The organism is Limnohabitans sp. Rim8, from assembly GCF_943326455.1.
Lineage (GTDB): Bacteria > Pseudomonadota > Gammaproteobacteria > Burkholderiales > Burkholderiaceae_C > Limnohabitans_A.
On sequence record NZ_CALPTI020000017.1, the window covers coordinates 1 to 57,671 of the forward strand.

Sequence of the window (57,671 nt, forward strand, 5' to 3'; positions counted from 1 at the left end):
AAAACACTCAAGGAATTTGTCGATTGGGCCAAGGCCAACCCTGGCAAAGCCAGCTACGGCACGCCAGGCGCTGGCACGGCCATGCACTTCATGGGTGTGATGTTTGGGCGCAAGGCTGGCATCGATTTTCAGCATGTGCCCTATCGCGGCGGTGCAGCGGCGATGACGGATATTTTGGGCGGAACGATTCCCGCCCTTTCCACGACGCTGCCCAACCTGGTGACGCATCACAAGTCCGGCAAACTTCGCATTCTTGCCTTCAGCGGCGACAAGGCTTTGCCGGGCCTGCCGGGTGTACCCACCTTCAAAGAGCAGGGCTACCCTGAATTACAACTCACCGAAGTGTTTGCGTTTTTTGCATCGAGCAAAACATCCAAAGCGGTCCAACTTGAACTGGAAGCAGCGATATCAGCTGCGGCGCGCAGCCCACGCTTGGTCGCTGCCATTGAAAAGCTGGAGTTTGATTCTGACGTCAGGTCTTCTGCTGATTTGGCGCGCCATCTCAAAGAAGATTTTGAACGCTGGGGCCCTGTCATCAAAGCCACGGGGTACACCGCAGACAACTGATGCACATCCATTCGCTAACCTGGGTGACACGATTTGAAACGACCTAATATTTTGCTGATCATGAGCGATCAGCACCGCGCTGATTGCTTCGGATTCGAAGGGCGCCGGGTACAGACACCGCATCTTGATTTGCTGGCTCGGCAAGGCACGCGATTCACCCAATGCATCACACCCAATGTGGTGTGCATGCCCTCAAGAAGCGCCATCTTGACCGGTATGCTGCCACTGACCAGTGGAGTGCACGACAACGGCATCGACCTGGACGAGTCCATCGCGGCGGGAGGCTTTGCGGGATCACTGAGCAAAGCGGGCTACAACACCCGATTCATCGGCAAGGCGCATTTTTCAAGCAACCATTCCTACGCCAACCGTCCAACCGGTCGCTGCGAGAACATTCCCAGTTCGCATCTGTTTGCAGACGATTGGCGAGGCCCTTACATGGGCTTTCAGCAAGTCGAGTTGATGCAGTTGGGACACAACTACTGGCTTCCTGAGGCCAGTCCCGGCGGCTTGCACTATGAGCGTTGGTACCACCGCGATGGCTTGGGTGCCATGAAAAACGCCCTGTACAGCCAGCGTCTTGACCCGCAACCGCAGGCTGCACAAACGCACAACAGCGCCCTGCCCACGGTTTGGCACAACAGCACTTGGGTGGGAGACCGCACGGTCGATTACATCGCTGAACAAGGGCGTCTTCAACGACAAGCCGCCGATGCACAAGCGACAGCACAACCGTTCTGCGCGTGGGTGTCGATGGCAGACCCGCATCACCCTTTTGATGCACCTGCGCCCTGGTGTTGGATGCATCGGCCAGATGAGGTGGATCTGCCACCGCATCGGCTTCGAGATTTGGACAAACGCCCTTGGTGGCACAGAGCCGCACTGGAAAACACGCCCGGTGGCACACCAGAAAGCCGAAAAGTACGCGAGGAATACTCGCGGATGCCACCGCAAACCGACGCTCCGTTGCGAGAAATCATTGCCAATTACTACGGCATGATTTCTTTGGTGGACCACCAAGTGGGGCGAATCTTGTCTGCGCTGGACGATGCTGGCTTGGCTGACAACACGCTCGTGGTGTTCACTTCTGACCACGGGGAATTTCTGGGCGATCATGGCCTCATGCTCAAAGGCCCGATGCATTACGAAGGCCTGCTGCGCGTCGGATTGATCATGCGCGGCCCCGGTATCGCCGCCGATCAAAAGAACGACCAACCCGTATCCACTTTGGATCTGGCAGCGACCTTTGGTGACTATGCAGCCACACCTGTACCTTCTGCCGTGCACAGCCAGAGCCTGCGTCCGCTGCTCACCGGCTTGGGGCCTGCAGAGCGCGATCACGCTTTCAACGAATGGCGATTGGGCCCATCGCGATGTGGTGTCGCCTTGGACTTGCGCACAGTGCGCACCCGCAGCGCCAAGCTGACGTTTGAATTGGCCAGTGGGGTCGGTGAAATGTATGACCTGAGCAACGACCCCCATGAATGCGTCAACCTGTTTGACGCTCCGAAGCATCGCGGCTTGCGTGAGGAGTTGATGCAACGGCTCATGAGCCGACCGGACGATATCCGCAACCCACTGCCAGACCCCGTTGGCCCTGCCTAAGGGCATTGCATGATGCCTTTCAACACGCTGCTTCTTTTGACCGACGAGCAAGATGCGCATGCCTTGGGCTGCGCTGGGCACCCTTTCATCAAGACCCCGCATCTGGATGCCCTGGCTGCCCGTGGCACGCGATTCACCCAAGCCCTCACCCCTTCACCCATCTGCGTCCCCGCACGGGCCGCGCTGGCCACAGGACGCTGGGTGCATGACATCGCCTATTGGGACAACGCCATGGGCTACGACGGGCGTATCCCAGGTTGGGGGCACGCTCTGCAAACTGCTGGCCACTGCGTCGAGTCGATGGGCAAATTGCACTATGTCAACGCCACTGCACCCACTGGCTTTACCAAGCAGCACGATCCTTTGCATCTGGCCGATGGCATCGGTCAGGTCTGGGGCTCGGTCCGAAACCCCTTGCCCAGCACGCCCCGCCCATCGCGGCTGTTCACCGAACTCGGTGCTGGGGAGTCCAGCTACAACCGGTACGACATCTCGTCGGCAGAGCACGCAGCGCAGTGGCTGCAAGCCAAGGCCGCCGAAAAAGATGCCGCGCCGTGGACCTTGTTCGTCGGTTTCGTCGCGCCACATTTTCCATTGGTCGTGCCCCAGCGCTTCCTAGATGCCATCGACATCGATGCCATTGCCGAACCACGGTTGCATCCGCTGAGCGGCTACCAGCGACACCCGTGGGTGCAGCGGCATGCGGATTTTTCAAATGCAGACGACGAGTTGGGCACGCCTGAGCGCCGCCGCTTGGCTTTGGCTTGTTATTACGCATTGACATGCTTCATGGACGAGCAAATCGGCAAAGTTCTGCAAGCGCTTGGGCAAACCGGTTTGCAAGCATCCACCCGCGTGATCATGAGCAGCGATCATGGCGACAACCAAGGTGCGCGCGGAATGTGGAACAAATCGACGCTCTACCGCGAAGCCACTCATATTCCTTTGATCTTGGCTGGGCCGGGAATCCCGAAGGGCAAAGTCTGCGCAACCCAAGTCAACCTGGTCGATATCGCCCCGACCGTACTCGACAACGCGAACCTGCCCGCAGACCCCACGCTGCCGGGCCGATCGCTGGTGGCGATCGCCAACGAGACAGATGATCCAGAGCGCATCGGCTTCAGCGAATACCACGCTGTGGGCTCGCCCAGCGCAGCCTATCTGTTGCGACAAGGCCAGTGGGCGTATCACCACTACGTGGGCTACGAACCAGAATTGTTTGACATCGCGGCCGACCCGGGCCAAAGCGTGAACCTGGCTGCGCACGAAGGCTATCGGTCGATACGTGAACACATGGCATCGCTCCTGCATCAAATGCTCGACCCAGGGGCCACCGACCAGCGCGCCAAGGCCGATCAAGACGCACTGGTCGCCCGATTCGGCGGCCGCGAAGCCGCTTTGGGCAAAGGCCCCATGGGCGCAAGCCCGGTACCGTCGCGCTGACGGCCAACCAGCACAACACGCTCCGGCGAGCGGCTTCTTGGACGGGTTCATTCAAAAGGGTCATCGGCACAACTCTTGGTCATATGAGACGCGCCGGGCAACCGTATTTCAAGCAACCCAGCAATTCTGGCCCTATCGTATACCCAGCACTCAATATGAGCTATAAAGAAAACAATAGTCATGAAGTGTTCACTCATCCAGAGTGATTATTCCAATTTGCGATGGTTGACTTCAAAATTTTCGTTACTACAATAAATGAACCGAAATGCACATACTTTGGGATCCCGAAAAACGGCAAACCAATTTGGACAAGCACGGTTTGGACTTCATTGATGCGGTGATGGTGCTGGACAGCAAGTATCGACTGGACGTGAAGAGTGTTCGAAACCTTGAACTGCGGACCCAAGCCTTTGCCTATTTGTTTGATGTGCTGGCTGTTCTGACGGTGGTGTATGTCTCGCGACAAAGGGCGATGCGGATCATCAGCTTCAGGCTCGCCAGTGAAGAAGAAAGGACCGCATACCATGACTGGCTCAAAAACGACTTCAACGACCCTCGATGAATTGCGCGCAGCCTCGGCCCAAGGCAAAAGCAAAACGCAGAAAAGCCAAGTTCAGGCCTCAGCGCCCTATGTATGGGACGGCCAAAATGAAAATGAGCGCCCACTGGCGCGTGAAGAAATGCAGGTCGGCATTGAGACCTACCGCCGCCAAAGAGGACGCCCCACCGGCAGCGATAAGGAATCCACCACCATCCGGATAGATCGCGATGTGCTGGCCGCCTTTCGCGCTGGCGGCCCTGGCTGGCAAACCCGCATGAACACCGCGCTGCGCGATTGGCTCAAGATGCAATCGCCAATTTGAGACTCAGACCTTCTAAAACAGTTTTCAACTTGTTGACGTCAACCGAATACTGGTTCCCACAGAGTCCGTATTGGATCTGCATCAACAGGTAACGATCCACCCCTCCAGCGGGTCGCAGTCGGGCAAGCCATATTGCGGGTGCCCGGCTTCGTGCTGCAGCTGCGCCCAGGCCGCTTGCATCAGGCACAGGGTGGCGTCCAGCGCATCTCCGCTGGCATCATCGGCCAAGCGGCCCAGCAAGGCGTTGCTGGCCACCAGGCGCAGGCCCAGGCGGGTTTGGCCGCGCTCCAGGGCGCTCAGCAGTTCACGCCGGGCCAACAGACGCTCAGGCGTTTGTTTGGCTTTGTCGTCGCTTTTGTAGCTGGTGTTGCCCAAAACCTCTCGGGCCAGCAGGCCGGGGTAGGCTTCCAGCGCCACACGGCGGGCATCGCCCACGCACAGGCCAGGCAGGTGCACGCCTGCTTGGCGCAACAGGGGCACGCCCGCGTGCAGCATGTAGGCCACGGGTGGGTTGACCCATTTCATGGAGGGGCTGGAGCCTGCGGGTCGGTCGGCGGCGCGGTGCGCAAACTTGCCGCCTGCGGGGCGGGCGTTGCAAAACGCCGCAAACTGTTCGCGAATCTGGGCACGCTCCAGTGCGCAGTAATTGTCCATGCAGGCAGCCCAGTCGGTGGGCCAGCCGAGCGTTTCGACCAGCTCGCGTGGCAGGCCAAAAGGCAGGTCAAAGCCGCCCACCCAGTCGGCAGGCTGCGCCAGCCATGTGCCAAAGGCCGTCAGGGTGTCAAAGGTGAGCAGGGCTTGCAGCTGCACCCTGCCCTGGCGGGCCTGGCCCTGCGCCAGCACGATGGGCTTGCGTTTGGAGGGGCTGCTGGAGAAGTCGCAGCCAATGAGCTGCATGTTGTCAGGCGCGGCCGATGATGGACGCGGTGGCCATCAGCTCTTCAAGTAAGGCCAGTGAGACTTTGCCCGAGACGTTGTACGGGTCCAGCTCGGCCCGTTCGGAGTATTTGAGCAAGATGTTGGTGTTGACGCGTGATGCGTCCACCTGGCCCATGGTCCAGCCGCCAAAACGACGCTCTGAAATTTCTTCGTAATGCAGCAAAACCACATCTTTGTGACGCGCATCTTTTTGGATGTGGCCATACAACTCGCTCACAGCGCTGCGTCCGCCTTCGATGGCTTGCAAAAAGATACCGCCGCCATAACAAAGGATGCCAGTGATGCCGGTGCTGGGGTTGAACTGGCGCGAGCGCGCCAAAATGGCTTCGATGGTTTCAGGACGTTCATCCACCACACGGCTGGCGTAAAGCAGGCGTACCAACATGGTCAATCCTTTTTGGGAATCAATGACAAAAATTCGCGGCGCAGGTTCGGGTCTTTGAGAAAGGCACCGCGCATGACCGAGTTGATCATCTTGCTGTCCATGTCTTTCACGCCGCGCCAGCCCATGCAGTAATGGCTAGCTTCCATGACGATGGCTAAACCATCGGGCTGGGTTTTGCGCTGGATCAAGTCGGCCAGCTGCACCACCGCTTCTTCTTGGATCTGGGGGCGGCCCATGATCCATTCGGCCAAACGGGCGTATTTGGACAGGCCAATCACGTTGGTGTGTTCGTTGGGCAACACGCCAATCCAGATCTTGCCGATCACCGGGCAAAAGTGGTGGCTGCAAGCGCTGCGCACGGTGATGGGGCCAACGATCATCAGCTCGTTCAGGTGCTCGGCATTGGGGAATTCGGTGATCTCGGGGGCTTCGACATAGCGGCCCTTGAACACTTCTTTCAGGTACATCTTGGCCACACGGCGGGCGGTGTCGCCGGTGTTGTGGTCGTTGACAGTGTCGATCACCAGGCTGTCCAAAACACCGGCCATTTTGGTGGTCACCTCATCCAACAGTTTTTCCAATTCACCCGGCTCGATGAACTCGGCGATGTTGTCGTTGGCGTGAAAGCGCTTGCGGGCAGCGTGGATGCGCTCGCGGATTTTGACGGATACGGGTACGCCTTCGTCTTCGGGCGTGGCAGCAGAAGCAGTCATGGCGTCTGGAGATTTCATTAACATGCGCAAGATCGTAACAGCGATTGATCAGCGCACAGCGATCAGGGGTTTGCTTTTTGAGCCGCTCAATAACGGTGACCGGTGATGAAAAGCGCCAAGCGCATGAGACCAAAAGCCACGCGGTCTCGCCAACGCTGGTGCCAATAACGGCGCTTGAAAGACTCGGCCACGGGTGTGCTTTGGGTGGCGATCACGTCGCTCAAACGCTGGTGCAAACTTTGGGCGAACACGCGATCCGCCACCGCCACATTGGCTTCACGCGCCAACAAGAGGCTGAGCGGGTCCAGATTGGACGAGCCCACCGTGGCCCAGGGACGCTCATGGTGGGCATCGACCACCGCCACTTTGGCGTGCAAAAAACTGGCGTCGTACTGGTAAATCTCAACACCCGCCGCCAACAAAATACCGTACACGGGACGGGCCGCATGGTATTGCATGAAGTACTCGTAGCGCCCTTGCACCAGCAATCGAACACGCACACCACGCGTGGCAGCATGGACCAAAGCTTGGCGCAGCCTGCGGCCTGGCAAAAAATAGGCGTTGGCGATGAGCACCTCGTGACGCGCCAGACCGATGGCTTTGAGGTAAGCCCGCTCAATTTGATTGCGGTGCAGCACGTTGTCACGCAACAGCAAAGCCGCCCGGATGGAGGGCAAAGACCCATCCGGCAAGGGCGGCGACTGTTTCCATGGCAGGGGCAAACCCGCCGCTTTGAACGAACGCCAAGCTTGTGGAATTCGGCGATCGCGCGCGTGCTGTGCGCCCTGCAAACGCCACCAAAGCTGCGTCATGCTGTCCTGGATGAGGCCGACCAACTCGCCTTGCGCGCGGACCGCAAAATCAAGCCGAGGTCGGGCCAAGGTTCCGTGGTGCGGGTCGTACCAATCGTCCAAAATATTGATGCCCCCGCAATAAGCAGTGTGACCGTCAATCACACACAGCTTGCGGTGCAGCCGACGCCAACGGCTGGGAATGAGCAAACCCAAAGTGCCCAAGGGTGAGTAGATGCGGCATTCCACGCCCGCTTGCGTAAAGCGCGTGCGCCAGTCATCGGGAAGCTGGGGTGTGCCCACACCATCCACCACCAACCACACCCGCACGCCGCGCAAGGCCGCACGCTCCAGCGCCTCGGCCACCCTAACGGCTGCCCCATGCACATCAAAAATGTAGGTTTCCAAGAGCACATGCGATTGCGCTTGGTCCAAGGCCTGCGTCAAGCTTTCGAATAATGCTTGTCCACCTTCGATCAATTGAATATGGTGGCCGTCGCGCAAGGCAGGGTTGTGCCGCATGCTCAATCGTTCCAAGCAAATTCAGCCACCAAGGGCAAGTGGTCCGACATGCGTTGCCAAATCCGGCCCGAGGGCACCATGGCGTTGACCGGCGTGAGGCCACGGGCATACACATGGTCCAGTTGGTTCAAGGGCAGACGCGAGGGGTAAGTGGGTGTGGGCTTTTCGCGCCATTCACGAAATCCGGCTTGCGCCATGCGCTTTCCCAGGCCCGTGCCCCAGTCGTTGAAGTCACCCGCCACCAAAACCGGTTCATGCACTGGGATGTCTTGCTCAATGTGTGCCAGCAGCATCATCACCTGACGCACGCGGCTGGCGGGCACCAGCCCCAAATGCACCACCAGCACATGCACCACACGGTCAACGACCTCGACCTGGGTGTGCAAAAAACCCCGCTGTTCAAATCGGTGGTCTGACATGTCGCGGTGTTGGTGCGTCAACACAGGCCAGCGCGAGAGCATGGCATTGCCGTGCTCGCCGTGGCGTGTGATGGCATTGGTGCGGTAAATGGCCTCGTAACCTTCGGGCGCCAAGTAGTCGGCTTGGGGCATGCTGGGCCAATGGGCAAAAAATCGCTCCTCACGGCGATGAATGCTGCGCACCTCTTGCAAACAAACAATGTCCGCATCCAACTGCTCTACAGCATGACCCAAATTGTGGATTTCCAGACGCCGCGTGGGTCCCAAGCCTTGTACGCCCTTGTGGATGTTGTAGGTCGCCACCCGCAACACCGGGTGTTCGTGTCGCTCTGGCTTCATGGGGTCGCTTCCGCCAGGTAGCGCGGCAACATCAATATGGCTTCTGCATTGGAGGCCGAAAAACAATGGTCGGCAGCAGCCTGCCAATCGAGCCATTGCCATTCGGTGTGCTCTGTGGGACTCAATGTGATCGGCATTTTTTGGGACACACGCAAACCAAACACGCGCTCGGTGTTGCGGCTGACTTCAGGGTGGTAGCGCCAGCGCCAAGCCGGGTAGATGTCGTACACGTTCTCAAGTTGCCAATCTTGCAAGAGGCAGTGAGGGTGCCGTGCATCGAGGCCGGTTTCCTCTTGAACCTCGCGAATGGCCGTTTCGGACCAGGTTTCGGCCCCGTGGTCTTTGCTGCCCGTGACCGACTGCCAAGTGCCTGAATCAGCACGGCGGATCAGCAAAACCTCGCGCCGGGGGGTGTAGATCACCACCAACACAGATTCGGGGATTTTGTAAATGGTTTCGTTCACAGGCACATTCTAGGCAGCACGGGCCTTGGTAGGATCGCACCATGTCAACGACAAGCCAAGCTGATCCTTTGCCCCCGCTGCTTTGCAGCCACAACTTGAGCGGTGGCCCCTCGGGTGAAACCGTCATTCATGACCTGACTTTCGCATGGTGGCCTGGTTTGCATTGGGTATGCGGTGACGAGGGCAGCGGCAAAACCAGCCTTTTGCGTTTGCTGGCGGGCGACTTGCCTGCGCTCCAAGGGACTGTAGACAGGCCATCGGATGGGGTATTTTGGGCTGATTTGAAAGGCAGCGAGCACGACCAAACCACCGTGCAGGCTTGCTGGGGCGCCTTACAAGCGATCTATCCCAAATGGCAGCACACGCTTGAAAAAGACCTGATCGAAGCCCTCGACATGGAGCGGCACCGGCACAAGCCCTTGTTCATGCTGTCCACAGGCAGCCGTCGCAAAGTCATGCTGGTGGCCGCCTTGGCCTCTGGTGCGAGCGTGACCTTGCTGGACCAACCCTTTGTGTCTTTGGACCAAGTCTCTGTTCGGGTGATCAAAGACTTTTTGTCTGAAGCCGCTGAACACCCCAGCCGCGCTTGGATCGTGGCCGATTACGAAGTGCCACAAGACTTGTCGCCCATCAGCGTGCTGGATTTGAGCCGACAAAAGCCCTGACAGCATCAGCGGTCTGGCAGGGCTTGCAGGATCAGAATCGGTCTGCGTTCATGACCTGTGTCCAAGCTGCCACGAAGTCCCGCGCAAATTTCTCTTGGTTGTCGTCTTGGGCATAGACCTCGGCATAAGAGCGCAAGATCGAGTGAGACCCAAAAACCAGATCCACCCGCGACGCCGTCCATTTGACTTGACCCGTTTTGCGGTCACAAATGTCATAGGAATTGCAGCCTGTCGGTTGCCATACGAAGGCCATGTCGGTCAGCGCCACAAAGAAGTCGTTGCTCAGCACGCCCACACAGTCGGTGAAGACGCCGTGTGGCGAGCCGCCGTGGTTGGTTCCCAACACGCGCATCCCGCCCACCAACGCGGTCATTTGGTGCGCCGTGAGACCCATGAGCTGCGCACGGTCAAGCAACATTTCTTCCGGGCTGACAACGTAGTGTTTTTTCACCCAGTTGCGAAAACCATCGTGCAAGGGTTCAAGCACGGCAAACGACTCCACGTCTGTCATGTCTTGTGCCGCATCGCCACGCCCCGGCAGGAAAGGCACGGGAATGTTGAAGCCTGCCGCTTTAATGGCCTGCTCCACACCCACATTGCCGGCCAAAACAATCACATCGGCCACACTGGCACCGCTGTCTTTGGCAATGTCTTCAAGCACCGCCAAGACTTTGGCCAAACGAACAGGCTCGTTGCCTTCCCAGTCTTTTTGCGGTGCCAAGCGAATGCGTGCGCCGTTCGCTCCGCCGCGCTTGTCCGAATGACGGAAAGTGCGGGCACTGTCCCAAGCGGTGCTCACCATCTCACTCACGCTCAGACCGCTTGCCGCAATTTGAGCTTTGACTGCGGCCACGTCGTAATGGGCTTTGCCAACAGGCACCGGGTCTTGCCAAATCAAATCCTCTTGAGGCACTTCAGGGCCGATGTAACGGGCCTTGGGCCCAAGATCGCGATGGGTCAGCTTGAACCACGCACGGGCAAATATCTTGGTGAACTGTTCGGGGTCTTTGTAGAAACGCTCTGAAATCACGCGGTAAGCCGGGTCCATCTTCATGGCCATGTCGGCATCGGTCATCATGGGCTGCAGTCGGATGGACGGATCTTCCACGTCCACAGGCATGTCTTCGGGCTGGATGCCGATGGGCTGCCACTGGTTCGCGCCTGCGGGGCTCTTGGTCAGTTCCCACTCGTAATTGAGCAACAAGTGGAAGTAGCCGTTGTCCCATTGCGTGGGGTGGGTGGTCCAAGCGCCCTCGATGCCGCTGGTCACGGTGTCGCGGCCCACGCTGCGCGTGCTGTGGTTCATCCAACCCAAACCTTGCTCATTGACTTCTGCACCTTCGGGCGCTGGCCCCAGGTTTTGCGCCTGACCATTCCCGTGCGCTTTGCCCACGGTGTGGCCACCCGCCGTCAAGGCCACGGTTTCTTCATCGTCCATCGCCATGCGGGCGAAGGTCAGGCGCACGTCTTGCGCGGTGCGCAGCGGATCGGGCTGACCATTGACGCCCTCGGGGTTCACATAGATCAAGCCCATCTGCACAGCAGCCAAAGGGTTCTCAAGCGATTGGCGGTCTCCACCGTCGTAACGCGCCGAACCCAACCATTCTTTTTCTGCACCCCAATAGATATCTTGCTCGGGATGCCAAATGTCTTCTCGGCCAAAGGCAAAGCCATAGGTTTTGAGACCCATAGATTCATAAGCCACATTGCCCGCCAAAACGATCAAGTCGGCCCAACTGAGGCAGTTGCCGTACTTCTTTTTGATGGGCCAAAGCAGGCGACGGGCTTTGTCAAGATTGGCGTTGTCAGGCCACGAATTGAGCGGAGCAAAGCGCTGGTTGCCCGTGCCCGCCCCACCCCGGCCATCGGCAATGCGGTAAGTGCCTGCCGCATGCCAAGCCATGCGGATCATCAAACCACCGTAATGCCCCCAATCGGCTGGCCACCAATCTTGGCTGTCGGTCATGAGCGCAGTCAGGTCCTTTTTAAGAGCGGGCACATCCAGCTTTTTCACTTCTTCCCGGTAATTGAAGTCAGCGCCCAAAGGGTTGGTCTTGGTGTCGTGCTGGTGCAGGATGTCCAAATTGAGCGCGTTGGGCCACCAAGCTTTGGCCGCGTTGGCCGTAGCGGTGTGGGTGTTGGCGCCGTGCATCACGGGGCATTGGCCTTGGACGGTGTGGGGTTGATTCATGAAAATCTCTTTCGGTGGGGTGGTTTCGAAACTCGGCGACCGCCCTGACTGCCCGGTTAAGCCTTCAGGCAAGGCGACCTGCATGAAGGTCACTTGTTGTTGACGACCGATGGGACAGCTTACGCTGATAGGCACCTTCACAAAGTTGTATTTGGCTATGGCCGTCACCCTTGCTTTGCACAAGTGTTCGCCAAGTCACAAAGAACGAGACCTCTTTGAGAAATCGCTCGGGCACTGAATCAAGCCCTGCACAGACCCCTTTGAAAAGAGAGGTCATATCCATTGGATCGAATAAGTTCTAGGGCCTTTCCAAGCTATGCCCCATAATGCGTGCGTGTACGTCATAAAACACGGCACAAGTCAGGTGATCGGTCAGTTTCGCGCGCTACGGCGGCAGTTTTCAGTTTGTTGTGCTTTCGGGACCCCATCGCTTTGTTTTTTTGTATTTCTGAGGAGTCCCCCATGGGCAATAAACTTTACGTCGGCAACTTGCCGTACACCGTTCGTGACGAAGACCTGCAACAGGCATTCGGCGAATTCGGCGCCATCACCAGCGCCAAAGTCATGATGGAACGCGACACAGGTCGCTCCAAAGGTTTCGGTTTTGTGGAAATGGGCAGCGATGCCGAAGCCCAAGCCGCGATCAACGGCATGAATGGCCAATCTTTGGGTGGCCGCAGCATCACCGTGAACGAAGCCCGTCCGATGGAGGCACGTCCTCCCCGTACCGGCGGCTTCGGTGGTGGTGGCGGTTACGGCGGTGGCGGTGACCGTTCCGGCGGTGGCGGCTACGGTGGTGGCGGTCGCTCCGGCGGCGGCGGCTACGGCGGTGGCGGCGATCGCTCCGGCGGTGGCGGCTACGGCGGTGGTGGTGGCGGCCGCGGCGGCTACTAAGCCCTGCAAACCCCGCCAACGGCAGCAATGCCGTTGCAAAACTTCGGGTTCAGCCTCACGGCTTAACCCCAACATCAAAGGCTTCAAGACTTCGGTTTTGAAGCCTTTTTTGTTTCAAAATCCACCTTCTCTGACCAGAACCGACATGACTTGTCTTAGATAACGCGCCAACGGACTGGCCCAATCGGCATGAATCATCAACTTGCCGCGCCATGACAAGTCCTGCATGTCCTCTGGCATGTCTTGCAACTCCAGCGTGACGCGGTAGACAGCACGTTCGGGCACCAACACCCCATTTTTTTCGCGGGTGACCACGTGCCCGCCCAGTACACTGGCCAGCTCTCGCCGAGGCAAAGTTCGCGCAGCGTCTTGATCGATGGCCACCACCTTGAGGTGCAGCATCTTGCCCGTCACGCTGTCCACCCAAAAAGTAGCCCGCTGTCCCACTTGCACCCGGTCCGCGTCGTCTTCTTCCAACCAGGTTTCAACCCGCCAGCTTGTGCCTTGTTTGACCAACACCCCCAGCTGCTCTTTCTTGCTCACCCATTGGCCTGCAGCCAAGTCAGGGTCGCTCATGAAAAAGTGGCCCGCATAAGGCGCGCGCGGTTGAAACTGACTGCGCTCAGCCTGCGCGCCTTGCCACTCGGCTTGGGTGGTGGCCAGTGTCTGCTCGGTCACACGCCAGCGTTTGCGCATCTCTTCGTCAAAACCTGCAATGGCCGCTTGTTGCCGCTGCTGATCCAGGCGCACCGACAACACGTTTTCACGCCCCACCAAGTCCGGCACTTGCAAAGTGACCAAGGAGCTGCCTGCTGGGGCCAAGGCCCCATGAGCCCAATGCAAGGCTTCCACGCGCGCGCCCACAGGCGCATGGATTGGCCAGGTATCCACCGGCCTGAGCACCGCACTGGCCGTGATGCGTCCAGGCCAGGGCAAGGCCAATAACAAGATCAGCAGCAACAAAGCCAAAACACTGTGACGGGTGCGCCGCTGCATGCGAATGCGTGGCCACAACTGTTGCCACACGCGCAGCTCCGAACGGATAGGCCAAAGGATGAACCAGGCAATCTCGACTGCAAACAACAGCAAGCCCAAGACTTTGAAAAAGAACACATACACCAGCACGGCAATGCCCAAAAACAGCACCAGCCGGTAAATCCAAGTCGCCCAAGCAAACGCGATCATGGTGCGTGCCGCCGATGGCGCAAAGTGTTCAGGGGGCGCATCGCCCAGGCCAAACAGCCACTCTCGCAATTTCCAGCGGGCCAGGGCAAAACTGCGGCCATGCAGATTGGGCATGTCCAGTGCGTCCATCACAATGAAGTAGCCGTCAAAACGCATGAACGGGCTGGCGTTGATGGCCAACGTGGCCACCCAACTGGTGGTTGACAACACAAACGCCGCCGATTGCAAGCCCCCCTCGGGCAACAGCGCCCAAGCCAGGGTGGCCCAGACCGCCACCACCAACTCGGTGGCAATGCCGGCACTGGCCACACGCAGTCGGTCAAATCGGTTGGTCAAGCGCCAAGTCTCGTTGGTATCGGTGTAAGCCACAGGCCACATCACCAAAAATGCCACGCCCATGGCCGGCACCCGACACCCATAGTGCTTGGCCGTGAAAGCATGGCCCAACTCATGCAAAAACTTCACGCAAAACAGCGCCACCCCATAGGCCATCAAACCTTCCAGGTTGAAGGTATCGACCAACGAAGCCGTGAACACATCCCAGCGCCGCACCACCTGAGTAAGTCCGGCCAACAAAGCCACCACCGTCAACCATGCAAAGCTGGACGACCCAAACCAACGCGCCAGCGGCAACCAGTGCGACAACCAGGCATCGGGCTGGATGAGCGGCACCCTGAAAAACAAATAGTGATGCAACAACCACTTCAAGGGCGTGCCCTGCACACGGGCCAACTGCTCGGCCATTTTGCGCGGCCCATCGGGACCAACACTGCGCACCAAATGGTGCTGCACCAAAAACTGCACCACCTGCAATACATCGTCAGAGGTCAAGGCCAAAGTGGTTTTGGCCGAGACATCCGCCGCGATCTGGGTCGGATCGTCCATGAACCAGCGTTGCATGATTTGCAAGGTCGGCCAATCGATCCGAAAGAACTGGTTGCGCACCGGGTCGTGCAGCGTCCAGCTCGGTTGGCCATCGGGCAAGCTGGGGCCCGGTATCAAGTCCAGTTCTTCGCGCAGACGCGGCAGGGCCATGGCTCAAAGCCCCAAGTAAGCGCGCACCGTGGCCCAAGGGCGCCGGAACATCCAATACGCCAGCGGCACCCACCCCCCCTGAAGCTTGGCCGTGCCCTTCAGACCCACGCGGTGTGCGGTCTTGCCCGACAGCGCCGCACGCACGCGGTAGGCATACGCCCCATCGGGGCGCTGCACCGCTTCGTGCGCCATGTAGCGCAAGGTCGCTGTCACTGGCGACAGAGGGCTGGCACTCAGGTACAAGCTCACCTCATCGCCCACCTCCAGACGCACCGCATCGGCCATCGGGACCCAAGCCTCCACCTCCACATCGTCCAAAATGGCGATCCGCAAAATGCGCTCTCCCGTGGCCACGGGTTTACCGATCCACTCCGACGGATCGTCCATCAACACCACCCCTGCTTGCGGCGCCAACACACGGGCGCGCGTCAGCTGCTCTTGCAGATAGTCAATCTCGGCCCGGCGCTCCTCAATCTTGCCCAGCAGCAAACCCAACTGGGGTTTGGCGCGCGCATCGCTCAGCGCCATCTGGCTGGTCTGGCGGTAATCGGTCTGGGCTGTGGCCAACGCTTGCACCGCCACATCCCGCCGCGACTGGATGACCATTTCGTCAAAGCTGAACAGCGGTTGTTGGGCTTGAACCGGCTGATTGGGCTGGATGTGAAACACATCAATCACCCCGTCCAGTGGCGCGCGAATGACCAAGGGACTGGAGGGCACCAACTCACCCGGCGCCAACACCGTCAAACGCACAGGCCAGCCCATCACGGCCAACAACAGCAACACCACCAGCAAACGCCGCTGCCGCCACCAAGGGCGGTCCGCCTGCCAAGCCAAAGCTTTGGACAAGCGACCCCGCCAACCCCGCAAACGGGCCATGCGCGGCCGGTGCATCGCCGCAAAGGCGTGCCACCAAACCTCAGACCATTCGTGCATGGCCTCTGTGGCCACTTGCGACCAAGACTCGTCGGACACAAAAACCGCACCACCCGTCACACCCGGTGCGCTCGAAGCCAGCCACAGCCCGTTTTCTGGCCACCACTGCGCCCACTGATCGGCCAACTCTGGGGGCAAATCCAGTGCACTGAACAATCGCGGGCCATCGCTGCCCATGGTCTGCAGATGGCGGGCCACCGCGTCCAACCACTGCGCATAGGGCACATTGGCATCCACCTGCACCACGCCCGACAGACTCCACACGCCCTCATCGGCCAACCAAAGCGCCGCCTGGCGGTAGTGCGCCAGATCGAGCGTGTCGTTGACCAACAAAAACCCGAGTTCGCGGTCAGACCCGGCCTGCCGTGATCGGCGAGCCAGCTCAGACAAAGCGCCCATCATCCGGCGCGCACCCGCACGGGCGCAGACTCACGCACAGCTGCAGCCTCACGGGCTGGAGCAGCCTCACGCACAGGCGCCTTGTGCGCCCCATCGGCCACACGCACCAAAGTGATCTGACGCTTGCCCGCCATCTTCAGCTTCTCGGAGAAACTGTCGCGGCTTTGCGCTTGCGGCGCCGTTTGCTCACCAATGAACATCTGGAACATCGCCACCGCTTCGCGGCCATCGTCGTCACGCGCCAAAACCTTCAAATCCAGCTTGCCCTTAAAGCCCGCAGGTGGCGTGACGATGAAGACACCGGTGGCCGGTTCAAACTGCACCCAACTGGGCAAATTGCTGTCGTCCGATTGCTTGGCTTGGAGCCTGATCACGGCATCCTTGCTCGAATGGATGAATGCGTCAAAAGGCAGGCTGATCCGGGTCGTGACGTTGGTGGACTGAATGAACTGATCCGTCACGCCCTGGAAAAGATTCAACCCCACTGGCGCTGTCTCGCTCACAGGAATCTGGTAACCAGAGCCACTGGTCACCGCATCGGGCATGGACATGGGAGGATCGGCACGACCCAAAGTCTGAGCCAAAGGCGTCAGCGCCGAAGCGAAAGACTGCGCAGGCACGACCACCGGGAGTGGCGCGACCAGCGCAGCAGGCGGTGCTGCGGGCACAGAGGGTGCCGGTGGCGTGGGTGGCAAGGCAGCGGGCTTGAGGCCGTCATCGTCACCTGGCCCAGAAGGGTTGGCCCCCAAAAGGTCATAGATGCGGCCATTGCCATCATCCAAGATGGTACTGGTGTCGCTGCCGCTCTTGCCACCGGTGACCGTCGCCGTCAAGCGGAAGTCCTCTGGCCCTTCAAAGTTGCTATCAGACACGGTAGGCACCCTGACAAAGAAGGACGTGATACCCGCGGGCAACATGATCTTGCCGTTGACCACGGGCAGATCAACCACTGAACCATTGTTCAGGTAATAGGCCGTGATGGCTGTGCTGTAGTCATTGTCTGTGGCGCGCTCATTGCTCAACACCAGACTGATCTCGGTGGGGCCGTTTTTGGCCGCTTCCAGTTCGATTTTGAATACCGCGTTGGAGCCCTCGCTCACATCATCGAGGCCGGAAACAGTGATGGCACGGTCGTCGTCAAACCCCGCACCTGGGCCGGTGCCCTCGTTGGCATCGGTGATGTCACCATCGCCGTTGCGGTCCATGCGGCCCGTGCCGTCATCGGTGATCGTGTCGGCCGCTGTGCTTGTGGTGGCACTGTTGGTGGCGTAGCTCGCTGTGAGCGTGAAGGTCTCTGCTCCTTCAAACGGGCTGTCTTGCTCGCTGGCGATGTTCACCCGCACCAAGATCGTCCCTGAAACCGGTACCGTCGGGCGGTCACCACCCGAGCCATTCCAGCTGTAGGTCGTCCAGCTCGTTCCACCATTGGTGGAGTACTCAAAACTGAACCCGCTGATCGTGGCGTTGGCCGTGCTCGCATCGCTGTCATTGCCCAGCGCCAAATTCACAGCGTACCCGACCACACCCGTCACCGTGAACGTTGCATACGGTGAGGCTTCGTTGAACACCACCCCACCGACCACACTCAGCGTGCGGTCGTCGTCATAAGCACCACTTGTCGCATCGCCAGGAATCAGCAACGAACCATCGTCGTAGATCGTCCCTGAGGCTATCGAGGTGGTCACCGTCAACGCCACGCTCGTGTTGGTGGTTGCAGCCGTGATGGTTGCCACCACCGTCTCCGCGCCCTCAAAAACCGTGTCTCCAACCGGGTCCACCGTGAAAAAGCTGGATATTTGACCGGCAGCAATGCTCAACACGAAATCGCCAGAGCCATTAGGGCTGATCAGCGCTCCTGCAGCATCCTTCAACAAGTAATCACTTGGGTTTGCGGCTCCGCTCAAACGGATCGTGACCGAGGAAGCTGTTGGCAATGCATCACCGATCAGGTTGACCCTGAAGATCATGGCCGTTGTTTCGCTGCCATCGCCCTCGGATATGCCCGCAGGACTGACTTCAATCGCCACTGTGGGCAGCAAAGTGACGCCCGTGATGGTGAAAGTGAGGTCACTGGTGCTGGTACCACCGTTGCCATCGCTGATGGTGTACGACACCGTTTGTGTGGCCGACTCTCCTTGGTTGAGGTAATCAAAAGCCCCGTTGGCATTGAAAGTGAAAGCACCCGCGGCGTTGATTGAGACCGTGGCACCTGAAGCCAGCGTCAACAGCGTATTGCCAGTTGCAGCAACGCCTTGGCCGCCAATGCCGATGACTGTGAGCGCATGGCCGTCTGGGTCTGTATCGGCATCCGGATTAGTGATTGAATTGCCTGCGATAGGGGTCGATTCATTGGCCGTGTAGGCATTGGGGCGAGCCACGGGCGCATTGTTCGCTACAGTGGCGGGTACCCTGATGTCGTCGTTGCTGCTGTCACTGCCGTCATTCGGGTCGGTGTAGGACGCCAGCAAAACCGCGCCAGCTGCCAGACTGTTGAATGGCGAGGGCAATGCCGCTTGAAAGACACCCGTGTTGGCACCCGTTTGCGTCAACGTCACGGTGGCACCGTTGACAGTGGCCGTCACGGTTTTGCCTGCAACAGAACTGGCTTCGTCCAGGTCGGTCACCCGCAGGTGAGCAGGGGCACCGGCGCTGTAGTTGGCCCCAGCATCCGCGCCAGCAGACGTGATGAACTGGGTGATGGAGGGCGTACCCAAGTCCCGTGCCGTCACGATGAAACTGCCAGTGGCCACATCGCTGATGGTGTTTTCGTAGCCTTCGGCCGCTGTGGCCGTGATGGTGTACTCACCGATCTGGTTCAGAGTCTGCCAAACATATTCGAAAATTTTGTAGGTATCGCCTGCAGCTGGACTCCCCACGACGCTCGCAGAAACAGGCGTCACCATGCCCAGGTCACCGGTCACACCCGGGCCATCGATCGACAATTTCAAGCTGGTGATGTCGTAGGCACCAAAAGGATCCATGACCTTGACGCGAAGGTAAACCGTGCCACCGGCGTCTATGCTGCCAGTGCTAATCTGGTTGCCACCCACCGAGAAAGGTCGGTCAAAGAAACCGATTTCCTGCACACCCGCAACCACGCCATTATTTTCTGTGACGCCATCGTTATCGCTGTCTACGCCATCCACATCGACCACCTGGATGACATTGGTCACCGGCAAATCGATCCGAGAAGGGGTCGTGCTGCTGTCGTAGTCGATTTGGAAGCTGGAACTGGCCACATTGTTGGTGATGACCAATTTGACGCTGGCCCCCTTGGGAATCGTCAAACCAGAACTGAGTTCGCCACTCCACGTCAAGGTGCCAACGCCGGATGTGGAAGTGGTTTCGCTGTAGGTGGCAGAGCCCAAAGAGGCTATCGTTACCTCTGACCCACTGGCTGAATAAGTCAATGCCGCAGTGATGCCCGCATAGGTACCGCTGGTCAGACCCGTTTCGGCGCGCACGAAGGTGGTGACATTCACCAACCCGGACGCAGGAAGACCGATGGCAGTGGCCATCGGGATGGCTTGGGTGAAAGTGCCCGGTGCAGCAACACCGCCGGAGGCAGGCGAAATAGAAATGTTGTCAATATAGACATCATCAGAGTTGCGGGAAGATGCCAAAGTGAAGCGAATAAAACGTGTCCCAACAGGCAAGGTGCTCTGAGAAACGGCCACAACGCCGTTCTGGTTCCCAGAGATGGCTGAATTACTGGGGTAGCTCGTGAAATCACTCTCAGTGCCGCCTGAGTTGCGAAAGCCCTTCACCGTACCCGCGAGCACCCAACTGCTGCCGTTGGCCGAATACTCCACCCGCAAGCCTGTATCTCCGCTGTCCAAGCCACGCAATTGGTAATCAAAATCAATGCTCGATGCTGCCGTCAAGGCTGCAAACTCGCGCGTCAGGGATCTGGGGGAACCACTCGAGCCTCCGCCATTGAGCTGCAAAGCAAAATTACCTGTGGTGGTGATGTTGGGCAAGATCCGCACGTTATCTGACGTTGCATCTTGCGTGCTGTCTGACTCGATCCAACTGCCTATCCAACCTGTACCGCCATTCAGCGCAGCGGAAGAAAAACTTTCTTCGCTGGAAGACGTGCTGGCAGACACAACAATGGCCGCAGTCCTGTCGGTATCTGTGTCCGAATGACTGGCATCACCTGGTGCATGCCGATCTAGATCGCCCGTACGATCACCACTGACCGCATCGGCTGACAAATACAAACTCTTGATGAAAGTGACCGTTGCGGTGTCGCGGTTTGGCAGGGTCCCCGGAGTGGTCGGGTTGTCGGTCGATGTACCGGTGACCGGGTCGGTGTAGTCGACCTGCAGAACATGGCCCAAAGCCGTTCTCAATTTACCTGAGTTGTTCGCTGCATCCGTGGCCAATGTGGTGGTGAGCAAGGTGCCTTGAAAAACACCGTTGACGCTGTCCGTTCTGGTCAGCGTGACTACTTCGCGCTCATTGGTGGTGGTGTTGATCACGGTCACCTGCAAGCTGGTGCGTGAAGCTTGATCGGCATCCGTGACCCGAATCCCCAGCGTGCTGCCCTCAGTGAAGTTCACACGTGTGCTGTCAAAGGTCGAATTGAAAAAATCCACCCTGCCATCGGTTGGCGTTGGCGGCGGTGCTGCTACGCCAACCGCAGTTTTCAAATTGGTGTTGGTACCCGATGTGTAGGTGGTTGGCGTGATGCCCCAATTGATGGCGTTGTCAATGCCCAGTGCACTGCCCGTTTGACCTGAGGTCGGATCACTGTAGGTGACTTGAATGGTTTCACCACTCAACAGTTTCAATGTGCCGTTGTTATTGGTGGTGTCCGTGCCGTTGGTGAGCAATGTGTTTTGAAAAATGCCCGTGTTGGCGCCTGTTTCAGTCAAGGTCACTGACTCAGTTTCACTTGAATTGGTTTTCGCCACCGTGACCGTCACTGTTTCAGCGGCAGCAGCGTTTTTGTTTTGATCGCCATCCACCACCCGCAAACCCAGGGTGTTGCCGCTCTCGAAACTGGCCGCTGTGGCCGAAAAATCAGACCGCATGAAGAAAACTTCACCATCTGTCACATTGACGTTAAGTGGTATTACATTTTCCTTGGACTTGGAAACCCCTGTTCCCGTCATGTTCACGCTGTTGGTGATGGTGTAATCCGAGTCCGACAAAGCTTTGTTGATGGAGCTGCGCACGGTCACGCGGTAAGTGATTTCAACCGCAGCGCCCCGCTGAAGACCATCGTTCGTGCCGGCGGTGCGGGGATCAAAGTCACTGATGCTGTAACCCACGCTGGTGAACAACGATGGCGTGCCTGTCAGCGAGGTATTGGCCGTCGTGCCGTCAATACCCGTGCCATCGCCTGCATAAATGGTCTGCAAGCCCCCTTCAATCTTCCACGCCCTGGTGCCATCGGGCCTGAAAACGGTCAACACCATGCTGTCCTGAACATAGGTGGCACTGTCGGTCGGCGTGACCGCGTCTTTGAGGACCACATTGAACAAGTCAATCACGGCTCGGTTGGTCAAGCGCACGGTGTACTTGACCTCTTCACCCAACTCTACGGTGGTGTTGGTATCGGCAGGGTTGTTCTCAACCGACTCTTTGCTGAGCACGTAATCAGGGAAGGGGGTCACCGTGGTGCCCATGTCCAAGTAGGGTGTACCCGGTCCAGCAATGGAGGGGTCTTCACCCCAAGCGGCTGTTAACAGCGTGCCGTCCAAGGTGTAAACAGTCAAGCCTGTTTGGTCTTTGTCTGAAGTGTCGAAAAGCCGGTAAGACTGTAATTTGTTAACCGCAAAACGGGTGCGCGCCGGGTCATTCGCAGTTGCAGCAGTGACGGTGCCAGAGATCAAATTACCCGCACCATCTCTGAGCTGAACCGTCGTGCTGTCCACATAGATCCAAGCATTGTTAACAGGCGTCAACCAAACAGGGCTGGCGTTCAGGTCACCCGAAGCCAATGTGCGCGTGACGTTGTCTGCACCTGGGCCCCACGCCACCACAAATTTATCGGTGAGGTAGGACTCTGGCACCAAGGAATAAGACCAATCGTGCGTGGCATTGTCTATGGCGTCCGCATCGATCACACTGACGGCATAAAACCTTTTGAGGGCGCCACCGGGAGAGACGGTATCGGTGGTGAAAAAACGCGCAGCAGACGCAGGCATCAAAAAGTAAGACGACTTGGTTGTGCTGTTCGACGCCCAAGTGGTGCCGCTGGAGCCTGTGGTCGCGATCGTGCCGCTGCCAAAGGCTGTCTCGTACTGAATGTTGGCGCCCTCGGGGTTGTAAATGACCACATAAGCTGGGTTGGCCGTGAGGGTGGTGCCCACAGGGGCGTAATAACTGCTGGCCCACTGCTCGTCAGCCGTCAGTGCAAACCATCGGTTTTCATAAGAAGAAGCCACATCGCCGGCGATGAGGTAGACACCGACGCCTTTGTCTGCTGTGACTTTGGCGCCTGCATTCAAACCGCCATTGACAAAGTAGCTTTGGCCTTCATTGAGGATGACCGTGATGTCGGTCGAGCCATTGCCGTCTTTGTCTATGTTGACGACGGTGTTGTCTTGGGTGGCCATGATGTGGGCCGAGGTGTATTCAAACAGCTTGTTGGTGCCCACGGCGACGGTTTCGATGTTTTGCCCCACTGGCAAGGTGTAGACCTTGCCGGCGTTGCCCGAATCGATGACGTTCACCGCACCCGCCAAAACAGTGCCCGGTGTGGACGACCATCCTGCGCGAGTCACAGAGATGGCTTTGGTCGATCCCACTTTGTCACGACCATCAAAATCCACCGTTGCAGGCGTTGTGGGATTGACTGCGTTGCTCAAAATGATGCTCTGGCCAGTGACACGGATACCCGTTCCGCTGACAGCGGCCTCAGTGTTGTTTTGGATGCCATCGCGGCTGGTGTCCACAAACCAACCATTGTTGTAAGTCCATACCCGGGTGGTCGCTTGGGTGGGGTTGCTGATGCTGGTTTCGTAACCATCCTCCCACTGGTCATACACCACCACGGTGCCGTTGCTGGTGGCCGTGATCGCAATGACCGTTTGAATATTGCCTGTGACCTGGGTGTTGATCGCCTTCAAGGCCGTTTGAATATTGGCTTCAGCCAAAGGCACATAGTGGGTTTGCGAAATCGCATACGGCACGGAGGCCTCGCCCCAAACAGTCTGCCCATTCACCTGAAGGGCCAAGCGGTCATCTTCGCTGCCAGCGGTCACGGCGTTGCCTGCCGGGTTCACCACCAGCGATGCAAACGCGTGGCCCTCGTCGCCTGTGCTGTCTTGCCCGGGGTTCAGCCAGGTGTCCATGGCGTGGCCCAATTCTTCGATCAACACCAAGCCAATGGTTTGGCTGTTGGCTTCTTTCGCCACCCAGTCGGCATTCAAATAAATCACTTGCTTGCCCGACAAGCCTTGGTCTGCAAATGCACCGGCAATGCCCTGCATTTGCGACGCACTGAGCAACTCCACCGGAAGGCTGATTTCACCGCTTTGAATGGCTACAACCATGGCGTCATAAGCCGAAGACCACTGGTCACTGGGCACGGCATCTTGGCGACCACAGTCAAAAATAGCAAACAGTTGCTGCTTGGCCTCGGGTCGGGCTAAAAAGTCGACCACCATTTTTTGAGCGTCAGCTTGGGCTTGGGCCAAGGCAACCGGTGCGGCCGGTGCCAACAAGTCAAACAACTTGGCGGTCGCTGCATCGGATTCGCGACTGGTTTCAATGACCGCATCCACCACCTGCAACGCATCCGCCACCGCCGCCCCGTCAAACATGAAGCGCTGCTCCAGCGCCATCAAGCCGCTGGCGCGGCGGGTCAGTCCAAGGTTCTTACTTTTTGACATATCACTTTCCTTCGGGCGGGTTGAGCAGCGCCTTGCCACTCATGCCGGCCATCAATTCGGGGTGGCGGCCACTGATGGTGGCGGCCACTTTCACCGTCTGGCTGACCGGGTCCACACGCGCTGCAATGCGCGTAAAACGGGCCGGATAGCTCTTGCGGGTTTCATCGATTTGCACTTGAAATGCTCTGCCCACCCGCAGCCACTGCAGCCAAACGGAGGGCACCAAAAATTCCAGCTCCAGCACGCTGTCGTCCAAGATGTCCAGCATGGCCTGGCCCGGCTGCACATATTGCTGCTCGCGCACCCTTTGTTCGGCCACACGGCCCGCAAACGGTGCGCTCACTTGGCACTTGTCCAGCACCGCTTGGTGCGCACCCAGTTCGGCTTTGGCTTTGTTGGCCGCCGACTTGGACAGATCCAGCTCCAACTGGCCCACCACGTTGAGTTGCTCCAGCCGCAAGTTCGCTTGCAAGGTCTGCGCAGCCCCCTCCAGCTCCGCTTGGGCTTTGTCCAATTGGGCTTTTTGCAATGAGCAGTCAAACTCCACCAGCATCTGCCCAGCCTTGAACACGCCACCCTCGGAAACCCCAATGGCCGATACCTTGGCACCGATTTCGGCAGCGATGGTCGTGTAACGGCGCGGCATCAATTGCGCGCGGATCTCCTGGCGAACCACGAGCGGGGCCGTCACCGGGGCCGCGGCCCGAGCCGCAAGCGCAGTGGCAGGCGCCGGGGGGGGCGCCACTTGGGCATGCGCCCAAGCCAAACTCAAGCCCAGCAGGCCCACTGCAGCTGAGCGCATCACTTGCCCGCCTTGGTGCCTTGGGCGATTTGCTGCCATGGCGCCTTGGAACGCGTGATCTGCTCGGTCAGCTCATTCAGGGGCAATTCATGCGTGCTGCCAATTTGGGGCTCCAGACCCAAGGTGGCCAGCATGCGGTTTTCTGCCACTTGCACCTGAGCCAATGCCTGGTAGCGGCGCAACAGGCTCAAGATGGACGCGGTCTCGGTGGTGACCACATCCAACTTGCTTTGGGCCTGCACCGACTGGCGTGTGCGCATGATTTGGGCAATTTTGTTGTCGGTGTCATAGATGGCATCGGCCCGATCAAACTGGCTGCGCGCATTGATCACCTGCAAGCGCGACAAGTGCACCTGGGTCAACACGGCCGCCTGGGTGGCCACACGGCGTTGGTCGGCCAGGGCCACACCGGCTTCGGACAGCTTCATCTGCGTGCCGGCCGTCAACAGGTTCATCAAGTTGAAGGACAACTGCACACCGGCTTCGTTCCAGTTGTTGCTCATCAGGTAGCTGTCGGTGTTGTACTTGGCGCCGTAGTTGAAGCTCAAGTTGGGGAACATGCGCAAGATGGTGCGGCGTGTTTCTTCTCGGGCAATGCGGCTGTTGTAGTGTTGCTCGCGCAAATCGGGGTTGTTGAGCAGGGCCACTTCTTCCAGCTTGTCCACCGCCACTTTGGTCACTTCGTCATCGATGTTTTTCAGGTCGGTGGTGGCAATCTGAATGCCCTGACCCGCAGGGGCATTGATGAGCGCGGCCAAGTCCACTTGCGCAGACGACAACTCTTGGTTGATGTTTTCCAGCAAGCGCAGGTTTTCCAGCAACTGGCGCTGGTAGCGTAGGGGCTCCAGCGGGTTGCGCACGCGCTCACCCGAGGCTTTGCGCGAATCGGTCAGGGCTTCTTCGGCCAAGGCGATGGTTTTTTGCACATCGGCTTTGAGCAACTGGGCGCTGGCGGCACGCCAGTAGGCGGTGCGCACGTCTTGCATCAGCAAGTGCATGGCTTTACGGCGCTTTTCGCCGGCAATCAAAAACCGGTCGGCCTGCTGCTTGGCGCCGTAATAACCCAGGCCCAGGTCCAACATGCTCCAGGTCAAACCCAGGTCATTGGTCGAAAAGCTGCGTGCCGAGGTGGTCGCCGGAGCACGTGAGCGGTCAGGTGTTTCTGATGGGAATGTGCTGCTGTAAGTGAAGCGGGCACTGTCACGCTCGGTGTAACCCGCCTGGGCCATGATTTTGGGCAGCATGTCGAACTTGCTGACATCCATCTGCCCCCGGGCCAAGGCCTCTTCCATCATGCGCGAGCGGCGGTCCAGGTTGTATTTCAGGGCACGCGCCAAAGCCTCTTCCAGGGTCAAAGGGCCATTCAACGGCGCCACATCTTTGCGAATGCTTTCCCCGTCTTTTTGGATTTGCGAGGCCATTTCTTGGGGTGCCACGGCCACAGGCTGCACGCTGGCACAGCCCACTGCCGCCGCGCAGGCCAATGCAAGCAGGCTCAGGCGAAGTGGACGGTGGAATTGGGGGGTAAGGGTGGGCGTGTGCATGGGGATTTTTCCTATTTTTGTGGACTGGTTCAGGCTTTTTACCTTCGCAGTAACTCACATGGTAAATTTGATAAAAGTACGATAAAACATTTAACTGTAGCTAATCTAAATAAATCCAAACAAATTCAATAAAAACAAAACTCGAATTTATCTCTGTGCCCATTCATGGTTAACCCAACACCCCCAGCTGATCTCAAAAAAAATGCGTTCATTAATTTTGTTTTTCGCTGGATATTGAGTTTTTTTTGCTTATTCATGCTGTCGGGCCATGTGCTGGCCAGAGACCACGTCAGTCAGCGGGCCTGGCTGGACGATCCCAGCGCGCAGCTGAGCTGGGAAGAGGTACAAACGCTTCCACTTGAGCCTTTCAGCGGCATGCTCAGCCGAGGTTTTGGTCACTCGGCCATTTGGCTCAAGCTGCGCATTGACCCTTTCAAAACTTCGCCTTCTCAACAAGACCCCGATCGTCTGGTGATGCGCATCCGCCCGGTGTATTTGGATGACATACAGGTTTATGACCCCCTGGCACCGAACGGTTTGGCGGGCCAAATCGGCGACTTGCAGCACCCAGGCCATCAAACTTTTCGGGGCTTGGACATGATGCTGCCCATTGCCCGTGGCGAGCAATCTCGTGACATTTGGTTGAGATTGGCCTCGACCAGCACACGGCAAATCGAAGTCGGTGTGTTCAACGTCGAGGACCTGTCGGGGCGCATCCTGAAGCAATCGCTGGTCTTTGCGGGTTATTTGGGTTTGGTGGCCCTGCTGGCGGTCTGGGGGCTGGTCTATTGGGTTTTCGGTCGCGAGGCCTTGATCGGTGCTTTTGGCCTCAAACAAGTGTTTGCTTTGCTCTTTGCCACCGCCTCACTGGGGCACCTGCGGGCCTTTTGGCCAGACCCATGGCCGGCTTCGCTGCTCAACCAGCTGACCAGCATTTTCAGCATCATGGCCGTGAGCACCGCCGTTTTTTTCCATGTGCTGCTGATCCGGGATTTCAAGCCACCTGTCTGGCTTAGGCGATTGCTCTGGGCATTGTTGGCCCTGCTCCCGGTCAAGCTGCTCATCTTGGCCCTGGGCTGGCCCACCTTGGCGCTGCAGATCAACATGCACGAAGTCTTGTTGACCCCCCTGTTTTTTTTGCTCTCCGTTTTGCTGTGCAAGGGCTGGGATCAAGCCACCCCCGAACACCCGGCGCTGTCCAAACCGGTGGTCGTTGGGTTTTACATCACCATGACCAGCTTTTTATTGGTCGCCGCTTTGCCCGCCCTGGGCTGGGTCTCGGGCACCGAAATCGGGCTTTACATTGTGCAGGCGCACGGCTTGCTGACTGCCTTTTTGATCCTGCTGATGCTGCAGTACCGTGCCCATGTCATCAAACGCAATCAGAGCCAAACCGCCCTTGCATTTGAGCGTTCATTGCTGCAATCGCAGCAAGACAGGCGAATGCTGGAGGAACAAGAAAAGTTGCTCACCATGCTGGCCCATGAGCTCAAAACTCCGCTGGCGACCATGACCATGAGGCTGGATGCCAGTGCCAGCGGCAGCCCCCAAATCAGGCAAGCCATCCGTGAAATGAACAACGTGATCGAACGTTGTTTACAAATTACACAATTTGGCGACCGCAGGTTGGTGGCCCGAACTGCGCCTTTGGACTTGGTCAACACCTTGGACCAGGCCATCGCAGCCTGCACGCAAGCCCAACGCATCGAGCTGCAAGCCCATGGCCCCATCAAGGCAGATTCAGATTCCCAACTGGTTTTCATCATCCTGCACAACTTGATTGAAAACGCCTGCAAATACGGCGCCCCCAACGAAGCCATCAGGGTGACAGCGCATGTCCCGCCAACCGCCATACCGCCCATTGCGCTCATAGAAGTCATCAACCCGCCGGGCCCTTCGGGCTGGCCCGAAGCCGACAAACTGTTTGAAAAGTATTACCGAAGCCCCCACGCGCGTCGTCAAGCCGGAACGGGACTCGGCTTGTTTTTGGAGCGCCAACTTGCCCAGGTCCTGGGTGGCCATGTCGACTACGAGCCCCAAGACGGGTGCATCCGTTTTGTTGTTCGCATCCCTTTAGAAGCAATCAACGCCACGCCCGTCAGTCCTGAATCCCATTTGGGTTGATTTGTAAAACCGGACGTTTGAATTTTTATGATCTATCGGTTTTATCAATTTATCAAATGCTCCACACCATGACGCCATCGCCTTTGCTTCAAATAATGGTGGTCGAAGACAACGACAGTTTGCGAGAGGCCACCGTTGACTTCTTGATTCAGCAAGGCCACCAGGTCACCGGGGTGGTTTGTGCAGAAGATGTGGACGACACCCCTACACGCGACCTGCCTGATTTGTACCTGATTGACGTCAACCTGCCAGGCGAGGACGGTTTCAGCTTGTCCGCCCGCATTCGAAAAAGCCAACCTAGAACCGGCATCGTGATGCTGACCGCTCGCTCCCAGCTCAGTGACCGGTTAACTGGCTGGGATTGCGGTGCCGACAATTACCTGATCAAACCCGTCGAAAAATCTGAACTATTGGCTTGTTTGAATAACCTGGGGCGACGCCTGAAACAAGCTGCACCCGCACGCCAAACTGGCTTGGTACTTGACCGTCAAACCCTCTCCCTGACGGGGCCGCAGGGACGGGTATCACTGACCTTTGCTGAAACCCAGCTCCTGGCAGCGCTGAGCAGGGCCGCTGGACAAAAACTGGAGCGCTGGCAAGCCATGCAACTGGTGGACAGCAAGGACAAAGGCCTGTTACCCGCCAATTTGGAAATGCGCATCAGCGCACTGCGCAAAAAACTCACCGCATGCGGTGCCCCTGCAAACGCGATCCAGACCTTGCGCTCGTTTGGGTACAGCCTCAGCTGCGAAATCCAGCTGACCTGAGACTTCGCAGCCGGCCGTGACACCTTGCGGCGTCACGGCCATCGGGTTCACTCTGTTCTCTCGGAGATCACCACCAGCACACGTTGAGGCCCCAGCACCATCACCACTTGCATGGGGAATGCACCATCAGGCACAGCCGAAGCGTCAAAGCGCAAAGCAGCGACATCGAGCTTCAACCATGTGGGCAGTGGCGATCCGTCCGGCAAACTGGCCAGCACTTCAGGCGCTTGCTGGGCCATTTCGCGAACAGACGCTGGCAACTCGAAGCTAAAGCCCGTCCCCGCCGTGGCCATGCCCCGAGGCAAGGTGACCGCCGCGATCAATGAGGATGCTGTGGTGGCCGAGCTGTTCACATCGACCATCACCCCCGCACTGGTGCCCCCACCCACTGATGCAGAGCCCCCCGCAGAAGTGGAGGACGAGGATGAATCAGTAACAGCAGCTGCAGGAGCTGCAGGAGCTGCAGCCACCGATGTACCGCCCACACCAAAGGCCACCACTGCCGAGGTCACCACCAAGGGCACAGGGGTATTGGCATTGCTCAGTGCGGTGCCAGGTGATGGCACTGCGGTTGATCCACCCGAAGACTTGGTTGACAACACCATGGCTTCTTTGACCGCATCGCCTTCAATGACGTAACGGCTGGCCAGCACCGTCGTGCCCATGAACATCCTGTTATCCGGGTGGGTCAAAATGACCTCGCCGTCACCGGCCGTCAAGTTGGCAACACCCTTGACCAGCAATGAACCGCTTTGGGTGATGTTCCCGCCCCCACTTTGGGCATCCAAGACGCCAGCAACTTGGGTATTGCCCAAGTTCAAATGACCCGTACTGGCCAAAGCCAAATTGCCTTGGGCCGTGACAGTTCCCAAGCTCAGTGCATTGCTGTCCTTGATCGAGACGTTTTGCGCTTGCGCATTCACCAAGCCCATGAAGTCGTTACCTGCACTGGCCAGTTGAATGTCAGCGCCTGCACCGAGGTTGGTCAAGCCAGAGACCGTCAGGGCGCCACCGCTTTGCAGGATCGCGCCATCCGTGGCCTCCAGGGTCAAATTGGCAACGCTTACCGTGCCGGTCAGCGTGATGCCGCTGTCCGCTGTCGCGTCCAGGTTACCCGTGGTCGTCACATTGCCCAGCGTTAAGTTGTTCGTGTCGTTCAGTGTGACGTCGTTGGCGCCCAGCACGTTGACCGTGCCCGCAAAGTCGTTGGCCGCGCCGCCGAGCGTGATGTTGGCCGGTGTCACCACACCGTTGACCACATCGCTGGCGCTCAGCGTCGTCGCACCGTCCACCGTGATGGTGGTATTGGCCGCTTGCGTGATGTTGCCATCGGTGCTGCTGGCGTTGAGCGTGCCGCTGGCATCAATGTTGCCCAGCGTCAAACCGCCCACACCGTCCACCAGCGTGATGTTGCCACCCGTGGCGTTGACCGTGCCCGCAAAGTCGTTGCCCGACGCATCCAGCTGGATGTCGTCGCTGGCCATGAGGTCAGTCGGCCCGGCAGTCACCGTCAGTGCACCACCTGTTTGCGTGATGCTTCCAGACACGGCCTTCAGGCTCAGGCTGGAGACCTGAATGTTGCCGCTGAGGAACAGGTTCTGGTCAGACTTGGCATCGAGTTTGCCTGTGGCCGTGACATCACCAAGGTTGAGGTTGCTGACCGTGACCAAATTCAGGTTGCGCCAAGAGCCGCTGTTCATGCCCGTGAAGCTGGTCACACCGCCCCAGGTGTTGGTGCCAACCAGGTTGGCATCCTGGTTTTGCACGTTATCCGCACGCCACGACAAGTTACCGTCGACGCGCAACTGCCCCGCCGTTTGTGATACACCTGCCTGAGTGCTCACCGTCAGGTCGCCGTTCACACGCAGAGAACCGCCTGTTTGCTGATAGCCTCGAAGTGCGCCGTTGCCGGTGAGGGTGAGCAAGCCTTTGGTCATTTGCAGACCACCGCCGCCCTGCAGGGACGCTACGGTGACAGGATCGGTCAGTGCGCTGCCCGTGGCGCGGCCGGTGTCAAAGTTCACGGTCGAGCCCGTCGGCAGCACCACGGCCGCCACGTTGGCTCTGTCCGGAATAGCCCCTGTCTGGCTCTGGCCAGTAGCCACCCAGTTGACCGGGTTGAACCAATCGCCGCTTGCGCCTCCCACCCAGGTGGCCGAAGGCAGCTGGGTCACCGTGCCGGTGGTCGCAGACGTGAAGGTATTGAGCACGTAGTTGGCGGCCGAGGTGCCGGTCAGGCTCACGCTGTTGACGGTCACGGCTTTACCCGTGCCCACGTTCTTGCTGTCCAACACAGCATTGACCTGCACCCGCATGTCGTCGGCGACGGGGTTGACATAGCTCACAGCCACAGCGGCCGTAGCGCTGCCGTCATACACCCTGCTGGCACCGGCAATGGTCAAGTCCAGGTAACGCGGCGTGATGGTCAAGGTGCCATTGACGCCCGAGAAGCTGTACTTGGTCGATGTCAAACCGCCCGTGTTGGCGGTGATGACGTAGCTTCCCACACCCGTGAGGTTGTTGGTCGTGCTGATGCCCAGGCCCAGCGTGCCAGTGACGGCGTTGCTCAAGCTGTCCCCGGTCAGGAAGCCCGTGACCTCTTGCGTGAACACCGGGTTGGCAGTGCCGTAGACGCGGGTGCGGTTGACCGGTGCGACCACCAAAATCGACTGCGAGACCGCCAGCGTGCCGTTGGCGTAAGACAGGGTGTAGTTGCCCAGGCCCGAGCCCAACGCAGCCGTTGGGACGATGGCGTAGGAGCCTGGCGCCTTGGTAGCTGGAACGGTGGCATTGCCGTCCACCTGCAAGGTCACGCCCGTCACCGCGTCAGTGCCCAACAGCCCAGTGGCTGTGAACGCACTGGTTCCCAGTTGCAAGACCGAGCCAAAGTCCATGCTCTGGTTGCTGGCCGTGAGGGTCAACGCGACAGGGTCGATTCTTCCGTTGCTGGCACTCACGCTGGTGGATCCACCGCTGATGACATAGTTGCCGGCCTGCGCGCCAGTCAAACGCAGGTTGCTCAATGTGTAGTTCACATTGGACAGCACATTGCCGCTGCCATCGCGACTCACGTTGGAAGAGCCAAAAGCACCCACGCCACTGACCGACAAGTCACCGCTGTTGACGATCCCACTGGTGACGTGCGCGGCAATGACGCCGGTGTTGGCCGCTGCACCGCCCTGACCGTCAATCGACATGCCCAGCGACACATTGTTCATGGACGTTGTGCCGTCGTAGTTCTTGTTCACACCGCCTGCAGCCGACACAGTCACGGGACGCTGCGTGATAGTAGCTGTGGTCGTGGGCTGGTAAGTGATGTTGTAGTTACCGGCATCCGCACCTGTGAATGCAGCGGAGATATTGACTGTCTTCCCCAAGCCCGCATTGGCATCCGCAAAGGTCGCACTGGAGGTGTTGAAGCTGACTTGATCAGCCGTGCCACCATTCGACAACAAGCCCATCGCCGCACCGATGGTGGGCCGTGTCAAGGTTGCGGCATTGCTGCCGTTGTAGACCTTGTCGCTGGCGGTAAAGCCTGAAATATGCAGCGGCGCTGGTGTGATGTTGGCCACCGTGGCGGTGCCGGTGCTGGCGACGCTGTAGTTGGCCGCGTCGGTCCCGGTCAATGAAACACTGGTGACATCAATGCTCTTGCCAGTGCCAACGTTTTTATCGTTCACACTGGTGCCAGAAGCGTTGTTCTGGAAATGCGCAGTGCGAGAAATACCCAGGTTATCACCCGCGATGCGATCATCGGAAGTTGTCACCGTGGCCTCAGACGACGCGTTGTAGGTCTTGCTCACACCGGTATAGGTGACACCCAAGGCTCGCGGTGTGATCTGACCATCGCTGCCCGAGACCGTATTGGAGGTCAGGTAGTAGTTACCCACATCTGTGCCGCTGAGCGCGATACCGCTGATGGTATAGCTCTTGTTGGCGGTAACGGTGGCATTTTTGTCGACAAAAGCACCGCTGCCACTGATGGTGAGGATGTCGCTCACGGGCGGTGATGCGCTTGAAGACACCACTCCGCTGGAAGTCAGGCTCAGACCCGTCATCGAAGTGTTGCCATCGTAGACTTTGGTCTTGGCTCCGGTATTGACATCAGCCGCTGTCAAAGTGAGCGCCTTTTGAGAGACCGTCAATGCACCCACCAAATTCAAGGCATTGAAGTTGGTGCCGGTACGGCTGAAGTTCACCCCGCCGAGTTGATAGGCCCCGACCTTGGTCGCACCTGCAGTGCTCACCTGAGGTCGGCTAAAAGACAGCGCAGTGCCTGCAGCAATGTTGCTGTTAAAAGCGCTGTCCAAAGTCAGGCTTGTATCGCTAGCGATAGCGGCGACGGATCGGTATTCAGACCCCACTTTGATCACATCACCCACACGCAACTGAGAGCTGAAGCTGCTCCCCACACCTGCCAGCGTTGTGCTGCTGGTGCCGATGGTTCCTGTTCCAGCATTGAGGTTGAGTGGTGACAGTGAGAAACTGGCCGTGGTGCCGGCACCGTCGTTCATGCTGACGGAGCCACTGGCGATCGCCAAATTCGGCGCGATAGCGAACGAAACACCCGACACGTTAGATGCAAGCGCTGCGTTCAAAGTTAGTCTAGTGCCGTCTGTGATCGCGGCTACAGAACGGTACTCAGCGCCAACTTTGATCACATCGCCCACGCGGAACTGCGTGTTAAAACTGGTGCCGGTACCGGTCACGTCGACGCCCGAGGTGCTGATGGTGCCACTGGCACTTGTTGCACTGCGGCTGAAGGTGTAATTGGCACCCGTCACGTTGCTGGTCAAAGCGCTGTCCAGTGTCAAAGTCGTGGAACTGCCGATGGCTGAGACGGTTCGGTATTCCGATCCCACCTTGATCAAGTCACCCACACGCAAGTCGTTCGTGAAACTCGTGCCTGTTCCCGTGATGCTGGTGGTGGTGCTGCTGATTGAGCCCGCACCGGTTGCGGTCAAAATACGCTCACGACTGAAGTCAAAGGCTGTTGCAGAAGCAGTCAGCGCTGAACCCAAAGTAAGAGTTGTGTTGTCTGTGATGCTGGCAACGCTGCGGTATTCCGATCCGACTTTGATCACGTCACCCACCTGCAATTGGGTGGTGAAACTGGTACCCGTGCCCTTGAGGGTTGTCCCGCTGGCTGTCACGGTACCCGTGCCTACTGCCGACAACAGGTACTTTGCGCTGGAGACGTTGTATCCCGCCGCTGCGCCATAGGTGGCGCTTGTGGGCGCAACTTTCACCAACAACTGATCGGCAGGCACGATGGTGAAATCGCCCGCCACTCGGGTGATGGTGTAGTTGTTGGCTGTACCACCAGTGACGGTCAGGCCACCAGCGTAAGACCCTGCGTTCTCGCCGGTACCCGTACGTGAAACCGTCGCAGCGGTAGCCAATGCGCTGGTCGACTCACCGTTCACAAAGCCGCTGTAGCTCATGGTGAAAGTTGGATCAGATGCGATCACGAACTTGGCATCGTCGTTGGCACGAATCGTCAAACTGGCAGGGTTGATCGTGCCGCCACCAGCGGTCCAGGTGAGGCTGTAGTTGCCTGCGTCGGCACCGGCCAAAAGGACGGTACCTTGGTTGATATCTTGCGCGGTGACAGCACCACTCACCACATTGCCCACGCGGGCCACGTTGGCGCTGGCAAACACGGGGGTGCCGGCAACGGTCACCGTGTCCGTGCCCAATATGCCACCCAGACTGCCGAAACCGGCGCTGCCTGTGGGCAAGCTGGTGTTGCCATCGTATGTTTTGGTGATGCCGCTGGCACCTGCCAAGGTCAAGGGCGCCGGTGTGATGTTGGCCGTGCTTGTACCTTGCGGGGTGATGGTGTAGTTGCCTGCATCCGTGCCGCTGATGGTTTCGGTCAGCGTCACGATTTTTCCGGAGCCCACGTTCTTGGTGTCAAACAGACCAGTGGCGCTCACAGTGATCACATCGCCAGAAATCATGCCACCGCTTTGAAGTGCGCTGCTCACGCCAGCCACACTGATGGTGGTCGCTCTTGTCGCGTCGTACACCTTGTTGCTGACCGTGATGCCCGAGATGGTCAACGCCTTGGGCGTGATCGTAGCGGTAGTGGTCAAGGTGCCGGACACGCCCAAGCTGTAGTTGCTGGCCAAGCCTGTGCCGTTGGTCAAGCCCAAACCGGTGATGTTCACCGTTTTGTTCAAGCCCGCGTGCTTGTCAGAAAAACTGGGGGTCGCAGAGCCGCCCAAGGTCAGGGTTTCAGTACCTACCAGGCCCGACAAGGTGCCGCTGCTGGCAAGGGTGGCGGCCGTTGTGCCGTCATAAACCTTGTCACTCACCACCAAGCCCGTCAAGCTCAGCACCTTGGCGGTGATGGCTGCGGTGCTGGTGCCCGTGGCCACGGTCACGTTGGGCAAGCTGTAGTTGGTGGCTTTGCCTCCTTCGGTGCCGTCGGCCAGTTGGTAGCTGACGGTGTAAGCCTTGTTGCTGCCCGCATTGGCATTCGAGAACTGAGCTACGGGTGTGACGCTCAGGGTCTGGGTGCCCAAGTAGCCGGTCACAGTGCCAGCCGAGTTGATGGCGGCGATGGTGTTGCCGTCATAGACCTTGTTGTTCACCGTGGTGGGTGACGAAAGCGTCAGCGTGATCGGGTTGAGCGTGCCACTGCCGTTGGTCCAGCTGAGGCTGTAGTTGCTGGCCCGCGTGCCCGACAGGGCCAGGGTGCCCTGCTGGATGGCCTGCGACTGCACCACACCAGAGGCATCGCGCAGCACGTTGGCGCTGGCAAAGGCCACACCGCCGGCGAGGGTCACATTGGCCGCGTCGGCCGCGATCACGCCGGAAAGGGGGGTGCCGGTGTAGCCGAGCACGCCAGAAGCCATGCCGCTGCTGGCATCATAGGTTTTGCTGATGCCCGTGGCACCGGTGACGGTCAAGGCTTTTTGCTGCACCGTCACGCCAAAGGTGCCGTTCAGCGGCAGGTCGTAGTTGCTGAAGTCGGCGCCATTGACGGGCAAGGTGTAGGTGTAGCTCAGGGCCGCCGTGCGCGAGCCGGCGTCGGCGCTGCTGAGAACGCCGGTGCCGCCCACCGTGAAGTTTTGCGTGCCGACCATGCCGTTCAAGGTGGCAGAGTTGACGGTCACTGCCGTGGTGCCGTCATAGGTCTTGCTGGCAATCACAGGAGTGACCGTCACGAACTTGGGCGTGATGCTGGCGCTGGCGCGTGCCTGCAAGGTGTAGTTGCCGGCATCGACTCCGGCCAAAGACAAACCACTGAAGGTGACGAAGCTCGCACCCACCACATTGGCGCTGTTGAACACCCCCGATGTGATGCTGCCATCCAGGGTCACGGTGTCACCGGTGTAAACCTTGCCGTCGTTGGCGGTGTTGGCACCTGCAGCCACGGGCGGCAGCAGGGCTGCCGTGCCTGAATAGGCGGCGGTGGTGGTGGCGTCATAGGCCTTGTTGGTCACGGTCATGCCCGTGATGCCAATGGTCTTGGCGTCGATGATGCCGTTGATGCCACTGATGCTGTCGCCACTGGCCAATTGGTAATTGCCCGCGTCGGCGCCGCCCAGGCTCAGGCCTGTCAGGGTGTAGCTCTTGCCTGTGCCCGCGTTCTTGTCGTCAAAACCGCCACCTCCGGCGCTCACGGTGACCACATCGCCCGTGATCAGTCCAGTCCCGGCAATCACGGCGTTGGCGTCGTCGCGCACTTGTCCCAAACTGACGTTCAGGTTGTTGAAGCCGGTGGTGGTGTCGTACACCTTGCGCACGCCGGCGTTCACGTCCACGGCGACTTGTCGTTGGGTGATACCGCCCGCCAAGTTGAGGGTGGTCGCGCTCAGTGCGTAGTCGCTGGCCACCGAGCCCTTGTTGCCGGTCACCGATGTCAAGGAGATGCCTGAAATCGTGAAAGTCGAGGCGCCTGCCACTGTGGCCGAGTTGAATTGACGTCCGGTCTGCGTCACTGCGGCGGCTGTGTCACCGTCCACAAAGCCGTCCAGCACATAAGCGGGTGTGAAGCTGTTGTGCGTGGCCAGGCCGTCGTAGACCTTGCTCACCGAGGTGTCTGTCAGGCTAACCGTCAAGGGCGCTGGCGTGATGGTGACGGTGTTGTTGGCATTTGCGCTCAAGCTGCGGGCCGAGCCCGAAGTGACCGCGGTGTTGCTGCCTGGCAAGCTGTAGTTGCTGGTTTTGTACACCACGGTGCTGCCATCGAGCACATTGCTCAGCGTGATGGTGGCCACGTGTTTGTTGCCCGCCACGCGTGCAGAACTGCTGGTGAGCGCGCTGAAATTGAGGTACTCGCCCTGGACCAGATTGCCAAGCGCCACATCGGTCAGACCGGTGGTGCCGTCATACACCTTGGTGGCAGAGATCGTCAGCGGACGGGGCGTGATGGTGCCGTCGTTGCCGCTGATGGTGCCAGTGGCCAACGCGTAGTTGGCGCTGTCAGCGCCCGTCAGGCTGACTTCAGCCAGGGTGTAAGTACGTCCGGTGCCAGCATCCGCGCTGGAGAAGTTGCCACCAACACCCATAATGCCCACATCGTCACTGCCCACTTTGCCTGTGGTGGCAGTGGATGCGGCCAATGCGATAGACGCGCCAGAAACACTGGTGGTGCCATCGTAAACCTTGGTCGGCGCTGCGCTGGAGGCAGCACTGACGGTGCGGGGCGTGATTCTGCCGCTGACGAACGCCGAAGTGATGTCCAGCGCATAGTCTGACGCTTGCGACCCGGAAGTCCCACCGCTGATCGTGCCCAAGCTGACGCCACTGAGCGAAATTTGATTGGCATCCACGACATTTTTGCTGTTGTAAGCAGCCGATGAAAATGTCACTGCAGCCGATTCACTGGTCAACAAGCCATCGGTTGCAAATGTGGCGCTGAAGTTGCCTGCTGCAGCCGTGTCACCGTTGTAAACCTTGGTGGTGTTGAGCGATCCTGTCACTGAAACGGTCACGGACTTTGGCGTGATGGTCACGGTGTTGCCATCCGAACTGGAAGCCGTGCTCGGCAAGCTGTAATTGCTGAGCAAACCCGCATTGTTGGCACCGTCAGCCAAGACCAAGGTGCTCAGGAATTTGCTGGCGGTGGCCACGCGCGCGTTGTTGGCCGTCGCGCTGACCACCGTCAATCCTTCGCCTGCGACCAAGTTGCCCAAAACCACGTTGCTGGCCGCAATGGCCGTGGTGCCGTCGTACACCTTGCTGGCAGAAGCCGTCAAGGAACGGGCCGTGATGTCAAATTGGTTGTCGGCGCTGCGAACCAACAAATCCGGTGCTTGGTAATTGGCAGCGGCAGCGCCGCCCAATGTCAAGGTGTCCACAAATTTGTTGGCGGTGCTCACGTTGGCATCGTTCACGTTGGCCGAGGCCACGGTCACGACATCACTGCCCACCTTGTTGCCCAAGACCAATTGGTCTTTGATTTGCGTCGTGCCGTCGTAGACTTTGGTGCCCGACAAGGTCAAGGTGCGCTGCGCAATGTTGACAGATCCGGTCACCAAGACCTTGTTCAGCGAACTGGCGCCGACCAATGTGTTGGAACCCAACACACCGTCAATGCCACGGACACCCGCATTGGTGTTGTTGGCCTTGGGGTTCAAAGTGAAGCCAATGTTCTTGGTGGCATCGGCAATCGAGTTCCATGACAACTCAGAAGCGCCCTGCACCAGTTGCGTCACACCGGATTGACCTGTCACCAAATAACTGACTTGCGTGACGTCGTAAACAGGCGCATTGCCGTAGACACCACTGGCACTGCCCACCTTCACCAGCAGGGTGCTGTCGTCCACGATGAAATAGTTGCCCTTGGCATAGGTGATGCTGTAGTTGGCCGCTGTCACGCCCGAGGCGGTCAAAGCCTCGGTGTACACACCCAACGATTGGGGGTCTGTGCCGGTGGCCCCGTCAGGGCCGTTGGTGCTGCGTGCAATCGACAAGCTGCCGCCCAAGACCCCCGCTGTGGTCGCCGTTTCACCGCGTGCAAAACCACTGTAGCTGGCACCGGCATAGCCCGTGGCATCGGCCTGACCCAGGAATTTGCCATCTTGGTTGGCGGTGACTGTGAGCGCACGCGGCGTCACGGTGGCTTGCGAAGTTTGGCCATAGGCGATGGCATAACCCAAACCACTGGTGGCGTTGGTGTCCATCTCCATGGTGTAGGTGCCCACATTGAAGTGGCCGGTGGCATTGCGCGCCACCACAGAGCCCCCTTGTTTGAGGGTGATGGAGGGCGCATTGGAAACAGCCAACGCACGGGTGTCACCGTTCATCAGGTTGGTCGCACTCAGGTCGAGTACAAAAGCCTCGCCATAGGTTTGGCTCTCGGCTGTGCCACTCAAGGTGATGGTTGGGCGTTCGCGGTAAATGGCGTGCAAGCCTGTGCCCAAGGGCGTCAGGTAGCCGGTGGTCACTTCATCGCTGGCATAGCGGAATCGCCCGCTGCCGCTGCCAACCAGGGCCGTCAGCCCTGTGCTGCCCGAGACGCTGCCGGTGTACAAGGTGGCGCGTCCCCCTGTGCCAACCGCAATCGTTTTGCCTGTGGCCAGTGTGATGTTGCCGCCACTGCCGTCGTAAAAGGCTGCGCCTTCGGCCACCGCTTTGCCTTTGCCGGCGTTCAGCGTGACCGCATCGATGGCGGTGCTGGTGGTGTCGATGTTTTCACTGAGGGTGATGTCGCCGGTGACGGTCTCGATCAGGATGCGGCCCGAGGCGTTGACGCCGGTCGGGTTGACCGTGCCGATGGTGACGCCATTGGCGTCCACATAGCTCAAGCTGCGCACGCGGGTGTCCGCAGTGCCTGCGGCCAGCACGGCCACATTGTTGTTGGCATTGGTCAGTGTGAAGCGACCCGTGCCCAACAGGCCCAGGCCATTGGCCACCAATTCGCCATCGGCACTTTGGGTCACCTCGCCCGTGGCGGTGACCACGATGCGGTTGTTGGCGACCGTGGCGTTGCCTGCTGCGGTCAGGGATTCGTTGATGGCAACAGCATGCCCCATCAAGGCGATCGTCCCTTTGACCGTGGTGGGCGCAAAGATACCGATGTTGCTGGTGTTGCCCGCCTTGCCCAGCGTCAGACCACCCAAATTGGCCACGTTGTTGACGGTGATGTTGGCCATGCTTTGCAGGCCCACCAAGTGGTTGCCCGTCAGGGCACCATCCCAGTTGAAGTTGCCGGCAAACCGGCTGCCGCTTGGTTCGATGGTCAACGTGCCTGTGGTGTTCAGGGTCAAAGGACGTGTGTGAATGAACTCCAGCGCATCCGCGCGCAAGGTGATGCCAGAGCCTGCACCCGCCGTGATGGTGGTGGCCGGCGAGGCCGAGCCTGTGTTGCCGTCGCTGCTGCCAATGGTGCCGCCGTCCAGCGCTTGCAAGGTAATGGCCGAGTTGCCGCTGGTGCCGGTGGTGGAGATGCTCGAGCCCGGGAAAATCACCATGGCCCGTGTCGCACTCGCACCCGCTTTAGCCGTCATGGTCAGGGCGCCACCGGCGCGCAGCACGGCGTTGTTGCCCACAAACAAGCCAAACAAATTGCCCGAATTGATGGTGGTCAGGTTGCGACCGTCCAGCGACATGGAGCGCCCGGCGATCAGGCTGTTGCCGCCTGTGATTTGAATGCCGAGGTTGCCGTTGGTTTGTGCCCAACCTTGCACCACCACGTCGCCGCCCGCATTGATGCCCGCTGCCGAGCCCGACAGCAAAATGCCATCGTTGACGTTCGATCCCACCGTGGGTTTGGAGCCGCCTCGCGCCAGCAAGGTCACATTGCCTTTGCCTGTCGCTGTGGACGAGGCATTCAAGCCGCTGGTCCACAAGATGCCCGCGCCGTCAAAGTTGAGACCGCGGTCCAGGTCCGCGTCCAGCAACAAGTTACCGGTCGTGGTGGTCAGGCTGGCGTTGTTTTGGTTACGGATTTGTCCACCGTAAATGCTGATGTCGCCCGCCATGCTCATGCCGCTGTTGACCGAGACCAAACTGGTGTTGGTGTCCTTACCGATCACCAGGCCACCCAGGTTGGCCACGTTCTGGAGGATCAGGTTGCGCGAACCGGTCACACCGGCTGTGCTGGCACCCACCCAATGGGCGCCGCTCATGGCGCCTTGCAGGTTGAAGGTGTAGCCAAAGCTGTCGTCAAACGGCCGCGCGGTGAACACCCCCGTGGTGTTCACCGTGGTGGTGGTGCCGGGGGTGTAAACACCACCAAAGTCGATGCGGTTGCCCACAAAGGTCACGTTGCCGCTGCCGGCATTTACGGCAATGGAGCCGCCGGTGGCGTTGATGTCCCAGCTGGCGTTGCTCACGACATAGGTCTTGCCCGCGGCATAAAAGTCACCGCCGCCGGTATTGAACGTGCCTTGCAGGTCCATGCCGTTCCAGTTGGCGCTGTAAGAGCCCACCGAGGCACCGGCACCCACCGTCAAGCCGTTCCAGGTGGTGCTGGCATTGGCCGCTGCGCCACCGTTGCCGCCCATCCAGATGTGACCGCCTTTGGTGGTCATGGTGGGGTTGTTGAAGAAGCTCACGCCACCGTTGCGGGTGCCATCGGCGTCCGACCAGAAGACCATGTTGAGCTTGCCGGTGTTGGCACCACTGGCCGTGATGTTGGCGATGGTGGTCAGCCGATTGTTGGACTTGAGCGTGAGTGTGGCATCGCCGCCGCCGGTTTTGCTGATGGGCGAATTGATGTTGATGCCATCCGCCCCGTTGCTGAAGCCCTGCATGAAGATGTCGCCACTGCCCGTGACGGTCAGGGGCTGGCTGACGTTGACCGAGCTGCCGTAAGCCGTGATGGGGCCGGCCACGTTCATGTTGATGCCGACCACGTTGGCGTTGCCGTCCAGGTTGACCGCTGCCCCTGTGTTGCTGGGTTTGCCGATCGTCAGGCTGGCCATGGTCTTGCCGTTTTGGTTCCAGTTGAACCACTGGGTGAACACGTTTTGACCAAACGAATTGGAGAACGGCACCCACAGCACATCGCCACTGGTGGCGATCTTGGGGTTGACGCCCCCAAAGTTGTACGTATCAAAACGAATGGTCAGGTCGGTGTCGGCCGAAAGACCGGTGTAAGTTGGGGAACTGCCCCACCACTGGAAATGAGACTGGCGCAAGAACAATCGGGCACCCTCTCCCCCTTGTCTGGTGGAGCCCAGCAGGTTCAAAGGCCCGCCGTTGGTGATGAGGTCCGTGCCGTTGCGGATCAGCACCGCCCACTCGTTGCCGTAACCATCGAGCGTGATGCCGCCACCCGCACCACTGGCGATGAGCTTTTGATAGCCGTTCCAGCTGCCGCCATCTGTGGTACCGCCCAGGTCGATGCCATGGTTCCACCCACCGCCGGTGGTGGTGTTGCTGCCTTTGATGGTGATGGCGTCTGCACCGGCAAAGGCCGAACGGATGTCCACCGCATTGTTGGTCATGACGCCCGCTTTGATCGAGCCAGAGCCTGTGTCTCGGGAAATGCCCTCGATGTAAATTTTGCCCACACCCGCGTCGGCGGTGAATGGACCTTCCCAAATGCCCACGCCCCAGGCGCCCATGCCATTGGCTGAAGCACCGGCCCAACTGCGGCCTTTGAGGGAGATGTCTTTACCGCCCGAATACAAGGTCAGGCCTTGGTCCACACGAATGCCTTCGGCCCGACCGCTGCCCACACCCGATGCGTAGCCCGTGCCGGCGGAATTACCCCCACCCATGGTGATCTTGGCGCCGCCGGTCATGGTGTTGTTGCTGGTGCCCGTGAACACCTGCCGGGGGATATTGGCAGCGGTGGAGGCCCACTCGAGCTTGGCCGCTGCCCAGCCACCACCTTCGCTGACATCAAGGCGGAGATCGTAGCTTTGGCCTGCGGTCAAGTTAACCGTGCCCGTTCGGGAGGCGTTGTTGCCGGCCAAATCATTGATGCCGGTGACCGGCGCGCCATTGATGGTCAAGCGGGCGCCATCGTCGGTGGTGCTGTAGAAAGTGTAGGCACCGGTGGTGGGTGCCACGAAGGTGTGGCTGTAGGTCACGGTGAAGTTGTCCACGCCGATGGCTGCCTCATAAGGGCTGCCTCCCTTCCAGTCAGCATCGATGGCCGCAGCCGTGGTCACGAATTTGAGGTTACCCGCCGCCGTGGTGGTGCGACCGGCGTAACCGCTGACACTGAAAATGTGCCGGCGTGTATCGATCTTCAAGCCCTGGTAAATGTCGATGCCACCAAAGCCATTGCCGTCGCTGTCGGCGGCCAGAGTCACCTCGCCTGCGTTGGTGCTGATGGTCTTGGGGCGTGTGTCACCGTAGATGGAGCCGCGTGCGATCAGCGAGATGGGCGCGTTGAGCAGTGTGCTGGTCAGGTCGCGGCGCAAGGTGATGTCGCCGCCATAAACGGTGATGGGACCGGCCGCAAACAGGTCGGCCTCCAGAATGATGTTTTTGGTTTCGGTCAGCTTGCCGATGCTGATGCTGCTGTGCTGGGTGCCCAGGTCCCACATGTTGCCCAGCGTGAAGTTCTTGGTCGAAGTGGCGCTGCTGGAGCTGAAACTCACGGCATTGGTGCCATAGGCCTTGACGGCACCCGTCACACCGGCGTCGGCGTTCAGGATGGAGTCGCCCTCCACAGTGATGCGACCGGTGTAGCTGGCAGCATTGTCGGTGGCTGCGCCGATGCGGATGCTGCCCGAAGACGCGCCTGGGCCAAAACGGATGGCGTTGTTGTAGGTGGCGGTGCTGCGTGCCTGCTGGAAGGCCTGCATGTAAATGTCGCCGCTGGTGGACAGGAAGCTGAACCCCGAGCTGGCGCTTTCGATCTGCATCACCAAGCCGGTGGAATCGTCCTTGGGGGTGTTGGCGTCGCCTTTGATCGTGATGTTGCCGGTGTTGGTCTTGATCAGGCTGCGGTCGGAAGCTCGTGAGAGGAAAACCACCGCGTGCGTCCAGCCATCGCTGCGTGTGGCCGAGACACGGCCGTCGAGCAAGACCGAGCCACTGTCGCTGACGATGGCCGAGCTGAAGCCATTGGCCACACTGGCGGAATTGCTGACATTGCCATCCGTAGAGTGGGCATTGGTGCCGAACCACAGACCTGTGCTTAACCAAGCGTTGGCGGTGCTGACACCATAAATGTTGATGGCGCCACTGGTGCTGTGGACCAACGACTGGTCGTGGATGTAGGTGCCAAATACGCGCTGGCTGCCATCGAGCCCCACCGGGTCGGTCGACGTGACCTCGCCGCGCAGGGTGATGGCGCCAGTGGTGCTGACCAGTTGGCCCCCGCTCAGGTCCAGGCCATAGCCGCCGTTGTAGTTCTTGCCCCAGACCTTGCCGGTCAGGTCGATCTTGCCCGCGCCGGTGGTGATGGTCGACTTGTCGAGTTTGATGCCCCCGCTGTAGGCCACCCAGCTGCCGCCGGTGTGCCAGCCCAAGCCGCTGAGGGACACATTGCCGCCGCCGGTGCTGATGTTGGTGTTGGCCACATGCAGCGCGATGGTGTTGCCCGACCAGGTGGCCGCATCGCCCTGGCCGACGGTCAAGCCGTTCCAGGTGCTGGCGGCCTGGTTGCCGCCGCCCATCCAGACATGACCGCCGTTGGTGGTGATGGCGGCATCGTTGATGGCGATCGTGCCAGCCTGGGTCTGGCTGTTGAAGCGCGTCCAGAGCACCATGTTGAGCTTGCCGCTGCCGGCCAGGAACTGGCTGCGGTTGGAGGTGCTGGGCGCATCGATGACGATGTTGCCACCGGACGCAGTGCGCAGCAGCACGTTGGCGGTGCCAGTGCCGGTGTAATTCAGGCTGGCGCTGGCGGTGCTGCTGCCCCAATTGATGTTGCCGCCGTTTTGGGCAATCACCGTCACATCGCCCGGGGTGGTGATGTTGCCGCCCACGGTGATGCTGCCACCGTACAGGGCCAAAGACTGGTTGGTGACCACTGGACCCAACAAAGTCAGATTCGCGGTGTTGGTGTTTTTGCCAAGGGTCAGGGTGTTGGGCGCCACGGTGATGCCGGGCAAGCTGGTGGCCGCATTGAAGCTGTTGGCGACCGAGGTCAGCGAGACATCGCCTGTGGCACGGATCGCCGAACCCGCGCCAAAGTTGATGGAATCGGACAACACCGAGACATTGGCGGTGCTGCTGGTCACGCCCACGGCCACGCCGTTGACCGAAGGGGTGCCCGCGCCGCCAAAACTTCCGATGTGGGTGGTGCCCACAAAAACGACATCTCTGCCTGTCGAGCTTCCACCATCACCAGAGATTGAAATGTTGCCGGCCCTAGAAAGGACATAAGCCGTGCTGTTGGTCGTGACCACGCCTTGTCCATTGACGGTAGCGGCTGTGCCAGAGAGTGTGACACCGCCGCCGCTGGCGCCCAAAGACTGGATCAGCACATTGCCATTATCTTGCGCATCCAGGATCAAGCCGGCATAGCCCGCGGAGGTGGTGCCGGTGATGTTGATCGCAGGTCTGGTGGTGCTGGTGCTGGACGAGGTGATGGCGTAGTTGGCAGGGACGCCCCAGGCGAACTCGATACCGTGCGAGGAGTTGCTTTCGCCCACAATTTCGACCGTACCGGTGCCGCTGTTGATGGCAAAACGCCCTTGACTCAGGATGCCCGAATAATTGGTGCCAGATGCCAGCCATGTGCGACCACGCATGAGGATGTCACCGCCACCCGAAGACAGGGTGATGCCCAAAGTACCTGCCAAACCGCCAGTACCGATCGAAATGCCGCCCATCTGGTTGGCGTCGACCACGCCCCGGTAGGCATAACCGTCGGGAATGCCGTCGCTGTTGGTGTCCAGACCACCGGCCAGCACAATGCGCCCGCCGTTGGTGGTGATGCTCACGCCGTCGCGCAGGCCAATCTCGTTGTTGATCGCCGTATTGGTCCGGTCGGTGGTGTTGGACCACACAATGACATTGCCGCCGTTGGTGGTGACATCGGCAGTGGCGTCGTTGAGCCAGACGAAACCCGAGCTCTTGAGCAGGACATGCGCATTGGCCGCGGTGGTGCTCAGGGCCCTGTTGACCCAGAGCTCTTTGCCATAAATGGCAATGGGACCTGCAATGCCAATGGCGCTGTTGATGGTGACACCGGCATCACTGGTGCCATCTGAACCGGTGGCGCTTTTGCCAATCGTCAGCCCGGTCTCGTTGCCAGAAAAAGTGACGTTTTGCAGCGTGAAGATCGACGTGAAGTCGTTGCCAGAAGGCGCGATGGTGACCGTGCCGGCAGTGCTGAGGGTCGTGGCTGCGGCCAGATTGACCGAGTTGCCGGTGAGGGTGATGTTGCTGGTGCTGCCGGTGATGCCACCGCCATTGCCCAGGGCGCCGCTGAGGTTCAGGCCCCCGCTGGCATTGTTGGCGTTCACGCCGGTCAAGCTGATTGCGCCACTGGCAGCAAAAGCTTTGAAGTTGCCAGCGTTGAAACCGAAGTAACCAGATGCTGCGGAGGTACCGCTGACGCTGATGCCGCCCGTGCCAGTGGCAACCAGCGTGGCGGTGCCTTGGTAGCCGGCAGCCGGAGACGTGAAGGTGGTCACGCCCGTGATCGAGATGGCGGTCGTGGCATTGCTGCTCGACTGCAACACGGGACTGACTGTCGACCCGTAGTAGTTCAGTTCAATGCCGTGGCTGGTGGAACTTTGTCCGTCCAGCGTGATGACACCGGAACCTGCGTTGATGACCTGGCTGCCAGATGCACCGGAGTACCAGGAAATGCCTGGCGCAGTATTGGCCGTTTTGCCTTTGATGGTGATGTCACCGCCGCCGCTGTACATCTTGATGTCGTTGGCATAAGTGGTGTTGTTGGCGTTCCAGACCCACGCACCCAACTGCACGCCGCTGGGCGCGAGCGTGCCCCAGGCCGCAGTGCGGTTGGAGAAGGCATAGCCCGTGGGCAAGCCGCCACTGCTGGCAGTACCGCCAGCCAGGGTGATGGTGCCGCCGCCGGTGCTCTGGTTGGTCAGGCCATTGGCCGAATTGAGCACCACGCCCGACTGGAGGCCGATGTAGTCACCGTTGGCACTGGCCGCCCCGTCCGAATCCGTCCAGAAGGTGATATTGCCGTTGTGGGTCTGAAAAGTCAGCGAGGCGTCGGTTTCGATGCGGCCCGTCGCCTTGAAGAGCAAGGCCGCATTGGCCGCCGTCACGGTGACACCTCTGCTCAACCAGATATTGCCACCATAGAAGCTGACTGGGCCTGCCACAGTCAGCGCATTGCCCAAGGACAAGTCGAGGTTGTTGGTGCTCTTACCGAGGGCAAATCCACTGAGCGTGGTGCCAAAGTTCCAGTCGTCGTCAAAGCTCAAGGTTCCGCTGTCACCCGCGCGCAGATGGGTGAAGCTGCTGCCGGCCGATTGGATGGTCAGGGTGCCGTTGGACTGGATGCGGATGCCGCCTGAGGTGCTCAGGTTGCTGCGCTGAAGGATCGAGTTGCCTTCAATGAGGATGTTGCCGCTGTAGGCGTTGGTGCCGTCAAAGCCGATGCGGATGCTGTTGGCCACGTTGCCCGGCGTGAAGCGGAGGGCGTTGTTGTATTGCCCATTGGCCGCATTGCTGGTGACGCCCTGCAGGCTGATGGCCCCGGACTGCGACACCACCTGAAGGCTGTTGGTGGTGTTGTTGTTCTGGAACTGCAGACCGCTGACGTCGTTGTTACTGAAGTTGAAGGCCGCGCTGCCATACAGTGAGATCGCTCCCGAATTGCTCTTGATGGTCACGTCACCATTGGCAGCAGTCCCGCCGACCAAGAGGCCAAGGCGCCAACCGGTGGAGGTCCCCGCGGCACTGTCGTCACCGGTGCCGGTGATGTTCATGGCACCACTGCCCGTCTGCAGGGTCACGTTGCCGGCAGTGGACGTGTTGCCGATCAAGGCGCCAATGCCAAGGACATATTTCCCCTTGAGGGCGCCCCCGATCGTCAGGCTGCCGGTGGTGGTTTGCAGACTGCTGCCCCGGTCGACCCAAACGCCGAAGTTGGTGGTGCCATTGCCGACACCGGTGTCAAAGCTCAGGCCGCCCATCTTGATGCTGCCCGCGCCGGTGCTGATGCTGGTGTTGCCGATGTAGATGCCCTGAACGTTGGCGCTCCAGGTGGCCGCTGTATCGCGGCCGACGGTCAAGCCATTCCAGGCAGAGGTGTCGGCGTTGCCGCCACCCATCCAGACGTGGCCGCCGTTGGTGTTGATGGTGCCGCCGGTGATGCTGATCGCGCCGGCATTGCCTTCGGTGTTGTAACGGGTCCACAGCACCAGGTTCAAGGCGCCTGAACTGGAGGTGATGGTGGGACTGTTGAGGGTGATGTTGCTATTGGTGATGTGCCCCGTTCGCAAGGTCAGTGTGGCATCGCCACCGGCGGTCTTGTTCAGTGTGACACCCGCGTTCCAGGTGATGGTGCCGGTGACCTCATTGAGCACATCGGTGCCGGTGTTGAGCGTGGTGCGGTAGCTGTCGGCCACGGCCTGGGTGATGGTGCTGTCTGTGGGGTCCAGGTACCACAAACCGCTGCGGCCTTGGTTGGCACCGGCATTGACCGATCCACCTTCCACCATCAATTGGTAGCCCGAGGTCTCGACCTGGCCACCGGCGCCGCCCAGGTCGCCGCCACGCGCGGTGATCGTCCCGGCACAGCGGGTCACGGTGCCCTGGCGGTGTGCATCGCTCCAGAGCACCACCTTGCCGCCGTCGCCCTGCTGTGTGGCGCTGGCGTCGATGCTGGCGCCTTCGGTCATGGTGACGGTGGTGGCTTGGTAAACGCCGTTGCGCCCTTGCCAATCGCCGCCCACCAGCACCGTGCCGCCGCCGGTGACGCCCGAGGCGACAATTTTGCTTTGGTCCAGCAACTCGAGGTGGTCGCCCAACACGTGCGCCGTACCGCCTTGGCTTTGGCGGCCGCGCACGCTCAGGGTGCTGTTGCCCATCATGGCCAAACGACCTTGGCCTGGCGCATCGGGCAAAGGCTGGGGTTGGGGTTGGTCCGGCTGAACGTCAGCCGCTGCACGCAAAGCGATGCGGCCACCCTGGCCGCCACTGGCATCCAGGCTGGCGTTGTTCAACTCGATGTCACCACCGGCTTGCACATCGATGTCACCGCCTTGGGTGGGCACAGCCACCGGGGCTGGGCTGGTGGCAGGGCTGGCACTGGCGGCAGGCGCAGGTGCTTCGGCCTTGGCCGAGACGTCAATCTGCCCTTGCAACTGAACCTTGCCTGTGGCCTTGATGTTCAGCTGGCCGCCTTTTTGCGTGCCGCTCAGATCGATGCGGCCGGTGTCGGTTTGCGTGAATTGGGTGGCTTGAATTTGGATGCTGCCTGCACTGAGGGCTGCTTCGGACGTGGCTGTGCCGCTGTTGGCAGTTGAACTGTTGCTTGTGGTACCAGACGTGCTGGACGTGCTGGACGTGCTGGACGTGCTGACGGCACTGGCGCTCAAGGTGCCGCTGTTGATGACTTCGGGGGCTGTGATCTCGATGCTGCCTGCAGGGCCGGATTCGGCAGCGGTCGCGCCCACTGAGGCGTTGGCTTGCACCGCACCGGTGTTGTCGACTTTTTTGCTGGCGGACAAAACGATCCGGCCGCCTTGCTTTTGCAGACCACTGGCTTCGACGGTGCCGCTGTTTTTGACCACGCCGCCAATCAGGCGGTCCATGGATTGCGCGCTCAAAATGATCAGGCCGCCCGGGGCCTTCACGGCCCGCTGGTTGTCGACCAAGGCCTGGATTTGGCTGGGCTCCACACGGATGCTGGTCAGGCGGTTGTTGCTGTCAAAGTGCAGGTCAATCGCTTCGCCTGCGGCCAAGGCCACCGTGCCCATTTGGGCAATGATGGCGCCTTGGTTGCGCACTTCGGGCGCGAGCAAGGCGATGTAGCCCCCCAAGGCGGCTTTGATTTCGCCTTCGTTGACGACACTGCCTTTGCTGCCGTTGCGTTCATACCGGTTTTTACCGGCCATGAAGTCGGCGTTGCTGATGCCGTGCGTGGTGGCCACGATACCGCCCACATCGACCCGGGCATCTTTGCCAAAGTAAACCCCGGCAGGGTTGGTCAAGATGACCTGGCCGTTGGCCGAGATGCGGCCAAAAATTTGACTCGGGTCGTTGGCCATGACACGGTTGAGCGTGACGCTGCTGGCCCCGGGTTGCTGAAACTGAACGTGCGCGTCTTTGCCCACGTTGAAAGTTTGCCAATTGATCGCCGCGCGGTCCGTGCCTTGCTGGATGACCATGTGGGCACCCGAGGTGTGGATGTTGGCTTGGCCGGCGCTCAGTTGTCCGCCGGTGGGCAGGGCTGTGGGCACAGGCTGCGCCGCCGCCCAACCGCCCGTGGTCAGCAGTGCGGTGGTCATCAACGCGCGGGGGCCGTCGATGTCGCTCAGGTTGTGCAGCGCCGCCATGGGGCTGAACGGTGTGGGCACGGCCTCTTGCAGGCGCGCCACGGGTACCAAGCGGATGTGGTCGCCTTGCCACAGGGCCTTGGTGTTTTCTGATGCCACAGCCTCGGTCGGTGCACCTGCACGCTGGGTGCGACGGGCACTGGAGCGCTCCTTGCCTTGTCCGCTGACCGCTTCGCTCACGGCCACCCAAGTCAGGCGCACTTTGCACCAAATGACACGGAAAAAACGGTTGAGACAGGTATTCATGGCGAACTCATCATTTGAATTGAACAGGCTGCATAAAGCCTTGAAGGCCTTTTGCCAAAACCTGTTCGGTACTGCTTGAATCGGTGACTGACACAGCCAAATCGGCAGTGGCGTTCACAAAAGGGGGCGTGAAACCCACCGGCGAAATGACGACCGAGGGCGTTGTGACACGCGCCACACCCTGTTCACCCACCTCACCCGCTTCGGCAGAGGTCATGGGCGGTGGTTCGGATGCTGCCGGCTCTGACGAAGCCAAGGGCTGCGTGGCAACACTGGCCAATGCAGCCTTGTTTTGCATGGTTACAGGCAGAGTGGCAGTTGGCTGTGAATCACGCGGCTGCGTGGTGCTGGGCTGGACCCGCTCACTCGACAGCGCACGTGGCGAGCGCAGACGCCACAACATCAGCAACATCAATCCCCCCAGACCGGCCAATCCCCAAAGCACCTTGACCAGTTGCTGGTGGTGCAGACGGTGATCGGCTTGATTTTGTTCGTGGTGGGTTTGCAGGGTTTGCAAGCGTTCGATCAAATCAGCTTGCTTGCGTTCCAGTTGCTCAATTTGCTGCTGCACCCCTCGCACCTGCACCGACAGCTTGAGGTCGGCTTGGGTGCTGTTTTGGCGCAGGCGAGCCAACTGGCCACCGAGCTTTTGAAGCTGCAAACGGATTTCTTGTGCTTGCGCCAAAGAGCGTTGTGAAGCTTCGTCCTGCGACCAAACGCCACCACTCAACAGGCTCAGCGCCACAACCAGAAAGCTGAGGCGCAACCAGGGCATGAGACGCAAAAAACGCATCATGGGGCGTCAGGCGGAATTTTGAAGGTTTGGTTTTCTGAACCCGCTTGCACACGGATCGACAGGCTTTGTCCGGCTTCGGTGAGTTCTTTCAACTGGGTTTTGCCGAGCACCAGAGAGGCCAATTTGAGGTCCACTTGAATCCAAGCCGGCAGGGCATCGCCATTGACCAAACTGACCACAAGATCGTTGGGGTTTCTGCGCAGTTGCTGCAGGATGTTGACGGGCAGATGCAGCTGAACCGTTTCTGGCGCAGGCGTCTGTACCGAGGGTTTGCGCCTTTCTTTGCGCTGGATCTGACCGCTGACGTCGCTGCCGCGCTCCATCGATAAATTGCCATAAATCAATTGACCGTCGACGGTGCCGCCGCCACGGACCACCACGTCGTCGGCCTCTATGTGACCTTGTACATGCCCGTCCACGTCCATTTGCGCCACATGCAACTGGCCGCTGAAGAGGCCCGTCGTTTCAACTTTGAGTTGCTGCAGGCGCAGCAATCCTGAAATTTCGCCAGCCAGCAAGACGGTGCGGCGGCTGACCGATTCGGTCGTGGCGTGCACCGAGCCTGGCGCCCGCACCACCACATCGTCGGCGCTGAAACCACCTTCGAGGTGACCCGCCACATCGAGTTGCCGACACTGCACATGGCCCATCACTTTGGCGCCTTCGCTCAGCTTGACGGTGTCGGCGGTGACATCGCCCTGAACAGAGCCCTTGATCAGCAAGGCGCCCTGCCCAGAAACATGGCCTTCCACGTGGAATCCGACGCCGACCACCATCACGTTGTCTTGGGCGGGTGAGTTGGCAGCGCTATCGGCGGTGTTTGCAGTGGTCATGTCAGTGTCTCAGTTCAAGGCGGTTTACAAATCACTTCTTGCGGAGGGCTTGTTTTTTGTCGTTGTCAACCGACTCGTCGGTCTTCACGCGCTCCAACAACGGCAACAAATTGCGCAACGACAGCATTTGAGCGTTCATGGCGGTCAGCTCACCGCCTTTGAACCAAGACAAGATCTTGTCGTCGGGCAGTTCCCGCATTTTTTTCTCGTCAATGATCCACACGCCTTCCACCACCGCGTTGCGGCCATCACCCAAACGCACTTCCAGGTTTTGCTGCATCAGCAAACCCGCTTCTTCGAATTTCTGGACAACGGCTTCCGTCAGTTTGGCTTGCCCTTGGAATTCGGCCAGAAGGTTCATCACGCCCTTGATCACTTCGGTCGGTTGTCCTTTGTCGTCAAACAAGGCATCACCTTCTTTGCCCAGTTGTGGCGCTGACAAATCGGCCGCCAAGCTCAACTCTTTGTTGTTACCCTCGGCCAAAATGAACGGGTAACGCCGAACACTGGCCGGAACGTAGCGCGCGTTCCAAACCCCTTTGGCATCGACAAAAGCGTTCAGGTTTTGGGTCAGGCCGGTCATGGCCAAAGCCAGCCACTGCCCGCCGTTGCCTTTGGAAAAAACAATGGGGTACTCGAGACAAGCTTCTGGAAACTCTGTCACCAGCAAGGGCACGGCCTGTGTGTTTTTTGCAAACATGGCATCGCCCGGTTTGATGCGCAGGTCTTTGTGCGTGTCACGGTCTAAAACCACAGGTTGTTTGTAAAAAAAGGCGGTGACTTGCTGTTCGTTGCTCATGGGACGGGTTCTTTGTGTATTTGAGGAAGCACTGGGGGACTGAGACCAACTTGCGCTGCTGAGCAGCATCACCGTAGACAGGAAAAATGAAGATCTTTTGAAATTCATGGAGGGTTTCAGAAAGACTTGGTTGCGCTCACCCAGAAGCGGTCAACTTTGAGCGTGCCATCGCTGTCATTGCCCGTATTGATGTTGGCCTGCGGGTTCCGGCCATTGCGTCTTGACCACGTCAATTTGGTCACAATGCCCATAGGCGCTTGCCAATCGGCACTGAGGCCGTGGCCATAAAGATCCATGGTGGTTTTTTGATCACTGCTCGTCAGAGGCAGTTGCACCACACGGCTTTGGTCAACAAAAGCGGTGAGTACCAAAGCACGGTCCAGGCGCCAACGCCACTCGGTGCTCATCATCTGACCGCGGTCACCGCCCATTTCGCTCGGGCCGTAAGCACGAACACTTTGAGCACCACCGACAAAGAATCGCTCAGAACTGTCCAAAACTTGGGTCGCGTGTTGGGTCTGCATCGAGACCAAAAGCGAGTGGCTTGGGGCCAGCGTTTGCTGTCGGCTCAGACTGAAGTTGAGCTTTTGAAATGATGGGTTGATGGTGCTGAGAGCGCTGTGCTGACGCATGTCTGCCAACTTGCCCCAAAGCATTTGTACTGAAGCACTGTTGGCACCGCCACCGCCCAAATCGTCGAAACGGTTGCCTGAGAAGCCTGTGCGAAGGGCATAACTGGCGTAATCAGACCTGACCACCGAGTCCTCGGTGAAAAAGGTTTTGTTGTCCAACCCCATGGTCCAGTAAACGTTTTGCATGCGGCTGCGCAGCACGGGGTAACTGAGGTCAAGTCCCATGGTGACGGATGAGCCTTTTACTTGGGCGTTGGCCACCGACGTCTGACGAACTTTAAAATTCATCGAGGACAAACTGGCGCCCAGACGCAAGCCATCGTGTCGATCAGGGACAGTCAACGACACCCTGCCAAAGTTGATGCCTTCGGTCACCATGGCGCTCACGTTGAACAATTCACCCCGGCCACCCGGGCTGTTGACGTTCAGGTTGGCTGTGACGCGGTTGGTGCCTGTCGACAAGGATCCCGCATTGTCCAGGCCCACGCTGCCGTAGATGAAGGGCTCATCTGTAGTCTGCAAGACCAGCAAGGTTTCGCCGTCGGATTGACCAGGAGCCAAAGTGCCTGCAACACTCACCCCCGGCAAATCGTCCAGCAACAACAGTGCACGGTCCATGGCGTCTGCACGCAATATTTTTCCGGCTGCTTGCGCTGAATTGATGAAGGCCTCGATTTCTTTGCGGTCGACCAGTTTGGAAGGTTCACCTTCGATGCGAACACCGGCAAAACGTGCCTCAATGATCTGGATTTTCACAACTTGCTCAGTGATGTCTTGTTCGGGCAAGTAGGCCCGCACGACATAGCCAGCTTGTCGGTAAGCGGCACCCACAGCGTCCGTGGCCGATTGCAAACCCTCGAAGCTCAACTCACGGTTGACAAAGTCTGAAAGCGCAGCCGCCAAAACATCTGACGAAAGCAGCGTATTGCCTTGAAACCTGAACTCGCGCACTTTGATGGTGGCACCGTCTTTGGATTTTTGAAGTGGCGGCGCCAAAGCAGGCTGAGGTCGCACAGCTTGCGGCAAACTGAACTCTCGCGTCTGTTCAATTTGTTGCCTCAAACTACCCGCGTCCACTGGAATGGCCGTGTTTTGAGCATTAGCACCCATGGCCGAAACCATCAAAGGCAACAACAAATAAGAGGAATATGTCTTGCAGGTCATATAAAAAAGAAAAAGTCGTTTTCTCTTTTTTAACTTAAAGACGTTTTCAGAGCCAAAAAATCCCAAATAAACAAAAATTGATATTTTTGTTAAACATAAGGATTCAAGTCCTGCGCCCATTTGCAGGGCACAAACACCAACGCCACCCGAAGGTGGCGCTGGCATGGGGTTGGTTAGAACTCGGCTTATGCGGTGGTTTTGGCTGCGTCCATGTTGCGCAGCTTGATGTGCAATTCGCGCAGTTGCTTCTCGTCCACAGGGCTCGGCGCTTGGGTGAGCAAACACTGAGCGCGCTGGGTCTTGGGGAAGGCGATCACGTCACGGATGGATTCGGCACCGGTCATGAGCGTGACGATGCGGTCCAAACCAAAAGCCAGGCCACCGTGCGGTGGCGCGCCGTATTGCAGGGCGTCGAGCAAGAAACCGAATTTGAGTTGGGCTTCTTCGGGCGTGATCTTCAGGGCATCAAACACTTTTTGCTGCACATCGGCGCGGTGGATACGCACCGAGCCGCCGCCCATTTCCCATCCGTTCAAGACCATGTCGTAGCCTTTGGAGATGCACTTTTCAGGTGCAGTGACCATCCAGTCCTCGTGGCCGTCTTTGGGCGCGGTGAAGGGGTGGTGAACAGCGGCCCAGCGGTCGTTCTCTTCGTCGTGCTCGAACATGGGGAAGTCGACCACCCACATCGGCGCCCAGCGGTTCTCGAACAAACCGTTTTTCTTGCCAAACTCGCTGTGACCGATCTTGATGCGCAAGGCGCCGATGGCGTCATTGACGATTTTTTCTTTGTCAGCACCGAAGAAGATCAGGTCGCCGTTTTGCGCGCCCGAGCGCTGCAACACCGCATTCAATGCCGCGTCATGGATGTTCTTGACGATGGGCGACTGCAAGCCATCACGGCCTTTGGACAGGTCGTTGACACGGATGTAAGCCAAGCCCTTGGCGCCGTAGATCTTGACGAACTCGGTGTAAGCGTCGATCTCACCGCGGCTGATGCCACCGCCTTCGACCGAGCCACCCGGCACGCGCAGCGCGACCACACGGCCACCCTTCATGTTGGCCGCACCTGAGAAAACTTTGAAGTCCACATCGCCCATGACATCGGTCACTTCGGTGAACTGCAGCTTGACGCGCAGATCAGGCTTGTCGGAGCCGTAGATGTGCATCGCGTCCTGGTAGGTCATGACCGGGAATTCGCCCAAGTCCACGCCAATGGTTTTGAGGAACACACGTTTGATCATGCCCTGGAACATGTCGCGGATTTCTTCTTCGGTCAGGAAAGAAGTTTCGATATCGATCTGCGTGAATTCGGGTTGGCGGTCGGCGCGCAAGTCTTCGTCGCGGAAGCACTTGGTGATTTGGTAGTAACGGTCGTAACCGGCCACCATCAAAAGCTGCTTGAACAGCTGGGGCGACTGGGGCAGCGCGAAAAACTGACCATCGTGTACACGGCTGGGCACCAGATAATCGCGTGCACCTTCGGGTGTGCTCTTGGTCAACATGGGGGTTTCGATGTCCACGAAGCCGTTTTCGTCCAAGTACTTGCGCACCTCCATCGCCACTTTGTAGCGCAGCATCAGGTTGTTTTGCATGTAGGGGCGGCGCAGGTCCAGCACGCGGTGCGTGAGGCGTGTTGTCTCTGACAGGTTGTCGTCGTCGATCTGGAAGGGCGGCGTCACCGATTCGTTCAACACGATCAGCTCGTGGCACAACACCTCGATCTTGCCGCTTTTGAGGCCTTCGTTGGTGGTGCCATCGGGGCGAGCGCGCACAGTCCCTTTGATTTGGACGCAGTACTCATTGCGCACGTCTTCGGCCACCTTGAACATATCAGGACGATCAGGGTCACACACCACCTGCACATAACCTTCGCGGTCGCGAAGGTCGATGAAGATCACGCCGCCATGGTCACGGCGGCGATTCACCCAGCCACACAGGCTCACGCTTTGATCGGTCAAGGCTTCGGTCACTTGACCGCAGTAATGGGAGCGCATGGACATGTTGTACTTTCTGAAATCGCAAAAACAGTTCGGTGAAAAAGGGGTTAGGCAGCAGGAGGCTTCAAGGCGTCTGCGCTTGGCTTGGGGCCACGGATAGGGGGCACCATGACGCCCATGGAAATGATGTACTTGAGGGCATCATCCACGGTCATATCGAGTTCGACCACGTCGGCTTTGGGCATCATCAAAAAGAACCCCGATGTCGGGTTGGGCGTGGTCGGCACATACACACTGACCATGGGCTGGTTCATGTGGGTGGCAACCTCACCGCCTGGGGTGCCCGTTAAGAAGGCCACGGTCCATGAGCCTTGTCGGGGGTATTGGACCAACAGCGCCTTGGAAAAGGCATGGCCGCTGCCCGAAAACAAGGTGTCGGCCACCTGTTTGACGCTGGTGTAGATGC

General features: G+C 59.2%; 28 protein-coding genes (1 of these 28 running past the window's edge). 9 read left to right on the plus strand and 19 right to left on the minus strand.

All coding sequences use genetic code 11. The annotated features are described in order from the left end of the window. From Q1M54_RS11640 to Q1M54_RS11660, 5 genes are all read left to right on the plus strand, one after another. Positions 1-567: tripartite tricarboxylate transporter substrate binding protein (locus Q1M54_RS11640; RefSeq protein ID WP_300557354.1), on the plus strand; the 567-nt coding region annotated here is incomplete at its 5' end. A gap of 33 nt (positions 568-600) precedes the next feature. Next, positions 601-2,172 carry a sulfatase-like hydrolase/transferase gene (locus Q1M54_RS11645; RefSeq protein WP_300557356.1) on the plus strand — a complete coding sequence of 524 codons (1,572 nt, stop codon included), beginning with the start codon at positions 601-603 and terminating at the stop codon, positions 2,170-2,172. A gap of 9 nt (positions 2,173-2,181) precedes the next feature. After that, positions 2,182-3,615 (plus strand): sulfatase-like hydrolase/transferase, encoded by a 1,434-nt coding sequence (locus Q1M54_RS11650; protein ID WP_300557358.1) that lies wholly within the window; start codon positions 2,182-2,184, stop codon positions 3,613-3,615. A 265-nt stretch (positions 3,616-3,880) separates the two neighbouring features. Then, entirely contained in the window at positions 3,881-4,177 is a 297-nt protein-coding gene (locus tag Q1M54_RS11655; protein ID WP_300557360.1) for a BrnT family toxin, read from the plus strand. After that, positions 4,140-4,478 (plus strand): BrnA antitoxin family protein, encoded by a 339-nt coding sequence (locus Q1M54_RS11660; protein WP_300557362.1) that lies wholly within the window; start codon positions 4,140-4,142, stop codon positions 4,476-4,478. The genes Q1M54_RS11655 and Q1M54_RS11660 overlap by 38 nt, the downstream gene beginning before the upstream one ends. 81 nt (positions 4,479-4,559) lie before the next feature. On the opposite strand, the gene Q1M54_RS11665 is transcribed toward Q1M54_RS11660, so the two are convergent. The 6 genes from Q1M54_RS11665 to nudB all read right to left on the minus strand — a co-directional run bounded on the left by Q1M54_RS11665 (position 4,560) and on the right by nudB (position 9,050). Next, positions 4,560-5,375, minus strand: a complete 816-nt coding sequence (locus Q1M54_RS11665; protein ID WP_300557364.1) for a DUF429 domain-containing protein — start codon at positions 5,373-5,375, stop codon at positions 4,560-4,562. Positions 5,376-5,379: 4 nt separating this feature from the next. Then, entirely contained in the window at positions 5,380-5,802 is a 423-nt protein-coding gene (locus Q1M54_RS11670; RefSeq protein ID WP_300557366.1) for a BLUF domain-containing protein, read from the minus strand. Positions 5,803-5,804: 2 nt separating this feature from the next. Then, positions 5,805-6,533 (minus strand): GTP cyclohydrolase I, encoded by a 729-nt coding sequence (gene folE / locus Q1M54_RS11675; protein ID WP_300557368.1) that lies wholly within the window; start codon positions 6,531-6,533, stop codon positions 5,805-5,807. Between the two features lie 68 nt (positions 6,534-6,601). Further along, positions 6,602-7,828: a cardiolipin synthase ClsB gene (gene clsB / locus Q1M54_RS11680; protein ID WP_300557370.1), complete on the minus strand. Its 1,227-nt coding sequence runs from the start codon at positions 7,826-7,828 to the stop codon at positions 6,602-6,604. Between the two features lie 2 nt (positions 7,829-7,830). Continuing rightward, on the minus strand, positions 7,831-8,586 hold the full coding sequence (locus tag Q1M54_RS11685; RefSeq protein WP_300557372.1) for an endonuclease/exonuclease/phosphatase family protein: 756 nt from the start codon (positions 8,584-8,586) through the stop codon (positions 7,831-7,833). Further along, entirely contained in the window at positions 8,583-9,050 is a 468-nt protein-coding gene (gene nudB / locus Q1M54_RS11690; RefSeq protein ID WP_300557374.1) for a dihydroneopterin triphosphate diphosphatase, read from the minus strand. The genes Q1M54_RS11685 and nudB overlap by 4 nt, the downstream gene beginning before the upstream one ends. Before the next feature lie 41 nt (positions 9,051-9,091). Here nudB and Q1M54_RS11695 point away from each other — a divergent pair, with 41 nt between their 5' ends. After that, positions 9,092-9,715, plus strand: coding sequence for an ATP-binding cassette domain-containing protein (locus Q1M54_RS11695; protein WP_300557376.1), 624 nt, complete (start codon positions 9,092-9,094; stop codon positions 9,713-9,715). 31 nt (positions 9,716-9,746) lie between these two features. Here Q1M54_RS11695 and katG read toward each other — a convergent pair whose 3' ends face one another. Continuing rightward, positions 9,747-11,906 carry a catalase/peroxidase HPI gene (gene katG / locus Q1M54_RS11700; protein WP_300557378.1) on the minus strand — a complete coding sequence of 720 codons (2,160 nt, stop codon included), beginning with the start codon at positions 11,904-11,906 and terminating at the stop codon, positions 9,747-9,749. Positions 11,907-12,368: 462 nt separating this feature from the next. Here katG and Q1M54_RS11705 point away from each other — a divergent pair, with 462 nt between their 5' ends. Then, positions 12,369-12,800 carry an RNA-binding protein gene (locus Q1M54_RS11705; protein ID WP_019426419.1) on the plus strand — a complete coding sequence of 144 codons (432 nt, stop codon included), beginning with the start codon at positions 12,369-12,371 and terminating at the stop codon, positions 12,798-12,800. A gap of 114 nt (positions 12,801-12,914) precedes the next feature. Here Q1M54_RS11705 and Q1M54_RS11710 read toward each other — a convergent pair whose 3' ends face one another. The 5 genes from Q1M54_RS11710 to Q1M54_RS11730 are packed head-to-tail and all read right to left on the minus strand — an operon-like array spanning position 12,915 to position 26,548. Next, on the minus strand, positions 12,915-15,020 hold the full coding sequence (locus Q1M54_RS11710) for a site-2 protease family protein (RefSeq protein ID WP_300557380.1): 2,106 nt from the start codon (positions 15,018-15,020) through the stop codon (positions 12,915-12,917). A gap of 3 nt (positions 15,021-15,023) precedes the next feature. Then, on the minus strand, positions 15,024-16,358 hold the full coding sequence (locus tag Q1M54_RS11715) for an HlyD family secretion protein (RefSeq protein WP_300557382.1): 1,335 nt from the start codon (positions 16,356-16,358) through the stop codon (positions 15,024-15,026). Further along, positions 16,355-24,202, minus strand: coding sequence for an Ig-like domain-containing protein (locus Q1M54_RS11720; RefSeq protein WP_300557384.1), 7,848 nt, complete (start codon positions 24,200-24,202; stop codon positions 16,355-16,357). The genes Q1M54_RS11715 and Q1M54_RS11720 overlap by 4 nt, the downstream gene beginning before the upstream one ends. Position 24,203: 1 nt before the next feature. Next, positions 24,204-25,004: an efflux RND transporter periplasmic adaptor subunit gene (locus Q1M54_RS11725; protein ID WP_300557386.1), complete on the minus strand. Its 801-nt coding sequence runs from the start codon at positions 25,002-25,004 to the stop codon at positions 24,204-24,206. Further along, a complete protein-coding gene (locus Q1M54_RS11730; protein WP_300557388.1) occupies positions 25,004-26,548 on the minus strand; it encodes a TolC family protein in 1,545 nt (514 codons plus the stop codon). Before Q1M54_RS11730 ends, Q1M54_RS11725 begins: the two co-directional genes overlap by 1 nt. Before the next feature lie 255 nt (positions 26,549-26,803). Here Q1M54_RS11730 and Q1M54_RS11735 point away from each other — a divergent pair, with 255 nt between their 5' ends. Next, positions 26,804-28,672, plus strand: a complete 1,869-nt coding sequence (locus Q1M54_RS11735; RefSeq protein ID WP_300557390.1) for an ATP-binding protein — start codon at positions 26,804-26,806, stop codon at positions 28,670-28,672. Positions 28,673-28,728: 56 nt separating this feature from the next. After that, a complete protein-coding gene (locus tag Q1M54_RS11740; RefSeq protein WP_300557392.1) occupies positions 28,729-29,439 on the plus strand; it encodes a response regulator transcription factor in 711 nt (236 codons plus the stop codon). Between the two features lie 47 nt (positions 29,440-29,486). Here Q1M54_RS11740 and Q1M54_RS11745 read toward each other — a convergent pair whose 3' ends face one another. From Q1M54_RS11745 to Q1M54_RS11775, 7 genes are all read right to left on the minus strand, one after another. Further along, positions 29,487-51,041 carry a YDG domain-containing protein gene (locus tag Q1M54_RS11745; protein ID WP_300557394.1) on the minus strand — a complete coding sequence of 7,185 codons (21,555 nt, stop codon included), beginning with the start codon at positions 51,039-51,041 and terminating at the stop codon, positions 29,487-29,489. A gap of 10 nt (positions 51,042-51,051) precedes the next feature. Next, a complete protein-coding gene (locus Q1M54_RS11750) occupies positions 51,052-51,837 on the minus strand; it encodes a hypothetical protein (RefSeq protein ID WP_300557396.1) in 786 nt (261 codons plus the stop codon). Next, on the minus strand, positions 51,834-52,670 hold the full coding sequence (locus tag Q1M54_RS11755; RefSeq protein ID WP_300557398.1) for a polymer-forming cytoskeletal protein: 837 nt from the start codon (positions 52,668-52,670) through the stop codon (positions 51,834-51,836). Before Q1M54_RS11755 ends, Q1M54_RS11750 begins: the two co-directional genes overlap by 4 nt. A gap of 31 nt (positions 52,671-52,701) precedes the next feature. Continuing rightward, positions 52,702-53,469, minus strand: coding sequence for a SapC family protein (locus Q1M54_RS11760; protein WP_300557400.1), 768 nt, complete (start codon positions 53,467-53,469; stop codon positions 52,702-52,704). 116 nt (positions 53,470-53,585) lie between these two features. Continuing rightward, complete coding sequence (locus Q1M54_RS11765; protein ID WP_300557402.1) at positions 53,586-55,265, minus strand: ShlB/FhaC/HecB family hemolysin secretion/activation protein; 1,680 nt, start codon at positions 55,263-55,265, stop codon at positions 53,586-53,588. Positions 55,266-55,450: 185 nt separating this feature from the next. After that, positions 55,451-57,268 carry an aspartate--tRNA ligase gene (gene aspS / locus Q1M54_RS11770; RefSeq protein WP_300557404.1) on the minus strand — a complete coding sequence of 606 codons (1,818 nt, stop codon included), beginning with the start codon at positions 57,266-57,268 and terminating at the stop codon, positions 55,451-55,453. A gap of 44 nt (positions 57,269-57,312) precedes the next feature. Continuing rightward, positions 57,313-57,671: the 3' portion of a DUF502 domain-containing protein gene (locus Q1M54_RS11775; RefSeq protein WP_300557406.1), read on the minus strand. Its footprint extends 313 nt past the window's final position; only the last 359 of its 672 coding nucleotides appear in the window; the start codon falls outside the window, past its right edge; the stop codon is at positions 57,313-57,315.

What these genes read in the sequence shown, in the direction of transcription:
- Q1M54_RS11650 (WP_300557358.1), top strand. Translation starts at nt 2,182, where the DNA reads ATGATGCCTTTCAACACGCTGCTTCTTTTGACCGACGAGCAAGATGCG.
- Q1M54_RS11655 (WP_300557360.1), top strand. Translation starts at nt 3,881, where the DNA reads ATGCACATACTTTGGGATCCCGAAAAACGGCAAACCAATTTGGACAAG.
- Q1M54_RS11660 (WP_300557362.1), top strand. Translation starts at nt 4,140, where the DNA reads ATGACTGGCTCAAAAACGACTTCAACGACCCTCGATGAATTGCGCGCA.
- Q1M54_RS11665 (WP_300557364.1), bottom strand. Translation starts at nt 5,375, where the DNA reads ATGCAGCTCATTGGCTGCGACTTCTCCAGCAGCCCCTCCAAACGCAAG.
- Q1M54_RS11670 (WP_300557366.1), bottom strand. Translation starts at nt 5,802, where the DNA reads ATGTTGGTACGCCTGCTTTACGCCAGCCGTGTGGTGGATGAACGTCCT.
- folE (WP_300557368.1), bottom strand. Translation starts at nt 6,533, where the DNA reads ATGAAATCTCCAGACGCCATGACTGCTTCTGCTGCCACGCCCGAAGAC.
- clsB (WP_300557370.1), bottom strand. Translation starts at nt 7,828, where the DNA reads ATGCGGCACAACCCTGCCTTGCGCGACGGCCACCATATTCAATTGATC.
- Q1M54_RS11685 (WP_300557372.1), bottom strand. Translation starts at nt 8,586, where the DNA reads ATGAAGCCAGAGCGACACGAACACCCGGTGTTGCGGGTGGCGACCTAC.
- Q1M54_RS11695 (WP_300557376.1), top strand. Translation starts at nt 9,092, where the DNA reads ATGTCAACGACAAGCCAAGCTGATCCTTTGCCCCCGCTGCTTTGCAGC.
- katG (WP_300557378.1), bottom strand. Translation starts at nt 11,906, where the DNA reads ATGAATCAACCCCACACCGTCCAAGGCCAATGCCCCGTGATGCACGGC.
- Q1M54_RS11705 (WP_019426419.1), top strand. Translation starts at nt 12,369, where the DNA reads ATGGGCAATAAACTTTACGTCGGCAACTTGCCGTACACCGTTCGTGAC.
- Q1M54_RS11710 (WP_300557380.1), bottom strand. Translation starts at nt 15,020, where the DNA reads ATGGCCCTGCCGCGTCTGCGCGAAGAACTGGACTTGATACCGGGCCCC.
- Q1M54_RS11715 (WP_300557382.1), bottom strand. Translation starts at nt 16,358, where the DNA reads ATGATGGGCGCTTTGTCTGAGCTGGCTCGCCGATCACGGCAGGCCGGG.
- Q1M54_RS11720 (WP_300557384.1), bottom strand. Translation starts at nt 24,202, where the DNA reads ATGTCAAAAAGTAAGAACCTTGGACTGACCCGCCGCGCCAGCGGCTTG.
- Q1M54_RS11725 (WP_300557386.1), bottom strand. Translation starts at nt 25,004, where the DNA reads ATGCGCTCAGCTGCAGTGGGCCTGCTGGGCTTGAGTTTGGCTTGGGCG.
- Q1M54_RS11730 (WP_300557388.1), bottom strand. Translation starts at nt 26,548, where the DNA reads ATGCACACGCCCACCCTTACCCCCCAATTCCACCGTCCACTTCGCCTG.
- Q1M54_RS11735 (WP_300557390.1), top strand. Translation starts at nt 26,804, where the DNA reads ATGCTGTCGGGCCATGTGCTGGCCAGAGACCACGTCAGTCAGCGGGCC.
- Q1M54_RS11740 (WP_300557392.1), top strand. Translation starts at nt 28,729, where the DNA reads ATGCTCCACACCATGACGCCATCGCCTTTGCTTCAAATAATGGTGGTC.
- Q1M54_RS11745 (WP_300557394.1), bottom strand. Translation starts at nt 51,041, where the DNA reads ATGAATACCTGTCTCAACCGTTTTTTCCGTGTCATTTGGTGCAAAGTG.
- Q1M54_RS11750 (WP_300557396.1), bottom strand. Translation starts at nt 51,837, where the DNA reads ATGATGCGTTTTTTGCGTCTCATGCCCTGGTTGCGCCTCAGCTTTCTG.
- Q1M54_RS11755 (WP_300557398.1), bottom strand. Translation starts at nt 52,670, where the DNA reads ATGACCACTGCAAACACCGCCGATAGCGCTGCCAACTCACCCGCCCAA.
- Q1M54_RS11760 (WP_300557400.1), bottom strand. Translation starts at nt 53,469, where the DNA reads ATGAGCAACGAACAGCAAGTCACCGCCTTTTTTTACAAACAACCTGTG.
- Q1M54_RS11765 (WP_300557402.1), bottom strand. Translation starts at nt 55,265, where the DNA reads ATGACCTGCAAGACATATTCCTCTTATTTGTTGTTGCCTTTGATGGTT.
- aspS (WP_300557404.1), bottom strand. Translation starts at nt 57,268, where the DNA reads ATGTCCATGCGCTCCCATTACTGCGGTCAAGTGACCGAAGCCTTGACC.